This is a genomic window from Mesorhizobium sp. YIM 152430 (genome assembly GCF_029210365.1).
Lineage (GTDB): Bacteria > Pseudomonadota > Alphaproteobacteria > Rhizobiales > Rhizobiaceae > Aliihoeflea.
In genome coordinates this window covers 225074-281284 of the sequence record NZ_JARGES010000020.1, presented here as the reverse complement: position 1 = coordinate 281284, position 56211 = coordinate 225074, and the positions used below count along the sequence as shown (strand labels likewise).

Here is a 56211-nt window from a genome sequence, read left to right as displayed (position 1 = left end):
CCAGGGCATCGTCCACATCATCGGGCCGGAGCAGGGCTTCACCCTGCCGGGCATGACGATCGTGTGCGGCGACAGCCACACCTCGACCCATGGCGCGTTCGGCGCACTCGCTCACGGCATCGGAACGTCCGAGGTCGAGCACGTGCTCGCCACGCAGACGCTGATCCAGAACAAGGCGAAGAACATGCTGGTGCGCGTCGACGGGCAGTTGCCTCAAGGCGTCACCGCCAAGGACATCATCCTCGCCATCATCGGCGAGATCGGCACAGCCGGCGGCACCGGCTACGTCATCGAATATGCCGGCGAGGCGATCCGCGCGCTGTCGATGGAAGGGCGGATGACGATCTGCAACATGTCGATCGAAGGCGGCGCCCGCGCCGGCCTGATCGCGCCCGACGAGACGACTTTCGCCTATGTGAAGGACAAGCCGCGCGCGCCGAAGGGCAAAGCGTGGGACATGGCGCTCGACTACTGGAAGACGCTGCAATCCGACGAGGGCGCGCATTACGACAAGGTCGTGGTGCTCGACGCGGCCAATCTGCCGCCGATCGTCTCCTGGGGCTCCTCGCCCGAGGACGTCGTCTCGGTGACCGGCGAGGTGCCGGACCCGGCCGCGATCCTTGACGAGAACAAGCGCACCTCCAAGCAGCGCGCGCTCGACTATATGGGCCTGACGCCGGGCACGAAGATCACCGACATCACCATCGACCGCGTCTTCATCGGCTCCTGCACCAATGGCCGGATCGAGGATCTGCGCGCCGCCGCCGCCGTCATCGAGGGCCGCAAGGTCGCGGCCACCGTCGACGCGATGATCGTTCCCGGCTCGGGCCTCGTCAAGCAACAGGCCGAGGCGGAAGGGCTGGACAAGGTCTTCATCGAAGCCGGCTTCGACTGGCGCGAGCCGGGCTGCTCCATGTGCCTGGCGATGAACGACGACCGCCTCAAGCCGCAGGAGCGCTGCGCCTCGACCTCGAACCGCAATTTCGAGGGCCGTCAGGGCTTCAAGGGGCGCACCCACCTCGTCTCTCCCGCAATGGCCGCGGCCGCTGCGATCGCTGGACACTTCGTCGACATCCGGGAGTGGAAATAGTCCAGGCGACGGCTCGCTTCCGCGGGTTCGCATTTCCGCGAGTTCGCGCATCGCGCGTTACGGAATGTTGAGGTTTGCCCCTTAGCATCCGGGCCGAATCGGGGGCGGAAAGCGATGAGCGGCGCGGAATTTCTCATGGCGATCAACTTCGCCATCGCCAGCCTCCTGGCCGCGTCCTTCATCGCCATCGCGCTTTATGACCGCACGCGGATCGCGGCGAAACATTTCGCCGGCGCCTATGTTCTGGGCGCGGCGTATTTCGGCGTCGAATTTCTGATCCCGATGTTCACCGGCGGCAATCGGACCGTGCTCGTGGGCTATGCCCTCTTCCTCGGCGCGCTCGTCGTCTTCAATCGCGGGCTGGCGCGGCTCTACCGCGTGCGGATGCCGTGGAAGGTGATCGCGGCGATCTTCATCATCTCGATCGCGACGAAAGTCGCCAGCGACCAGTTGCCGCGCGAATCCTTCACGCGGATGGTGATCTACCAGATGCCCTATTTCGTCATGCAGGCGATCGGCGCAGGCATCATCTTCCTGTCGGCAAAGCGGCGCCCGACCGACCTGGTTCTCGCCGCGCTTTTGACCGTCACCTCCATCCACTACATCATGAAGCCGGCGGTGGCGTTGCAGACCGGAGGCGTGGGCGCTTCACCGTCGCACTATGCATCCACGCTCTATGCCTTCATCGGGCAGACGACGGGCGCCGTCCTGTCGGTTGCCGTCGCGCTGCTTCTGATGGTCATCCTGGTGCGCGACCTGCTTGCGGAAATCACGATGAAATCGGAAACGGACCCGCTGTCGGGACTGTTCAACCGACGCGGCTTCGAACTGCGTTTCGAGCGCCTGATGCAGGAGACCGAGGCGAAGGGCCTGCCGATTTCGCTGGTGCTTTGCGACCTCGACCACTTCAAAGCGGTCAACGACACCCATGGCCATGCCGGTGGCGACAGGGTGATCACGGCCTTTGCCGACGCGCTGCGGGAAGCAACGCTGCCCGGTCATGTGGTCGCGCGAATCGGCGGCGAGGAATTCGCAATCGTGCTGCCGGGCTGCAACCTGGCGGCGGCACGACTTTTTGCCGAAAGCGTGCGCCTGCGCATGGAAAAGATGAAAGTCGAGACGATGCCGGCGGAGGCGCGCTTCACGGCAAGCTTCGGCGTTGCGGAACGCTCCCGCGACGAAACTTCGGAACACGTTCACTACCGCGCCGACGCGGCGCTCTACCAGGCCAAGGACGCCGGTCGCGACCGTGTGCGCGCGTCACGGGCGGACGGCACGCGGACCGGCCTGATGATCGCCGATACTACTCCTGACGAAAGGCCAGCGGCCCGGTCGATGTGACCAGCTTGTAAGCGGTCATTTCCTCGGCCGACAGATAGTAGAGCGCACGCGGCGGCGTATCGAGCGCGTGCAGCCACATGGCGGGGTCGATCCCCATTTCCGACAGATAGCGCGAGATGCGCGCGGCGGTGACCTGCGCGTCCGACATCGCCTGTTCGGGCGCCGGCAGGTTCGACGTGCCGGCATAGAACTGGTGGAGGCCGATCGCCGCCTTGTCGCCGACCGTGCGCGTCGTGCCGCCGGCGAAGACCAGCGGGCAGGACGAGGCGCAGAGCGCGCCGTCGGGAACGAGGGTCGCCAGATCGCGCTCGCGGATCATCCGCGCCATCGCCATCGCATCTTCCAGCGAACCGCCGGGCGAGTTGAGCGAAACCGTCTGGACATATTCGCCGCGCGCGTCGAGTTCGGCGGCGAGCCGGGCGGACGCGCCGACATCGATCGAGCCGGTCGCGGCGAGGACGCCGCCGGGCTTCAGTTCGAAACGCACGGCATCCTTCAAGAGAGCCTCGTCTGTCTGGACGTTCTTACGCGGGTCCTGCGAAGCCGAGGACGAACCGTCGGTCTCGACGGCGGGCGGCAGGATCGGTTCGCTGACATGCACCGACGCCCGGTCGGACGGCCACAGACCGCCGGTCTGTTGGCGCAGTTCGTAAAGGTCGAAGGCGAGCACGCCGATGACGCCGGCGAGCATCGCGCCGAAGGTGAATCGCATCACGTTGCCGTCGTCGATCCGGTCGACGAGACGGGCGAAGCGGCCCTGCGGCGCGATGTCGGAATGGTGCGCGTGGTCGGTCATGGCTCGAACCGTTTGCGTTCGTTGACGGAAAGGGGGGTGACGTTCTCGCTCGACGGTGGTGCGGGCGGCGACGCCTGCGCGGCGGGCCTCGTTTCGGCCGGTGCAGGCTCCGGCTCGGGTGTCGAAGCGGGCTGGCGCGCGGCGCGGGCGGCGGCCAGCGTCTCGTGCAGTTCGATGGAGCGCAGCATGTCGGCAGCGGTGATGCGGTCGGCATCGGTGAGGCCATCCTCGTGCCGACGCAGCGCCGCCATCACCACTGCCATCACGGCGACGAAGACGCCGGGCAAAAGGTCGATCGAGATCGCGCCGGCCCAGCTTGGAAGAAAGCTCGTCGCATAGACCAACACGGCTTCGGCCGCCGACAGTGGCACGAAGCGGCGTTCCTCGACGCGGGGCTGGGCGAGGATTTCGTTGGCGGCCTCCGACAGCGCGGCCGATTGCGCGGCGACCGAGGCGCGCACCGTCTCCATCACGGTCGACTGGCGACCGGCAAGATCGGCATCGGCGCTGCTCGTCACAGGGGCGATGAAGCCCATCGACAGATCCTGCGCCGCACGCGCGACGGAAGGCGCGATCGAAGTCTGCTCCAGCGAAGCGATGACGCCCGACAGCGCCACGGTCTCCTGCGCGAATTCATTGGCGCGGGGCTCGATCTGGCCGGAAGCCGAAACAAGCTGGCGCATCGCGGTCAGGTGAAGCTGGCCCTCCTCGAAAAGCATCTGCACGCGCTCGCGCGAGCCTTCGATCGTGGCCTGCAACTCGTTCATCTGCGCCGACATCTGCGTCAGAAGCTGGACGACGCTGCCCGAGCCGGACGTGCCGGTGAGCGCGCCCGAGGCGCGTTCGTCCTCGGCGAGGCGGGCAAACCGCTCCTGCGCGCGCTGGATGTCGGGCAGGAGCGAAAGCGCGCCGAGCGCGTTCGAATGGGCCTGGTCGAGATCGGCGGTGTATTCCTGCTGGGTCGTCGCCAGATGCTGCTCGACCGCCGCGGAGCCGGCGAGCGCGGCCGCGTTGAGCCAGGACGACATGGCAATGATCATCACCGAGCCGACGAGCATGATCAGGAAGAGAGCGACACGCGAGGCACCGTCGCGCATCTCGGGAACGAAGCGGATCAGATAGGTCCAGAAGCCGTAGATGCCGACCGAAACCGCCACCGAATAGATGATCGCGGCAAGGAAGACGAGCGTGGCGGAACCATCGAGCAGCCCGCGCACGCCCAGATAGGTGTAGACGCCGCTTGCCAGCGCCAGCGTCGCCAGCACGAAGCGCGTCATCGTCCGCAAGGAAGCAATGTGGTTGCGCAGGCGGCTCGCGGATGCGGATGTCGAATGGTTACTCATTTCTTAACCTCTCCCTGCGCACTGGCAAAACAAAGGTGTCGAAATGAGGACGCGCGGATTCGCGTCTCCTTCACGAGCTTGTGTCCGCTCAGCGGCACAGCGCATCCGCCGGAGTGGGGACGACATGATCGGGCAGGCCGTACATGTAGCTGCGGCCGTGCAGGAGCACGGCGCCGAACTCGCAGTCGCGATAGGGGCGCAGTTGCAGGCGCTGCCCGCCATGATACGCGATGCGCGGCGCGGCGCTCTCGTAATAGGAGCCGGTTGCCCGGTAGCCCGAGGCCGCTTCGCCCGCGCCGACGACGATGCGCTTGTAGCCGGCCGGCGAATGGATCACGAGATTGCCGAAACTGTCGGCGTGGACCTGATCCTGGTAGAGACTGCCGGCCGTGGCTGGCGAACCGGCCAGAAGGGCGGCGGCCAAAGCAATTGCAATCGACTTCATGTCGGTGTCCTCCGGATCGGCGCGGCGCGCCCTCGGGCGCGAGCCTGCATGGTAAGACAAGTTAACGCTTTCTTAACCCTTGTCATCCGAAACGGGGCGCTTGCCGGCGCGTCTTTCTGCGGACATGGTTAACGCCGGACCGTCGCAGACGCGCCTTGAACAAGGACACGCATGAAACGCATCCACATTCCGCTGGCCTTGGCGGGCGTCCTCTTCGCCTCAGGCTGCGTCGCCGATCTCGACGATGTCGCGACCGGCTCGGTGCCGGCCCAGCCGCCGCTCGCGACCTATGCCTGCGAGGACGGGAGCGAGCTCAAGGTCGCGGCGGCGGGGTCGTCGGTCGTGGTCGACGCGCAGGGCGAGGAAGAACCGGTCGCGCTGCCGGCAAGCCCGCCCAATCAACTCTACCGATTCGCCGAAGGGCTCTATTCCCTTGTGGTCGAGAACGGCGAGGCGTTGTGGATGAAGAATGGCGAAGGTGCGCTCGCCTGTCGCACCTGACCGAACATTTCAGCGGTTAATCGATTGAACCGGGGAGCCTGTGCTTTTCCTTCGGAAAGGCCCCGCTAAATGTGCGCATGTCCAGCGTTTTCCGGCTTTGACGCATTGCAAAAACCGCATTAGAAAGCGCCAACACTTCACGTCGCAGTCCGGCGACGGCATGACGCATCCAGTCGAATGCCGCCGTCGAACGGGGGAGCCATGAGCAAGACCACAGCCACCCGTGCGAGACCCCTGTCTCCGCATCTCCAGATCTACAAGCCGATTCCCACGATGATGATGTCGATCATCCATCGCATCACCGGCGTCGCGCTCTATTTCGGCACGCTGCTGGTCGCGATCTGGCTGATGGCGGCCGCCGGCACGGCCGAGGGCTTCGCCCGCGTGCAGGGCATCTACGGCTCGTGGCTCGGGCTGTTCGTGTTGTTCGGCTATAGCTGGGTGCTGTTCCACCACATGCTGGGCGGCATTCGCCATCTGGTGATGGATACGGGCAGCGAAGCCGCGCTCGGCAAGGACGAGTCGAGAAGGGCGGCGGTCGCGATGCCGGTCGTCTCGTTCGCGCTGGCGATTCTCGTCTGGGTCGTCGCAATCATGGCGCGGGGAGCCTGAACATGACCGACATGCGCACTCCGCTCGGCCGCGTCCGCGGCCTTGGCTCGGCCCGCGAGGGCACGATGCATTTCTGGCGCCAGCGCCTCACCGCCATCGCCAACGTGCCGCTCGTCCTGTTCATGGTCGGGCTGATGGTGGCGCTGGTCGGCGCGCCCTACGAGGACGTCCGGGCGACGCTCGCCAATCCGTTCGTGACGCTGGTAGTGATCCTCTTCTTCGTCTCCGTGCTCTATCACATGAAGCTCGGTATGCAGATCGTGATCGAGGACTACGTGCATGGCGAAGGCGCGAAGGTGGCGCTGATCGCGCTCAACACCTTCTTCCCGCTCGTCATCGGCGTCGCCTCCATCTTCGCCCTTCTCAATATCGCATTCGGAGGCTGATCCGTGGCCGACGCTGAAACCAGAATGAACGCCTCGCGGCCCGCCAGCGACAGCTATACCTATGTCGACCACAAATACGACGTCGTGGTCGTCGGCGCCGGCGGCGCAGGATTGCGCGCCACGCTCGGCATGGCCGAACAGGGGCTGAAGACGGCCTGCATCACCAAGGTCTTCCCGACCCGCTCGCACACGGTCGCCGCGCAGGGCGGCATCGCCGCCTCGTTGCAGAACATGGGCGCGGATTCGTGGCAGTGGCACATGTACGACACCGTCAAGGGGTCGGACTGGCTGGGCGACGTCGATGCGATGGAATATCTGGCGCGCGAAGCGCCCGCCGCGGTCTACGAGCTCGAGCATTACGGCGTGCCGTTCAGCCGCACCGAAGAGGGCAAGATCTACCAGCGCCCCTTCGGCGGCCACATGCAGAATTTCGGCGACGGTCCGCCCGTCCAGCGCACCTGCGCGGCCGCCGACCGGACCGGTCATGCCATCCTGCACACGCTCTACGGCCAGTCGGTCAAGAACAACGCGCAGTTCTTCATCGAGTATTTCGCGCTCGACCTGATCATGACGGACGGCGTGTGCACGGGCGTCGTCGCCTGGAACCTCGACGACGGCACGATCCACCGCTTCTCGGCCAAGATGGTGGTGCTGGCGACGGGCGGCTACGGCCGCGCCTATTTCTCGGCGACCAGCGCCCACACCTGCACCGGCGACGGCAACGGCATGGTCGCCCGCGCGGGCCTGCCCTTGCAGGACATGGAATTCGTCCAGTTCCATCCGACCGGCATCTATGGCGCGGGCTGCCTCATCACCGAGGGCGTGCGCGGCGAGGGCGGCTATCTCGTCAATTCGGAAGGTGAGCGCTTCATGGAGCGCTATGCGCCTTCGGCCAAGGACCTCGCCAGCCGCGACGTCGTCTCGCGCTGCATGACGATGGAAATCCGCGAGGGCCGCGGCGTCGGCAAGGCGAAGGACCACATCTTCCTTCACCTCGACCATCTCGACCCCGCCGTCATCCATGAGCGCCTGCCGGGCATTGCCGAGAGCGCGCGCATCTTCGCCGGCGTCGACGTGACGCGCGAGCCGATCCCGGTCCTGCCAACCGTCCACTACAATATGGGCGGCATTCCGACCAATTACTGGGGCGAGGTGCTGAACCCGACCGCGGCCGATCCGGACGCCATCGCGCCCGGCCTGATGGCCGTGGGCGAAGCGGCCTGCGCCTCGGTTCACGGCGCCAACCGCCTCGGCTCCAACTCGCTGATCGACCTCGTCGTCTTCGGACGCGCCGCCGCGATCCGCGCCGGCCAGGTGATCGACCGCGATGCGGCGATCCCGGCGATCAACAATGCTGCCTGCGACAGGATCATGGAGCGCTTCGACCGCATCCGCCATTCCAATGGCGGCACGCCGACCGCCAAGCTGCGCGACCGGATGCAAAAGGCGATGCAGGACGACGCGGCCGTGTTCCGCACCCAGGAATCGCTCGAGAACGGCTGCCGGAACGTCTCGGAGATCTGGAAGGATCTCGCCGACATCAAGGTCACCGACCGCTCGATGATCTGGAATTCCGATCTCGTCGAGACGCTGGAACTCGACAACCTGATGGCAAACGCGATCACCACGGTCTATTCGGCCGAGGCGCGCAAGGAAAGCCGCGGCGCGCACGCCCGCGAGGATTTCTCCGAGCGCGACGACGCCAACTGGCGCAAGCATACGCTGTCCTGGGTCGACGAGGCCGGCAAGGTCCGCCTCGACTACCGCCCGGTCCACACCGAGCCGATGCTGGCATTGGCCGATGGCGGCATCGACCCGGCGAAGATCGCCCCGAAGAAGCGCGTTTACTGAGGAACGGAAGAATGGTCGAAATCACCCTTCCCAAGAACTCGCGGATCAATGAGGGCAGGACCTGGCCGAAGCCGGCCGGCGCCACCAATCTGCGCGAATACAAGATCTATCGCTGGTCGCCGGACGACGACGAGAACCCGCGCACCGACACCTATTTTGTCGACATGGACGATTGCGGGCCGATGGTCCTCGACGCGCTCCTGTGGATCAAGAACAATGTCGATCCGACGCTGACGCTGCGCCGCTCGTGCCGCGAGGGCATCTGCGGTTCGTGCGCGATGAACATCGACGGCACCAACACGCTCGCCTGTACCAAGGGCGCGGACGAGGTGTCGGGCGTGGTCAAGGTCTACCCGCTGCCACACATGCCGGTGGTAAAGGATCTCGTGCCGGACCTCACCGTTCCCTATGCGCAGCTTTCCTCGATTCAACCCTGGCTACAGACGGTTTCGCCCGAGCCCGCCAAGGAATGGACGCAAAGCCATGAGGACCGCCAGAAGCTCGACGGCCTCTACGAATGCATCCTGTGCTTCTGCTGCCAGACCTCCTGCCCGTCCTACTGGTGGAACGGCGAGCGCTATCTCGGCCCCGCCGTGCTGCTGCAAGCCTATCGCTGGCTGATCGACAGTCGCGACGAGAAGACCGGCGAGCGGCTCGACAATCTGGAAGACCCGTTCCGGCTCTATCGCTGCCACACGATCATGAATTGCACGCAGGCCTGCCCGAAGGGGCTGAACCCGGCGAAGGCGATTGCCGAGATCAAGAAGATGATGATCGAGCGGCGGGTTTAGACAGCGCCAGCGCGCGTCATCCCGGAAGGGGATCGGTGCGTAGCGTTGTGACCCTATCCGGGACCCATTCCGTGACCGGGAAGCTCACGGAATGGGTCCCGACTCTCGCCTCGCTTCGCTCGGACTTCGGCCGGGATGAAGCGGGCTTGCAAGATCACGCGCCCATCCCGCAGCCTTGATTTGAAACTGCCGCACCCGGCGTTACGTTCCTTCGCAACATCCCCGGAGGACGACCATGTTGAGAACTGCCGCGCTTGCGCTTTCCCTTGCCTTCACAACCCTGCCCGCCGCCGCGCAGAACACCGAACGGGCGATCTTCGCCGGTGGGTGCTTCTGGTGCGTCGAATCCGATTTCGACAAGGTCGGCGGAGTGATCTCGACGACTTCAGGCTATATCGGCGGGACGACCGAGAATCCGACTTATGAAAACCATACCGCAGCGCGCCATCGCGAGGCGGTCGAGATCGTCTACGATCCGTCGCGGGTGAGCTATGACGCGCTGCTGGCGGCGTTCTTCCGCTCGGTCGATCCGACCGATGCGGGCGGCCAGTTCTGCGATCGGGGCTATTCCTACACGACCGCCGTCTATGCGGTCGGCGACGCCCAACTCGCCGCAGCGAGGGAAGCCAAGGCGAAGGCTTCGCAGGCGCTCGGCGGCGTGCAGCTTGCGACCGAGATCGTGCCGGCGCCGCAATTCTGGCCGGCGGAGGAATACCACCAGGACTACTACACCAAGAATCCGCTGCGCTACCGCTACTATCGCGGCGCGTGCGGGCGCGACGCGCGGGTGAAGGAAGTCTGGGGGTCCGAAGCCATGGCCGGCATCAAAGGAAGCTGATCGTCATGCGCCGGTATCCGGCCTGAGCGGCCTGCAAATTGCAGCTTTAAGGCATTCCGGCCGGTGTCGGTTTTCCGATCTCCCGGCCGGTTCCCCTCGGGTTCGGTGATCAGTGGCGGGCGGCGATGCGCTCTTCGGCGATGTCCTCGGCAATGGCGTTGGTCGGGCGCTTTTCGGCATCCGCACGGGCAAAGATGTCGGCGAGCGTCGCGGGGATCGTCTTGACGAGCTTCATCGCGCGGGCGCGGACATAGCCGCCAGGCAGGAGTTCGCTGGCGACATTGATCAGACCGCCGGCATTGATGACATAGTCGGGCGCATAGAGGATGCCGCGTTCGGCGAGAAGCGCCGCGTCGGCCTCGTTGGCGAGCTGGTTGTTGGCCGCGCCCGCGATCACCTTCGCCCTGATCATATCGATCATGCCGGCATGGATGACACCGCCGAGCGCGCAGGGGGCGAAGACGTCGAGATCGGCGGTCGCCATGGCGTCGGAAGCGAGCGTGGTCGCGCCGAAGTCCCGGACGGCCTGGTCCACGCGCGCGCTGTCGATATCGGCGACGACGAGCGTCGCGCCGGCTTCGTGCAGTTCCTCAGCTAGCCGGCGGCCGACCGAGCCCAGCCCCTGCACGCCGACGCGCAGGCCCGAAAGATCGTCGCGGCCGAAGCGGTGCTTCACGGCGGCCTTCAGCCCGAGAAAGACGCCCTGGGCGGTGACGGGCGAGGGGTTTTCGCTGCCGCCGAGCGTCGTGCCAGTGACGTTGGGCGTGCGGGCGCGCAGGAAGTCAGCGTCGGCAAGCGTCAGGCCGACATCCTCGCCGGTGTAATAGTCGCCGTCGAGGGCTGCCAGCATCTCGGCATAGGCTTCGAGGAGGTCGGGCGTCTTGTCCGTCTTCGCATTGGCGAGAATGACCGCCTTGCCGCCACCGAAGGGCATCCCGGCGATGGCTGACTTGTAGGTCATGCCGCGCGACAGGCGGAGCGCGTCGGTAATCGCGGCTTCCAGGCTCTCGTGCTTCCACACGCGCGTACCGCCCAGTGCGGGCCCGAGCCTGGTGTCATGGATCGCGACGATGGCGATCAGGCCGCGCGTCTCGTCGCGACCGAGAACGATGCGCTCATGGCCGTCGAAGCCGGGCAGGAGCTTCGCGTCGTCGGTGATGTCGGTGAGTTCGAGCGTGGAGCGCATCGCGGTGCGCTGGATGGGCTTGTGAGCCTGCAACATGGCGTTTCCTCCCGTCTGTTACATGTGCAACAGTCTAGGCGAAACGCACGGTTCTTTGGTTGCGAAGACGCAAGGGAAACGGAATTTCCCTTGCGTAAAAATCGCTGCGGTGCTCAGGAAATTACGCGAGCTTCGCGTCGAGCGTGACCTTGATCGCGCCAAGCGCCTTGGAGACCGGGCATCCGGTCTTGGCCTTCTCGGCCAGTTCCCTGAACTTCGCCTCGTCGACGCCCGGCACTTTTGCGTTCAGCTTCAGCGCACTTTCGGTGATCTCGAAGCCGCCGCCCGCCGCCGGGCCATAGGTGACGGTCGCGGTCGTCTCCAGTTTTTCGGCCGGCGTGCCGCTTTCGGCGAGAAGGTGCGAGAGCTGCATGGAAAAGCAGCCGGCATGGGCGGCGGCGATCAGTTCTTCCGGGTTGGTGCCGGACTTGCCGCTCTCGTCCTCGAAGCGGCCCTTGAAGGAATAGGGCTGCTTGGAGAAGGCGCCGCTCTGCATGTCGAGCGTGCCCGATCCATCCTTGAGCGCGCCTTGCCAGATTGCCGTTGCGTGCCTGTTCATGTTGCTCTCCTTCACGAGGGTTGGTGTCGTCCCTCAACCTAGGAGCCGGGGCGGCGGTTTCCAGTCCAACGAAGGTCCTATTGGCAGACGTCGATCCATTCCGCCCCTGTCAGCGCGACGAGGCGGTCGGTCGGCAGGCGGATGGCGGCGTTGGTGGCGCCGGCGGCCGGGACGACTTCGTCGAACTTCTGGAGCGACACGTCGCAATAGATGGGCAGCGCAGAGGGGAGTCCGAAAGGACAGACGCCCCCGACCGGGTGCGACGTCACTTCCACCACCTCGTCGGCCGGCAGCATCCGCGCCTTGCCCCCGAAGCGGTCCTTGAACTTGCGGTTGTCGAGCCGGGCAAGCCCGGAGGCGACGATCAGCATCGCCTCGTCGCCGACGCGCAGGCAGATCGTCTTGGCGATCTGGTCGGGCTCGACGCCGTGCGCCTCGGCCGCAAGCGAAACGGTGGCCGAGCTCTGCTCGGTCTCGATGACGGAAATGTCGGGAGCGTTCTCGGCGAGAAACGCGCGCACGGTTTCAAGGCTCATGTCGTGTCCTGAAGTTTCAGATGGCTTCGCCGCGCAGAAGGCGCGGAGCGGCGGGCGAAAGGCCCGAGGCCTGGCGGATGAAGAACTCCTTCAGGCGCGGCATCCGCTCGACCAGGCCAAGCCCGATGTCGCGGATCGCGCGGACGGGCGCGATGTCGTTGGAGAAGAGCCGGTTCAGGACGTCCGTGGTCACGCCCATCTGCACCGTGTCGAAGCGGCGCCAGCGCTCGTAGCGCTGGAGGACGTCGAGCGCGCCGATGTCCTGGCCGAGCCGGTCGGCATCGACCACCGTTTCGGCCAATGCGGCGGCGTCCTTGAAGCCTAGATTGAGCCCCTGGCCGGCAATCGGGTGGATTCCGTGCGCGGCGTCGCCGACGAGGGCGAAGCGCGGCTTGACGAAATCGCGCGCGAGCGTCAGGCCAAGCGGCCAGGCGCGCGGCTTGCCCTCGACATGGATTTCGCCGAGTTCGAGGCCGAAACGCTGCTCGAGTTCGTGCTCGAAGACGATCAGGTCGTCGGCGACGAGGCGCTCGGCGTCCGCTGTGCGCTCGGTCCAGACGATCGACGAACGGTTGTTGCCGTTCTCGTCGGGCGCGAGCGGCAGGGTGGCGAAGGGGCCGGCCGGCAGGAAGTGCTCTTCGGCGCGGCCATTGTGCGGGCGCTCGTGACGGACGGTGCAGACGATGCCGGACTGGCCGTAGTCCCAGTGGACCGTCCGAATGCCGGCCATGTCGCGCAGCCGCGATTTCACGCCGTCGGCGGCGACGAGCAGCCGCGCCTCGACATTCGTGCCATCCGCGAAATCGACGCGGGTTGTGGCCGGCAGTGTGGCAAAGCCGGTGACGCCCAGTCCCTCGCGGATCTCGACGCCGAGTTCGGCCGCGCGGCGACGCAAGGCGCCATTCAGATCCTTGTTGGCGACCATGTGGGCGAAAGCCTCGCCGGAGCCGACTTCGCCGTCGAAGGTCAGGAAAACGGGGCGCACGGGATCGGAGGTGCGCGAGTCCGTGACGATCATCTCCGTCATCGCCTGCGCATTCGGCGCGATCTCGGCCCAGCAGCCGAGCTGGTCGAGCATCCGGGTCGCGGCTGCCGCGATGGCCGAGGCGCGGGTGTCGCGCTGCCATACGCCTTGCGGCGCCGCATCGACGATCAGCACGACCAGGTTCGGCCGCGCGGCCTTGATCGAGACTGCGGTCGCCAGACCGACATAGCCCGCGCCGGCGATGACGATGTCGGCCGCGCTCTGTTTCGTGTCCTCAACCATGGGTCGGTCCTTCATATGCCTGTCTTCTTGACTTCGCGGTGCGTAGCTGTTGCAAACCGCGCATATTCAGCAATGTCGGCCTTCGCCGGGGGATTTCAACATGACGACCGCCATGCAGGAACTTCTGTCCATACTCGATCTGGAGCGGCTGGAACACAATTTGTATCGTGGTCGCAGCCCGCAGGCCGGCTGGCAGCGGGTCTTCGGCGGGCAGGTGATCGGCCAGGCGCTGGTCGCCGCGCAGCGGACGGTGGAAGCCGAACGCCACGTTCATTCGCTGCATTGCTACTTCATGCGGCCCGGCGATCCGTCGGTGCCGATCATCTACGAGGTTGATCGCATCCGCGACGGCGGCTCGTTCACGACCAGGCGCGTCGTCGCCATCCAGCACGGCCATGCGATCTTCTCGCTGGAAGCCTCGTTCCAGGCCGAGGAAGAGGGGCTGGAGCACCAGATCGATGGCCCGACCGACGTTCCGGAGCCCGAAACGCTGAAATCGCAGACGGAACTCATCGAGATGATGGGCAACAACGTGCCCGAGGCGATCCGCAAATTCTGGGCGCGCGAGCGGCCGCTGGAGATCAAGCCGGTCATCCTCGAACACTACACGACGCGCAAAAAACTGGCGCCGCAGCAGCGCGTATGGGTGCGCACCTCCGGCGACGTGCCGGATGACCGGGCGTTGCAGGCGGCGATCCTCGCCTATCTCTCGGACATGACGCTGCTCGACACCTCCACCTTCGCGCATGGCCGCACCGGCTTCGACCCCGACCTGATGATGGCGAGCCTCGACCATGCGATGTGGTTCCACCGCCCGCACAAGCTCGACGACTGGCTGCTCTACAGTCAGGACAGCCCGAACGCGATCGGCGCGCGCGGCTTCACCCGCGGGTTCCTGTATGGTCGCGACGGCCGCCTGATCGCCTCGGTTGCCCAGGAAGGGCTTGTGCGCGTGAAGACGACGCCCAAAAAATAGGCAAAATCAGCCGAGCCTCCAAATATTGAGCAATAATTAGGCGGTCCTCGTTTCCCGGCGGCCGCCAACGCCCCATTTCAGCCTGTTTCCCGCTCGCGCGCCAATTGGCACGCGGCTTGATTCCCTTTTGCCTGATCGCCCGCTCGCACGGCCGGCCGGCGATGACACGCAACGGCGGGGGACCGCAGGGAAAAGGGCGAAAGCTTATGAAAATCGTGATGGCCATCATCAAGCCGTTCAAGCTCGACGAGGTGCGCGAGGCGCTGACCGCCGTCGGCATCCAGGGCCTGACCGTGACCGAAGTGAAGGGCTACGGTCGCCAGAAGGGGCACACCGAAATCTATCGCGGCGCCGAATATGCCGTGTCGTTCCTGCCGAAGATCAAGATCGAGGTCGCCGTCGGCGCCGAACTCGTCGACAAGGCCGTCGAGGCGATCGCGGTCGCCGCCAAGACCGGCCAGATCGGCGACGGCAAGATCTTCGTCTACGGCATCGAACAGGCGCTGCGCATCCGCACCGGCGAAACCGATACCGACGCGCTTTGAACCTCTCGGCCGCATCGCAGGACGGGCGGGCGAACAGCCCTGCCGCGCGATGCTCACGGCAACATTCGACATGGAGACCTCAATGACATTTCCAACCATCGCGCGGGTGCGGACTTTCGCCGCGACCCTCTCGCTCACAGCCTTCACCGCCCTTCCGGCTTTTGCGCAGGAGGCTGCCGAAGAGGCCGTGGAAGCGGCTCCCGAATTCGCGTCGGCCACCGAAATGGCCTTCATCTTCAACACGCTGCTCTTCCTCATGGGCGGCTTCCTGGTGATGTGGATGGCTGCGGGCTTTGCCATGCTTGAAGCCGGGATGGTGCGCACCAAGAACGTATCGATCCAGCTCACCAAGAACGTCGCGCTCTACGCCATCGCCGGCCTCATGTATTGGGCCATCGGCTATTCGATCATGTATGTCGATGTCGGTTCGCTGATCGGCTCGTTCGGCGCCTATGGCTGGCCCGACGCCGGCACCGCCAACGAGGGCGACTATTCCGTCGCGTCGGACTGGTTCTTCCAGATGGTGTTCGTGGCCACTGCCGCCTCGATCGTCTCGGGAACGCTTGCCGAGCGCATCCGCTTGTGGCCGTTCCTGCTCTTCGTCGTCATCCTGACGGGCATCCTCTATCCGATCACCGGCGCCTGGACCTGGGGCGGCGGCTGGCTTTCCGAAATGGGCTTTTCCGATTTCGCCGGCTCGACCATCGTCCATGGCATCGGCGGCTGGGCAGCCCTCGCCGGCGCCATCCTGCTGGGTGCGCGCGAGGGCAAATACGGCCCCAATGGCCAGGTCCTGCCGCTGCCGGGCTCCAACATGGCGCTCGCCACGCTGGGCACCTTCATCCTCTGGCTCGGCTGGTTCGGCTTCAACGGCGCCTCGCAGCTTGCCATGGGCACCAATGGCGACGTTTCCGACATCAGCCGCATCTTCGCCAACACCAATCTGGCGGCGGCCGGCGGCGTGGTCGCGGCCCTGGTCCTGACCCAGCTTCTCTACAAGAAGGTCGACATCACCATGGTGCTGAACGGGGCGCTCGCGGGTCTCGTCTCGATCACCGCCGAGCCGCTTCAACCCGGCCCGTTCCTGGCCATCCTGATCGGCGCGGTCGGCGGCGTGATCGTGGTCTTCGCGGTGCCGATGCTCGACAAGCTCAAGATCGACGATGTCGTCGGCGCGATCCCGGTCCACCTTTTCGCCGGCATATGGGGCACGCTGATCGTGCCGCTGTCCAACAGCGAGGCGAGCTTCGTCACGCAGATCATCGGCATCGTAGCCATGGGCGGCTTCACCTTCATCGCCTCCTTCGTGGTCTGGATGGCGATCAAGGCGACGATCGGCATCCGCGCCTCGAAGGAAGACGAGATGCGGGGGCTCGACGTGGCCGAGATCGGCGTCGAAGCCTATCCCGAATTCACCTCGTCCAGCACGCGCTGATCTATCCATCCCGTCGCAATGTCGGACCTCCGGCATTGCAACCTTGGGGCCCGGTTCGCCGGGCCCCTTTTTCGTTTGCCGCCCATGGTTAATGCGCCCTTAACCCCCTGCCGTTAGCGTCGGGCGAATCTGGCGCCGATCAAGCGGCGCGACGGGCATACGGGGTCAGCCATGCGGTCGCAGTCACACGCACTCACCTTGAACGAGGGCGATAGCGGGTTCACCGGCTTCCTGCGCCGGCAGGTGCGCAAGCTGGCGGGCACTGCGATTCTCGTGACGGTCGCCGCCGTCGTCGCGAGCCTTGCCACCTGGAACGTCGCCGATCCGAGCTTCAGCCATGCGACCGACAACCCCGTCACCAACGCCGCCGGCTATCCCGGCGCCGTCGTGTCCGACCTTCTGATGCAGTTCTTCGGCCTCGGCTCGGTGGTCGCGCTGGTCCCGGCCATCGTCTGGGCGATCGGGCTGGTGCTTGGGCGCGGCATCCTGCAACCGGGCAAGCGCGTCTTCGCCTGGTTCGGCGCGGCCGCGCTCGGCTCGGGGATCATCGGCTGCATGGAAGCGCCGCCGACCTGGCCGCTGCCGTCCGGCCTTGGCGGCGTCTTCGGCGACATCGTGCTGGCGCTGCCGGGCCGGTTCATCGGTGCCTATCCTAGCGGGCTGGCGGGCTTCATCACGGCGTCGCTTCTCTTCATTCCCGCCGGCGCGCTGCTCTACGTCGCCTGCAACGCGCTGACGGCCAGACCCGTCGAACGCAAGAAGCTTGCCCGCAAACCGGCCGAGGAAGAGGTCGACGAGGACGATTACGACGACGAGGATTTTGACGACGAAGGCACCGAGGGCCGGTTCCTGGCGCTTGGCGCGATCGCCCATATGTGGCTTTCGGCGCAGGCGTTCCTCCGCCGTCACGGCGGCGGAGCGCTGGCTGCCCGCACGCGCCACCACGACGACACGCTCGAGGCGCTGGACGAGATCGAAAACCGGCCCGCATCCCCTGCCGGCCGTGTCGAGCCCGGCTTCGAGCCGGCTCCGCGCGCCGCCGCGCCGTCGATCGAGCCGCCCTTCGACGTCGACGACATCGGTCTCGACGAGGACGACCTCGACCCGGACACGCCCGTGCCGACGCCGCAGGAAATCGCCGCCCGGCGGGCCCAGGCGGCGGCCCGGCCGGCGGCGCCGCAGGCACGCGTGGAGCAGGCCCCGCCGCGCCCGATGCCCAGCGTTGCGAGCGCCCGCGCGCCGGTCTCGAACGGCTTCGAAATGCCCGACCTCGCCTTCCTGTCCGAACCGAAGGCGATGGCGCGCGACGCCTCGGTCTCCAAGGAAGCGCTGGAGCAGAACGCCCGAATTCTCGAAGGCGTGCTGGAGGATTTCGGCGTCAAGGGCGAGATCATCCAGGTCCGTCCCGGTCCGGTGGTCACGCTCTACGAACTCGAACCTGCGCCCGGCATCAAGTCGTCGCGCGTCATCGGCCTTGCCGACGACATCGCGCGCTCGATGAGCGCGATCGCCGCCCGCGTCGCCGTCGTGCCCGGCCGCAACGCGATCGGCATCGAACTGCCCAACGCCAAGCGCGAAACCGTCTATCTGCGCGAAATCCTCGCCAGCCAGGATTTCGACCAGACCAAGGCCAAGCTCGCGCTGGCGCTCGGCAAGTCGATCAATGGCGAGGCGGTGATCGTCGACATCGCCAAGATGCCGCACGTCCTCGTCGCCGGCACCACCGGTTCGGGCAAGTCGGTCGCCATCAACACGATGATCCTGTCGCTGCTCTACCGCATGACGCCGGACGAGTGCCGCCTGATCATGATCGACCCGAAGATGCTGGAACTCTCCGTCTATGACGGCATCCCGCACCTTCTGACCCCCGTCGTCACCGACCCCAAGAAGGCCGTCGTCGCGCTCAAATGGACCGTGCGCGAGATGGAGGACCGCTACCGCAAGATGTCGAAGGTCGGCGTGCGCAACATCGACGGTTTCAACCAGCGCGTGGCACAGGCGGAGAAAAAGGGCGAGCAGATCAGCCGCACGGTGCAGACCGGCTTCGACCGCGAGACCGGCGAGGCGATCTACGAGACCGAAACGCTCGAAATGGAGCGGATGCCCTATATCGTCGTCATCATCGACGAAATGGCCGACCTGATGATGGTCGCCGGCAAGGACATCGAGGGCGCGGTGCAGCGCCTCGCGCAGATGGCGCGCGCGGCCGGCATCCACGTCATCATGGCGACGCAGCGCCCGTCGGTCGACGTCATCACCGGCACGATCAAGGCGAACTTCCCGACCCGCATGTCCTTCCAGGTCACGTCCAAGATCGACAGCCGCACCATCCTCGGCGAGCAGGGCGCCGAACAGCTCCTCGGCATGGGCGACATGCTCTATATGGCCGGCGGCGGGCGCATCCAGCGCGTTCATGGGCCCTTCGTCGCCGATGACGAGGTCGAGAAGGTCGTCGCGCACCTCAAGCTTCAGGGTGTGCCCGAATATCTCGATTCGATCACCGAGGACGACGAGGAGGACGAGGGCGGCGGCTCTTCGGGCAAGTCCGGCGGCAGCGGCAACAGCAATCTCGACGATTCCGACGATCCCTACGACCAGGCGGTCGCGGTCGTCCTGCGCGACGGCAAGGCGTCGACCTCCTACATCCAGCGACGCCTGGGCATCGGATACAACCGCGCGGCTTCGATCATCGAGAAGATGGAGCAGGAGGGCATCGTCGGCCCGGCCAACCATGCCGGCAAGCGTGAGATTCTCGTGCCGACCGAGGATGAGACTTACTGATGCAGGAAGGGGGCGCGACAAAATTGCCGCGCATCCGGCCAAACTAAAGCCCCACTGGCGCGTTATCCGCGTCAGTTGAGGGCAACACAGATGATTTCGCGAGTTTCAAGAATGGCAAAATCCAGTTCGAAGACCCGCCGCAGCGTTCTTGCGCTTGGCATGGGCGCTGCGCTTGTCGCCGCCTCCGGCATCCTGCCGCATGGCGGCACGGCCCGTGCGCAGCCCGCCGAGGCGCAAGCGATCGCCGATCACTTTTCCTCCGTGAAGACGATGATGGGCGATTTCGTCCAGTTCGGCCCGAGCGGCGAGCAGACCGGCGGCAAGTTCTTCATCGAGCGGCCGGGCAAGGTGCGCTTCAACTACGAAAATCCGTCGACCTTCAAGGTCACGGCGGACGGCACGTCGGTCGTGCTGGAAAACGCGCGCATGAACACGGCGGATCTCTATTCGCTGTCGTCCACCCCGCTGAAGCTGCTTCTCGACGAGCGGATCGACCTGTCCGGCAACAAGGTGCAGGACGTGCGCCAGGAAGCCGACGCGACGACGATCACGCTCGCCGACCGCTCGGTTTTCGGAAATTCGACCATTACCATGATGTTCGATCCGCAGAATTACGAGCTGAAGCAGTGGACGATCCGCGACGCGCAGGGCAAGGACACGACGGTGATGATCTACAACGTCCAGTCGGGCGTCACCTTCGACCGCTCGGTCTTCGCGATCAATTACGACCGCATCAACGAGATGGTCTCGCCCAACCGCTGAGTTGTGGACGAGCGGCCTTTCCGGCCGGTTCTCGTGCCTGAAGCTTGAGTTCGACGGATGCGGCTGGCAGGGTCCGGCCGCATTCTTCATTTCGGGCGCAGCTTCTCCATGCCGTTTTCCATCGCCACCTGGAACATCAATTCCGTTCGCCTGCGTATGCCGCTGATCGAGCAATTCGTGAGCCGCTACCGGCCGGACGTGCTGTGCCTTCAGGAGACGAAATGCCCCGATGACCTCTTCCCGCTGAAGGCGCTGCGCAAGCTCGGCTACGCCCATATCGAGATCAGCGGCCAGAAGGGCTATCACGGCGTCGCCACCATCTCGCTGCGCCCGCTGGAAATCGTCGAGAAGCGCGATTTCTGCACGATGGGCGACTGCCGGCACCTTGCCGCCAATGTCGAGGCGGGCGGCCACAAGATTCTCGTCCACAATTTCTACGTGCCGGCCGGCGGCGACGAGCCGGACCCCGCGATCAACCCGAAATTCCGCCACAAGCTCGATTTCGTTGCCGAGATGCATGGCGTTCCGGCAATGAGCGGCGAGGCGGCGGCGTCCATCCTCGTCGGCGACCTGAACATCGCGCCGCTCGAAGCCGACGTCTGGTCGCACCGCCAGCTTCTCAACGTCGTCAGCCACACGCCGATCGAGACGGAAAGCTTCGAGGCGATGCGCCGGGCGGGCAACTGGGTCGACCTGATGCGCCAGGCGATCCCGGAGCCGGAACGGATCTATACCTGGTGGAGCTACCGCGCGAAGGACTGGGAGGCGTCCAATCGCGGCCGCCGCCTCGACCATGTCTGGTCGTCCGCGAACATCGCGCCGAAGCTGTCGTCGATCGAGGTGCTGAAGGAAGCGCGCGGCTGGGAGCGCCCGTCGGACCATGTGCCGGTGATTGCGCGGTTTGATCTCGACTGATCGAGCGTCAGTCCGAAAACCGCGGCGCCAAGCTTTGGATGTCCGCCAACAGCACACCCAGATTGTCCGTGATGCGCTGGTGGAGCAGGGCGGCCGTTTCGGGATATTCGGTGAGAATGCGCCGGAAGAGGGTGCGGTTGAGCCGGATCAGTTCGACATCGCTCGTTGCCAGCGCGCCGGTCAGGCGGGTGGTGGGGGCGATGATGGCGAGTTCGCCGAGCATGGCGCCGGGGCCGACTTCGGCGAGGTTGACGCGCTTGCCATCGCGCTCGCGAAAGAGCGACACCGTTCCGGTCGTCACCACATAGCCGCTCTCGGCCGACTGGCCCTCGCGGTAGAGGACGCGACCGGCGGCCAGGCGCAGGCTTTCAGCGCCGAAGGCGAGCAGCCGCAACTGCTCCGACGTGAAGCCGGAAAGCAGTTCCACGCCCGAGAGAATGCGAATGTCGTCGTCCAAGGCCATCGGCGTCCCCGTCTGCGCGCGCCGACCCCCATCGGCTGCGGCAGCACGTCCATGCCTGCAATCAGGGCACGAGCTTGTATCCGCCGCTTTCTGTCACAAGAATTTCGGCATTGGAAGGATCGCGCTCGATCTTCTGGCGCAGGCGGTAGACATGGGTTTCGAGCGTATGCGTGGTGACGCCGGAATTGTAGCCCCAGACCTCTTCCAAAAGCACGTCACGGGTGACGACCTTCTTGTCGGCCCGGTAGAGATATTTGATGATCGAGGCTTCCTTTTCCGTCAGGCGGATCTTGCCGCCCTTGGCGTCGGTGAGAAGCTTCTGGCTCGGCTTGAAGACATAGGGGCCGACATTGAAGGTCGCGTCCTCACTCTGCTCGTGCTGACGGAGCTGGGCGCGGATACGGGCAAGAAGAACGGCAAAGCGAAAGGGCTTGGTGACATAGTCGTTGGCGCCCGCTTCGAGGCCGAGGATCGTGTCGGAATCCGTATCCTGCCCGGTCAGCATGATGATCGGCGCCTTGTAGCCGCCCTTGCGCAGGATCTTCACGGCCTCGCGGCCATCCATGTCCGGCAGGCCGACATCCATGATGAGCAGGTCGACGATGCCGCCGCGCGCGGTCTGCACGCCCTTGGCGGCGGTCGGCTCCTGGAGGACGTCGAATTCCTCGTAGAGCGACAACTGGTCGGCGAGGGTCTCGCGCAGATCATTGTCGTCGTCGACGATGAGAATGGTGCGTGACGTCATCGTTCAGTCCATCTGGTTGAGACATCTGTCTTGTTGAGAAGTTCGGGAGTTCCGCCTATCGCTGTAGGCTGCGCGGGAATGTCGGAAAAGTCTCTCACGGTGATTTGCTTGAGCAATCGATCATACTCCAAAATCCGTGAGTGCAAGGGCGATGCGGCGAAAAAAGGACGCTTTGTCAAACATATGGTAGTGCGGCCGCGGCCCGGCGACCAGAGGCGGGGATTGCTGGCGGTCGGAAACAGGGTTCTGCGCTGTGCGCTCGGCAAGGGCGGCATCCGCTCGGTCAAGCGCGAAGGCGACGGCGCGACGCCGCTCGGACCGATGCGGCTCCTGACCGCCTTCGTGCGCCGCGACCGCCCGCGCCGCCTCGTCTCCGGCCTTGCGCTCGACCCGATCCGCCTCTCGGACGGCTGGTGCGATGCGGCCGGCGATCGCAACTACAACCGCCCCGTGCGTCTACCCTACGCCGCCAGTCACGAGCGGATGCGGCGCGAGGATCATCTCTATGACGTGGTGATCGTGCTCGACGCGAATATCCGTCCGCGCCGGCGCGGGATGGGCAGCGCGATCTTCTTTCATCTCGCCCGGCCGGGCTATGCGCCCACCGAGGGCTGCATCGCGGTCCATCCGCGCGACATGGACTGGCTTTTGCCGCGGCTCTCGCCGCGCACCGTCGTCACCGTTTCGCGATAGTCACACGCCCAGCCAGCCGATGATCGCGCCCATGATCAGCGCCACGCCGAGCCAGTGGCCGCCATCGATCAGCGTCAGATCCCAGCCATAGGCCTGATAACGGTGGTTGACGGCCATGACGGTCACCATGAAGCCGAGCCAGACGAAGAAGCCGGAGACGATGCCGTTTTCCAGCGTGACCTGTCCCGTTCCCAGATGCCCGATGACGCCGGCAAGAACCCAGGCCATGACGAGTTCGGCGCCGAAGGTGACGCCGAGAATGGCAGCGCCGGGCCGTGCATGAACGGCATCGATCCGGCCAGCCCTCATCCAGGCTTTCGAAAGAACGCCGTAATATCCGGCGCCGAAGATGAAGGCGGCGATCGCCGCCAGAAGGACCGAAAGATAGTTGATGCCCGCGAAGTCCATCGTCCCCTCCCAACGACGAAAATGCGATGCTGACAGGTTCCGGATACAGGTCAAGCTGGTCTAGACGAATTGCCAGACCCTGGTCCGCTTCACGTCTGCGTCTTCGAGAATGCGCGTCACCGGCACTTCGTAACGGGCAAGCCCCGTCAGGCGTTCGCGCGGCAGGTAAGCGCGGCCCGGATCGCCGACGAGGACGGTGATGCCCGCCGCCGCCAGATCGCGCAGCCAGGGCACCAGCCGTTCGGCAAAGGCGCGGTCGTAGAAGACGTCGCCGGCCAGAAGCACGTCGCAGATGGGCGTTTCGCCGACGAGGTCGCGATCGGTGGTCGCGACCGTCACGTCGTTCGCGGCCGCGTTGAGCGCAACGGCGGCGGCGCAGAACGGATCGATGTCGCTGGCAAGGACGCTCGCCGCGCCCGCCTTCATCGCCGCGATGGCGACAAGGCCGGAACCCGTGGCAAAATCGACCACGCGCTTGCCTGCGACGGTTTCGGGATGGTCGAGCACGTAACGCGCGAGACCCTGCCCGCCGGCCCAGGCGAAGGCCCAGAAGGGCGGCTCGAGGCCGATGGCTTCGAGCTCGGCCTCGGTGCGGTGCCAGAGCTCATGCGCCTCGTCGGCCAGATGCAGCCGGATTTCGGGCACGTGCGGCGGCGCGATCAACGCCGTGTTGGCAAGGATGAAATCGTGCCTGTCTTTCAAGGAATTTTCTTGAATCCGGCCATCCGGCACACTTCCGCCCACTCGTCCTCGGTCACGGGCTGGACCGAGAGTCGCATGGAGGTGACGAGCGACATGTCGGCGAGCTTGGGATTGGACTTGACCTCGGCAAGCGTGACAGGTGTCGGCACCTTTTCGACGGCGCGCACATCGACGCACTCCCAGCGCGGATCGTCGGTCGTGGAATCGGGATGGATTTCGCCGCACACCTCGACGATGCCGACCACTTCGAGCCCGATATTGGAATGGTAGAAGAAGCCGCGGTCGCCGATCTTCATCGCCCGCATGTTGTTGCGCGCCTGATAGTTGCGCACGCCGTCCCATTCCTGGCCCTTTTTCCCCTTCGCCTTCAGATCGTCGAAGGAAAAGACGTCGGGCTCCGACTTGAACAGCCAGTATTGCATCAGGCGGCATCCGGCTTCTTGAAGATCCAGTTCCACGGGCGGATGTCGACGCTCTCGAACAGACCGGCCTTCGCATAGGGGTCGCCATCGGCGATCGCGCGGGCGGCGTTCTCGTCCTCGACCTCGACGGCGACCATGGAGCCGGTCGGCTTGCCTTCGGTATCGAGGAACGGGCCGGCAAAGCGCAGCGCGCCCTTGGCGTCGAGGCCATTGAGGTAGTCGACATGGGCCGGGCGATTGTCGAGCCGGGTCTGCATGTGCCCCGGCTTGTCCTTGCACAGAAGAATGTAGATCACACGCGCGCCCTTTCTCGTTCAATCGGTTCGGGTTTGGAGATAGTCCGGCGGCGGCCCCAAAAGCAAGACGGCCATGCGTCCGGTGAGACACATGGCCATCCTCGAGCGGGACTGTCGCTTCGGGCCTACGCCGCGCCGGCGATCTTGGCCGACTTTTCAAAACGCTTGCGCTCGTGCGGGTCGAGATAGAGCTTGCGCAGGCGAATCGTCTTCGGAGTGACCTCGACGAGTTCGTCGTCCTGAATCCAGGCCAGCGCGCGTTCCAGCGTCATGCGGATCGGCGGGGTGAGGCGCACGGCCTCGTCCTTGCCGGCGGCGCGGATATTGGTGAGCTTCTTGCCCTTGAGCACGTTCACTTCGAGATCGTTGTCCCTCGAATGGATGCCGATGATCATGCCGGCATAGACCTTGACGCCCGCGTCGATGACCATCGGGCCGCGATCTTCGAGGTTCCACATGGCGAAGGCGACCGACTCGCCCTGGTCGTTGGAGATCAGCACGCCGTTGGTGCGGCCGGCGAGCTCGCCCTTGTAGGGCTGGTAGGAGTGGAACAGGCGGTTCATCACGGCGGTGCCGCGCGTGTCGGTCAAGAGTTCCGACTGGTAGCCGATCAGGCCGCGCGTCGGCGCGTGGAAGACGAGGCGCTGGCGATCGCCGCCCGACGGGCGCAGCTCGACCATGTCGGCCTTGCGCTCGGACATCTTCTGCACGACGACACCCGAATGCTCCTCGTCGACGTCGATCACAACTTCTTCGATCGGCTCCAGCAGGTCGCCGTTTTCGTCCTTCTGCATGACGACGCGCGGACGCGAAACGGCAAGCTCGAAGCCCTCGCGGCGCATGGTCTCGATCAGGACGGCAAGCTGCAATTCGCCGCGGCCGGAAACATAGAACGAATCCTTGTCGGCCGATTCCTCGATCTTGAGCGCGACGTTGCCCTCGGCCTCCTTCATCAGGCGGTCGCGGATGACGCGGCTCGTGACCTTGTCGCCCTCGGTGCCGGCGAGCGGCGAATCGTTGACGATGAAGGACATGGTGACCGTCGGCGGATCGATCGGCTGCGCCTGCATCGGCTCGGTCACGGACGGGTCGCAGAACGTGTCGGCGACAGTGCCCTTGGACAGGCCCGCGATCGCGACGATGTCGCCCGCCTGGGCCTCGTCGATCGGCTGGCGCTCGAGGCCGCGGAAGGCGAGGATTTTGGACACGCGGCCGTTTTCGAGCAGCGAGCCGTCATGGTGCAGCACCTTGACCGACTGGTTCGGCTTCAACGTGCCCGACGCGATGCGGCCGGTGATGATGCGGCCGAGGAACGGGTTGGCCTCGAGGATCGTGCCGATCATGCGGAACGGGCCGGGCGCGACGGTCGGCTCGGGAACATGCTTCAAAACGAGGTCGAAGAGCGGCGCGAGCTTTTCATCCTTCGGGCCTTCCGGGTTCTCGGAGACCCAGCCGTCGCGGCCGGAGCCATAGAGGATCGGGAAGTCGAGCTGTTCGTCGGTCGCGTCGAGCGCGGCGAAGAGGTCGAACACCTCGTTGACGACCTCGACATGGCGGGCGTCGGGGCGGTCGATCTTGTTGATGACGACGATCGGGCGAAGACCGACCTTCAGCGCCTTGCCGACGACGAACTTGGTCTGCGGCATCGGGCCCTCGGCGGCGTCGACGAGGACGATCGCGCCATCCACCATCGACAGGATGCGCTCGACTTCGCCGCCGAAATCGGCGTGACCCGGCGTGTCGACGATGTTGATGCGGGTGTCCTTCCAGTCGACCGAGGTCGCCTTGGCGAGGATGGTGATGCCGCGCTCCTTTTCCAGATCGTTCGAATCCATCGCGCGTTCGGCGACGCGCTGGTTCTCGCGGAACGAGCCGGACTGCTTCAGGAGTTCGTCGACGAGCGTGGTCTTGCCATGGTCGACGTGCGCGATGATCGCGATGTTGCGGAGCTTCATTATGGGTACCCTGGGGGTTTTTGCGGCCAGCGACCAACATGGCGCGGCGATTGCGTTGGCGCGCTCTTACAGGTTTTTTCGCAAATGCGAAAGGGGGCGCGGGGCGCGCCTCGGACGGGAATGACCGGGCGCGATATCGACAGCGGCCCGTGCGCACATCCTAGATCAGCGCGGGCGCGACCGTGGTCAGGATGAATTGGCGCAGGAAGAAGATCAGCAGAAGGAGGATGATCGGCGAAATGTCGATGCCGCCGAGATCCGGCAGCAGGCGCCGGATCGGCCGCAACGCCGGTTCGGTGACCTTTTGCAGGAAATGGCCGATCGTGCCGACGAACTGGTTGCGCGGATTGACGACGTTGAAGGCGTAGAGCCAGGAGAAGATCGCCGACAGGATGATCAGCCACCAGTAGATGTCGAGCGCCAGGATGATGGTCTGAATGAGGGCGATCATGCCGGTCTCCATGGGTCGCGATCGGCCGCGACCGATGCTCTTTCGTTGGTGGCCGACATGTAAACGCTGGCTGTTTGCGCGACAAGCCCCGAGCGCCTTCGCAAGACCGCTGCGGCACAAACATGTGCTTGACAGGAAACGAGGCCAATCCCTAAATGCCGACCACTGGTCACGGGGCTGTAGCTCAGTTGGGAGAGCGCGTCGTTCGCAATGACGAGGTCAGCGGTTCGATCCCGCTCAGCTCCACCAGTGTTTTTCAGCACGAAAGCTATTCGCTCCGGTATCCGGCACGATCCTGAAGGATGGGGCCGTTTCGTTCGTCCGGCCGCACCCCGGCAAAGGCGAAGCCATGCTGGTCATCAATCCTATAAATGATATCTGGTATAAGATATAAGAATTCAGGAATGGCGTTTTCGATCGCCGATCCTCGTGGTCCGCCTCCTGCCGGGACGAGCGAGCGCCAAGGAGCGGCCGAGGCGGCGGTCCGATATGGTTGGGATCGGCGGGTGCTCTGTCGCCGGGTTGCGTGCCAAACCACCGTGGATGCACTCGATTCTATCGAGGGCGCATCAAAACTGAACTGACGGAAAACGACAGATCGTTGCGGTTGTCGGAAGTGAAATCGTCAAGCCGGCTCCGCTTCGTTGGAGCCGGTTCGACGGTCACGCGCTGCGATAGAGTTTCGTCATCGAAAATTCGCGGTGTCCGAGCGCCTCGGCCGCCGTGTTGCGGCCGTTCGCCGTGCGCACGATCATGTCGATCAGCGCGTCGCCCGCTTCGTCGATCGTCATCTCGCGCCGCAGGATGCCCGACACGTCGACATCGACATGCTCTCCCATCGTGCGCACCGTGCGCGGATTGGCGGTGATCTTGATGACCGGCACGATCGGATTGCCGATCACGTTGCCCTGTCCGGTCGGGAAGGTGTGGATCACATAGCCGCCCGCCGCCATCAGCGTCACGCATTCGGCCGCGGCGGAGGAGGAATCCATGAAATAGAGCCCGTTGCCCGATTTCGGCATCTCCGCCGGCTCGAGAATGTCGATATATTTCGACGTGCGGCCGATCTTTTCGAGATTGCCGAGCGCCTTTTCCTCGATCGTCGTCAGTCCGCCCTCGATGTTTCCCTTCGTCGGCTGGCTTTCGGACAGATCGTCGGTCTTGAACTGCTCGATGACGTCGTCCTGATACGCCTTCCACATCCTGTACCAGCGCTCGCCGACCTCGGGGTTGATCGCGCGCGCCTTGGCGATGTGCTCGGCGCCGGTGATCTCCGACGTCTCGCCGAAGCAGCCATAGATGCCTTCGGGCAGGAGCTTGTCATACATGTTGCCGACCGTCGGGCAGGAGCCGAGCCCGGTGGTCGTGTCGCTCTCGCCGCATTTGGTCGAGACCCACAGTTCCGAGATCGAGCATTCCTCGCGCTGCAATTCGGTGGCGTAGTGGACGAACTCCTTGGCCTTGCGGCTCGCGTCCATGATCGTCTTCAGATCGCCGTTCTGCTCGATCGAGAAACCGGCCACCGGCTTGCCGGTCTCGGCGATGCCGTCGACGATCTTCTTGGTCCAGCCAGGCTCGATGCCGATGACGACGACGGCGGCGACGTTGGGATTGGCGCCGGTGCCGATCATGGTGCGGAAATGCAGTTCCAGATCCTCGCCGAACTGCAACCGTCCATAGGCGTGCGGCAGCGCCATCGTGCCCTTGATGTTGTTGGCGACCGCCTCGCAGGCGGCATTGGAAATGTCGTCGACCGGCAGGATGATCACATGGTTGCGCACGCCGACGCGGCCATTGTCGCGTCGGTAGGCCTTTATCGTCCGGTTGGAATATTTCGATGCCATGGTCGGCTCCTACCAGCGCTTGGTCTTGAGATTGTGGACGTGGACGTGGCCGCCCTTCTCCACGTCGGCGACGAATTTGCCGATGTCCTCGCCATATTTGATCGCCGTGTCGCCGCTCCTGATGTCGGCAAGCGCGACCTTGTGGCCGATCGGCACGTCGGCCTTCGCCTCCAACTCGAAGCTGGAATTGTCGTGCGTGACGACGCCGAGCATCCTGGTGCCCGCCGTCAGCCCCTCGACGACGACGACGCCGACATTGTCCTTGTGTTCGTGAACGAGCAGATGGGGGATCGTTACCATGCGCGGCTCCTGCGAGAAACGGCTAGTCTTATATAAGACATGCGATATGTTTTTTGATAATGTCAATGCCTCGGCGGCCATGTGATCCTTGCGAGGCGGCAGGGGCGAGCGGAGACCAATTGGTCGGATCCACAGCGATGGGGCGAAGGGAGAAATCATCACCATGAACAACCCGTTTCACCTGACCGGCAAGGTCGCGGTCGTCACCGGCTCGACCCGCGGGATCGGACGGGCCATCGTCGAACTCTTCGCCGAACTCGGTGCCTCGGTCGTCGTGTCGAGCCGCAAGGCGGAGATTTGCGACAATGTCGCGGCCGGCATCACGGCCAAAGGGGGGCAGGCGATCGCGGTTCCTTGCAACATTACGCGGCGCAGCGAGGTCGAAGCGCTCGTCTCGACGACGCGCGACAGGCTCGGCCCGATCGACATCCTTGTTTGCAACGCCGCCGTCAATCCGGTCTACGGGCCGCTGTCGCAGATGACCGACGAAGCCTTCGACAAGATCATCGACGCCAACGTGAAGAGCAATCTCTGGCTGGCGAACCTCACGATTCCGTCAATGGCGGAACAGGGCGGCGGCGCGGTCGTCATCGTGTCGTCCATCGCCGGCATTCGGGGAACCGACAGGATCGGCGGCTACGGCATCTCGAAAGCGGCCGACTTCGCCCTTGCGCGCAACCTCGCCGTTGAGTGGGGGCCGAGAAATGTGCGCATCAACTGCATCGCGCCGGGACTGGTGAAGACCGATTTCGCGCGTGCTCTTTGGGAAGACGAGGAACTGCTTGCCGAACGCAACCGGACGACCCCGTTGCGCCGCATCGGACATCCCGCAGAGATCGCGTCGATCGCCGCCTTCCTCGCATCCGACGCATCGAGCTTCGTCACCGGCCAGACCATCGTGGCCGATGGCGGGGTGACAATTGCCTGAGAATAGTGCCGCAACGATGACAATATTGGTGGTTTCGATGAAGGGCAGAGCGGCAATCGAGGGAATGAATAGGGTTGCAAACAACGCCCTGCGAAAGTGCAGCGATATTGGTCGATTGTGCTGAAATACATACGAACTGCGCGCATTGTTCGACGGGGTTCGACCGATCACTGGCAGGTCGTTCAAAATGATCTGATTGCATTGAGCCGAGTTGGACAAAAGCCGGACGGGATGCAATGGTCCGAACGGGAGGAGTAAACCGCAGACTGGGCAATTCCGACGACGATGTCGAGCCACCACCGGCATCCTTCGGCCCGGCGATTGCCATCGACAATGAGAACTGCGTGCGACCGGGGAGGTTGGGTCCGGTCACGCAGAATCCGACGATTTGGAAGACTACAGAGGAGGAGCATTCATGATTGGCACTTCATTGCGTTGCCGTACCGCGGTTGCGGCCGGGATTCTTTGCGTCGTCGCCGGAGCGGGTCCGTCGCTTGCGCAGGATATCGAACTGCCCGGCCAACTTGCCTGGACGGCCTACGATGTCGGCTCTGGCGGCTACAATCAGGCGGTCGCCATCGGCGGCGCGCTGAAGAACGAGCTGGGCATCGATCTGCGCGTGCTGCCCGGCCGGAACGATGTTTCGCGTCAGGTTCCTCTACGCCAGGGGCGGGTTCAGTTCTCGGCGACGGGCGTCGGGGCATCCTACCTCGCCCAGGAAGGTGTCTTCGAGTTCGGCGGCGCCGATTGGGGACCGCAGGCGGTGCGCCTGCTCCTTGCAGCCAATGGCGACGGCAATCTCGGCATCGGCGTCGCGGCCGACGCAGGCATCGAGACGATCGCGGATCTGGCCGGCAAACGGGTCGCCTATGTCGTCGGCGCACCGTCGCTGAACGAGAACATCACGGCAATCCTGGCCTTTGCGAACCTGACATGGGACGACGTGCAGCGCGTGGAGTTCTCGGGTTTCGGCGCGGCCTGGGAAGCGATCATCAACGACCAGGCCGACGCTGCATTCGCGGCCTCGACGTCGGGCCAGGCCTATCAGCTCGAAGCCTCGCCGCGCGGCCTGTTCTGGCCGCCCCTGCCGCATGACGACACGGAAGGCTGGCAACGACTCCAGGAGCGGGCACCGTTCTTCATCCCCAATGACGGCACCGAAGGCGCGGCGATGGGTCCGGACAATGTCAACGAGGCGGCGACCTATCCCTACCCGGTGCTCACGACCTATGCCGAGCAGGACACAAATCTCGTCTACAACATGACGAAAGCGATGGTCGAACTCTATCCGGTCTATCAGGACAGCGCGCCGGGGATCAACGGCTGGGCTCTCGACAACCAGGTGTTTGCCTGGGCTGTGCCCTATCACGAAGGTGCTGTGGAGTATTTCCGCGAGGCGGGCGTGTGGACCGAAGAGCATGACGCGCACAACGAGGCCCTGATCGAGCGGCAGGGCGTTCTGGCCGCGGCATGGGAGGAAATGCAGGGCGAGGAGGTCGCGGAAGCGGATTTCGAGACACGCTGGATGGAACTGCGCGCCCGGAAGCTGGAAGAGGCCGGGCTGAGCGTGGTCTTCAACTAGTCGAGCGGCCAACGAGTGCGGCGGCCTGCGCGGGCCGCCGCCTGTCCGCTTCCAGCACGGGAACCCTGCGATGACCGGTCAGCATGTCACGGGAGGCGCCAAGAGTGCGTCTCCCACGGAAACGGCGGTCCTGCAGGACCATGCAAAAGACGAAATCGCCCAGGAACTGCGCCATCGTCTCCTGCCCGGATCGATGCGCTGGGTGCTGGCCGTTGCGACGCTTGCGGCGATCGCGCTGGCCGTCAACCAGCTTTTCAACCTTCGCCTGTTGCCCGTCACAATCCTCGATCCGCAATATCTGTACATTCTGTCCGGCATCTTCCTGGCCATGACGTTCATTGCGTTTCCGGCATTCGCAGGCGCGCCGAGCCACCGGATCCCCTGGTACGATTTCATCCTGGCCGGTGCCAGCGCGGGCGTGTCAGGATATTTCGCATACACCGCCCATACGAGCCTTCTACAAGGCTGGGAGTATGGTGCGCCGCCGCTTGCGACCTATCTGAGCTTCGTTCTGTGGGCGCTCATCCTCGAGGGCGCTCGCCGAACCGGCGGAATCATCATCTTCGTGCTGGTCCTTTTGTTCTCGCTCTATCCGGTCGTCGCCGACAAGATGCCGGGCCCGATCTCCGGATTTCCCTCGCCGCTCAACGAAACGATCGCATTCCATGTGATCTCGTCGGAAAGTTCGTTCGGCATCCCGATGCGGGCCTTCGGGCAACTCGTCATCGGCTTCATCGTGTTCGGGGCCGCCCTTCAGTTCACCGGCGGCGGCAGGTTCTTCAACAATCTTGCGCTCGCGCTCGTCGGCCGGTTTCGCGGCGGCGCGGCGAAGGTCGCGATCTTCGCTTCCGGCTTCATGGGCTCGATGTCGGGCAGCGTCATTTCCAATGTGCTCACGACAGGCGTGGTGACAATTCCCGCCATGAAGCGCGCCGGGTTTTCCGCCCGCTATGCGGCCGGAACCGAAGCCTGCGCCTCGACGGGGGGCACCTTGATGCCTCCGGTGATGGGAACGACCGCCTTCATCATGGCTTCTTTCCTGGGGCGGCCCTATGTCGAAATCGCCATTGCCGCCATCATCCCGTCGGTGCTCTTCTACTTCGCGCTGTTCGTCCAACTCGACGCCTATGCCGCCAAGCGCAACCTCAAGGGCATTCCCAGAAGCGAACTGCCGACGTTCAGGCAAACCTTCGCCGAGGGCTGGCAATATATCGCGGTCTTCGGGGTTCTGATCTTCGTGATGATCGGCCTGCGGCAGGAGACGCTGGCACCGTTCTATGCGACGGCACTGCTCTTGATCATCAACCAGATCTGGCCGTCGACCCGTCTGTCCGTCAGCGGCTTTGCCGACCTGCTCGTCTCGATCGGGCGCGCCCTTGCGGAGCTCGTGGCGCTGCTTTTGGCTGTCGGCATGATCGTCGGGGCGTTTTCCGCGACCGGCCTCGCCGGCACGCTGGTCAACGATCTCGTCTTTATCGCCGGCGACGGAACGCTGACTCTCCTGATCATGGGCGCCGCGACAGCGTTCATCTTCGGCATGGGCATGACGGTCACCGCCTGCTACATCTTCCTTGCAATCGTCCTGGCTCCGGCCCTGGTGCAGTCGGGTCTCGACCCGCTGGCCGTGCATCTTTTCATCCTCTATTGGGGCATGGTTTCCTTCATCACGCCGCCGGTCGCGCTCGGTGCCTTCGCGGCGGCGACCATCGCCGGGGTCAGCCCGATGAAGGCGGCGGCATCCGCCTGCGTTCTGGGCAGCGTGATCTACGTCGTTCCGTTCTTCTTCGTCCTCAATCCCGCGCTCATCGGGCAGGGTACGCCACTCGAAGTCGGCGCGGTCTTCGTCACTGCCCTCGTCGGCGTCCATTTCATCGGCTCCGCCGCCCAGGGATACATCGCCGGTCTGGGGACGATCCAAGAAGGAGCGCCGGGCTACGCGATGAGGATCATGCTCGCGCTGGCTGGGCTGGCGTTGGCCGCGCCGGGCGTTCAAAGTCTCGGGCTGTCCAATGTTGAAATAGCGGGGATCGCGCTCCTGATTGCCCTGCCGACCCTGGTGGTGACGTTCATCCAGAACAGGCGCGCTGCCGCTGCGTGATGAAAGGAGGACGTCCGGGGACGAGGGGGCGAATCGGGCAGTGACAGACGATATCGCGTATCAGCGGAGAATTTCGTCCACCTCCACGGCCCGCCGCTCCTTGACGGACCGCAGGGCCGCTTCCGCAATCGCGAGCGCCGCAAGCCCGTCCCGGCCCGAGGGTCGAGGCTGTGTGCCGTCGCGGATCGCGGCGATGAAGCTTGCGATCTCGGCGGCATAGGCTTGCGTGTAGCGCGTCATGAAGAAATCGTGCAGCGGCGGCCGCGTGAAGCCCCGTTCGTCCGCGATCTCGATCGAGACCGGACGCTGGTTTTCGGCCGCGATCATGCCCTTCGCGCCCAGCACTTCGATGCGCTGGTCGTAGCCATAGGTCGCGCGGCGCGAATTGGAGATGACGCATTGGCGACCGCTCGCCGTCGTCAGGATGACGCTGGCGCTGTCATAATCGCCAAGCTCCCCGATCGCGGGATCGACGAGGGAAGCGGCCGACGCACTGACCCAGGCCGGCTCCTCGCCCAGAAGGAACCGCGCCATGTCGAAATCGTGGATCGTCATGTCCTTGAAGATGCCGCCGGACGACAGAATGTAGCTCGCCGGCGGGGCGCCGGGATCGCGCGAGGTGATGGTCACCATTTCCACGGTGCCGATCGCGCCCGCATCGATCTGCGCCTTCACCGCCTGGAAATGCGGATCGAAGCGGCGATTGAAGCCCACCATCAGGACGGCGCCTTCGGCCTCGACCACGTCCAGGCAGGCGCGCACGCGATCCATCGCCAGATCGACCGGCTTTTCGCAGAAGATGGCCTTGCCGGCGCGCGCGAAGCGTTCGATCAGGTCGGCGTGGGTGTCGGTCGGCGTGCAGATGACGACGGCGTCGATATCGTCTGCGGCCAGGATTTCATCGACCGAACGAACCTGCGCGCCCCAAAGCGTGGCAAGCGCATCCGCGGCTTGCGGCATGGCGTCGGCGACGGCGACCAGATGCGCGTCGGGATCGCCGCTGACAGCCTTTGCATGGACCTTGCCGATGCGTCCCGCACCGAGCACGGCAAACCGGATGGACATGAAGATTCTCCTCAGGCGAGATGGATGCGGGCGTCGCTGCGCGCCGCGTCTGCAATGGCATGGATGACGCGCTCGAAGACGAGCGCCTCCTTGAAATCGGGGCCCGCACGCGGTCCGCCGGCAATTTCGGCGAGGAATGCGCCGGCTTCGATGATCTTCAGATCGTTCATGCCGATCTGATGGCCGGCAGCCGGCACGAAGGCGCCGAAAGGGGCGTGCTCCGGCCCCGTCAGGATCGTGGTGAACCCCTGGAGCGCCTTGTCGCCGGCATTGCGATAAAGCATCAGTTCGTTCATGCGCTCCTGATCGAAGACGATCAGGCCTTTTGTGCCGTGGATTTCGAAGCCGAGCCTGTTCTTGCGACCCCAGGCGCTGCGCGAAATCGCCAGCACGCCGGTCGCCCCGCCTGCAAACCGCACCAGCGCGCTCGCCAGATCCTCGTTCTCGACCGCCTGCCTGCCGGCGCCCTCGGCGAGCGGGCGCGTCTCGTGGACGGTCGCCATGTCCGCGATCAGGCTGTCGATCGGCCCGGCAAGACGGCAGACCATGCTGACCAGATGGCAGCCCAGGTCACCGAGCGCACCGAGACCGGCCTCGGCGACGGCCGCGCGCCAGGTCCAGGGAAGGTCGGGATCGGCCTGATAGTCCTCGTCGACCCAGCCGCGCACATGCACGATGCGGCCGATTTCGCCAGCCTCGACCAGGCGCTTCGCATGGGTGAAGGCGGGGTTGTGGATGTAATTGTAGCCGACCATCGTATGCACGCCGGCATCCTGCGCGACCTGCGCCATCTCCTCGGCCTGCGCGAGCGTCAGCGCCAGCGGCTTTTCGCAATGGACGTGCTTGCCGGCCGCCATCGCCGCCAGCGCCATCTCGTGATGCATCCTGTTCGGCGTGGTGATGCAGACGATATCGACCGCGTCGTCGCGCACCAGCGCGCGCCAGTCGTCCGTGGCGCGGGCGAAACCGAACTGTTCGGCCATGCGGGTCGCCTTTTCGTCGGGCACGTCGCACAGAAGTTCGAGGCGGACCGGCGGCAATCCGCCAAGCACCGCATTCGCGTTGCGATAGGCGAGCGCATGGCACTTGCCCATGAAACCGGTCCCGATCAGGCCCACTCCCAACGTGCGGGTCGGGTCCGCTTCGCCGCGCATCCGCGCCATCGGCAACACTCCTCGGGCTTGCCACAATTTCGACGGCGCACCTCTCCGCGACTTGTCGAAATGGAATATTTATTCCAAAACATACATGTCCGCCGAACCGGCGGCTGTCAAGCGCGTTGAGGATGACGGCATGGATGCCTTGCCACCGACCACGATCGAAACCTTCCATCTGCGTCTCGGCGATATCGCCGATACGCTGCCCAAGCGCCTGCGCCAGTGCGCCGATTTCGTGGCGTCCAATCCCGAGCGCATTGCAGTTTCCACGGTCGCCGAACTGTCCTCGGCCGCCGGCGTGCCGCCATCGGCTTTCGTGCGCTTTTGCCAGATCATGGGGTTCAAGGGTTTTTCGGGAATGCAGCGCCTGTTTCGCGATGCCCATGCGCCGCGCTGGCCCGATTATCCGACACGCATAAGGGCCCTGCATGAACAGGGGCAGGACAGCCCCTCCGCACTTCTGGCCGAGTTCGTCGAGGCGGGGCGGCACTCCCTGGAAAATCTCGCGACCTCCTTGGACAGCAAGGCTTTGGAGGCCGCCGTCGAAACATTGGCGGCGGCGCGCACGATCCATCTGGTCGGCTTCCGACGCGCATTTCCGGTCGCGTCCTACATGGCCTACGCGCTAGAAAAAATGGAGGTGCCGGCCATGCTGCACGGCGCGGTCGGGCATATCGACGCGCGCCACGCCCTCGTCACCGGCGACGCCATGGTCGCGATCACCTTCGCGCCCTACACGCCGGCGACCGTGGAACTGGCGACCTATGCCCGCGAGCGCGGCATTCCCGTCATCGCGATCACGGATACGCTGGCAAGCCCGCTTCGCCGCCTCGACGTCACCGCGCTTTGCGTCAGCGAGATCGACGTCGGCGCCTTTCGCGCGTTGTCGGCCACGCTCTCGCTCGCAACGACACTCGTCGTCGCCATCGGCGCCCGTCGCAGCTAATGGAAAAATTGACTTGCATTGGCTCTCAAATGGATGGAATATTCCATTTACCGGCTTGACCATGGAGGTGTCTCGCCCGGCAGCACGCATCTCAGGGAGAGAGACAATGTCCAGGACAGTGATTGCCGCCTTCGCGATGGCGGCGGGACTCGGAACGATATCGGCGCCGGCCATGGCTGCCGACGAGCAGTTCGTGCTCATCAGCCACGCGCCCGATTCCGATAGCTGGTGGAACACGATCAAGAACGCCATCGCCGTGGCCGGCGAGCAGATGGACGTGCGCGTCGACTATCGCAATCCGCCGACGGGCGATCTGGCCGACATGGCGCGCATCGTCCAGCAGGCGACGGCGGCCGGCCCCGACGGGATCATCGTCACCATCGCCGATTTCGACGTGCTGTCGGGTCCCATCCGCGACGCCGTCGATCAGGGCATTCCGGTCATCACCATCAATTCGGGCACGCAGGAACAGTCCGCCGAACTCGGCGCCATGATGCATGTCGGCCAGCCGGAATTCGATGCCGGCCACGCTGCCGGACTGCGCGCCAAGGAAGCGGGCGCGACTTCGTTCCTGTGCGTCAATCACTACATCACCAATCCCGCCTCGGTCGAGCGCTGCCAGGGGTTCGCCGATGCGCTGGGCGTCGAGCTTGGCAGCCAGATGATCGATTCCGGCCTCGACCCGTCCGAAGTCCAGAACAAGGTCGCCGCCTATCTGAGCACCAATCCCGATACGTCCGCGATCCTGACGCTCGGGCCGAACTCCGCGCATCCCACCATTCGCGCGGTGCAGGATGCGGGGCTCGAGGGCGAGATCTTCTTTGCCACCTTCGATCTGTCGGGCGAGATTTCGCAGGCGATCAAGGACGACATCATCGATTTCGCGATCGACCAGCAGCCTTTCCTGCAAGGCTACATGCCGGTCGTCCTGCTGACGAACTACGCGCGCTATGGCGTGATGCCGGGCAACAACATCAATTCCGGTCCCGGCTTCATCACGGCGGACAATATCGAGCAGGTCGAGGCGCTGGCCGGCGAGTTCCGCTAGCCGTCCCGTGCCTTAAGGGCGGCCCGCGCGCCGCCCTCCTTCCTTGCGCAAACCATCCGGGGGACCCGCCATGACGGCCACCACCGACGAACGCATCAAGTCCGTCTCGGGCTTGCGCCGAGCCATGATCCGCCCCGAACTCGGCGCGATCTGCGGGACGATCCTCGTCTTCGTCTTCTTTCTGCTCATCGCCAGCGATTCCGGCATGTTCGCGGCGCAGGGCGTGATGAACTGGACGCTGGTTTCTGCGCAGTTCGCCATCATCGCGGTCGGCGCGTGCCTCTTGATGATCGCAGGCGAGTTCGACCTTTCGGTCGGCTCGATGATCGGCTTTGCCGGAACGGTCATCGCCATCGTGTCGGTGCAGTGGGGCTGGCCGGTGTGGATCGCGATCCTGTGCGCGTTCACTGTTGCGCTTGCCATCGGCGCGCTCAATGGCTGGCTCGTCATCCGCACCGGACTGCCGAGCTTCATCGTCACGCTTGCCTTTCTCTACATCCTGCGCGGCCTGACGATCTGGCTTTCGATCCTGACCACGCGCCAGACGATCATCGGCGGCGTCGGCGAAGCGGCGCAGGGCGACTGGCTCGCCTGGCTGTTCGGCGGCAAGATTCTCGGCAGCCTGTTCGTCTGGCTGGCCGATGCGAATCTGATCGCGACCTACGATCGCGGCGCACGCAGCGGCCAGCCGATCATCGACGGCATCCCCATGCTGATCGTCTGGGCCATCGGATTGATGATCTTCGCGCATGTGCTGTTGACGCGGACCCGCTTCGGCAACTGGATCTATGCCGCCGGCGGCGATGCGCAGGCCGCGCGTTATGTCGGCGTGCCGGTCGACCGGGTGAAGATCCTGATGTTCATGTTCACCGCATTCTGCGCGACCGTGTTCGCGACATGCCAGGTCATGGAGTTCGGCTCGGCGGCGGCTGACCGCGGATTGCTGAAGGAATTCGAGGCGATCATCTGCGTCGTCATCGGCGGGGCGCTTCTGACCGGCGGCTACGGCTCCGTCGTGGGCGCGGCGCTCGGCGCCCTCATTTTCGGGGTCGTCCAGCAGGGCCTGTTCTTTGCCGGAGCCGAAAGCTCGCTCTTCCGCGTCTTCCTCGGCACGATCCTGATCCTCGCCGTCATCATGAACACCTTCATCCGCCGGATGATCACGGGAGAACGTTGATGTCGCTGATCGAGATGCGTGACATCGAAAAGCATTTCGGCGCGGTGATCGCGCTGGGCGGCGTGTCCTTCGACGTTGAGGCCGGCGAATGTCACTGCCTTCTGGGTGACAACGGCGCTGGCAAGTCGACCTTCATCAAGACCATGTCGGGCGTCCACAAGCCCTCGTCCGGCAAGATGCTCGTCGAGGGCAGGGAGGTCGTCTTCGAGAGCCCGCGCGACGCGATGGAAGCGGGCATCGCGACCGTCTACCAGGATCTGGCGATGATCCCGCTGATGTCGGTCACGCGCAATTTCTGGATGGGCCGCGAACCGGTCCGCAGGTTCGGACCGCTGAAACTGATCGATTTCGAGACCGCGAACCGGGTCACGATGGAGGAAATGCGCCGCATGGGCATCAATCTGCGCGAGCCCGAACAGGCCGTAGGCACCTTGTCGGGCGGCGAGCGCCAGACGGTCGCGATCGCGCGCGCGGTTCATTTCGGCGCCAAGGTCCTGATCCTCGACGAGCCGACCTCGGCGCTCGGCGTGCGCCAGACCTCGAACGTGCTTGCGACCATCGACCGGGTGCGCAAGCAGGGCATCGGGGTCGTCTTCATCACCCACAATGTCCGCCACGCCATGGCGGTCGGCAATCGCTTCACCGTGCTCAATCGCGGCAAGACGCTGGGCACCGCAGCACGTGGCGAGATCAGCGCGGAGGAATTGCAGGATTTGATGGCGGGCGGGCAGGAAATGGCTGAACTGGAAGGCTCGCTCGGGGGAACCGTATGAGCCTCGACGTCATCACCATCGGGCGGTCCTCGGTCGATCTTTACGGCACGCAGGTCGGCGGGCGGCTGGAAGACATGCGCTCGCTGCGCAAGTATATCGGCGGCTCGCCCACCAACATGGCCTGCGGCGCGGCGCGGCTCGGGTTGAAATCGGCCGTCATCACGCGTGTCGGCAACGAGCATATGGGCCGCTTCATCCGCGAGCAGCTCGCCGCCGAAGGCGTCGACACGCGCGGCGTCGTCACCGATCCCGAACGCCTTACCGCGCTCGTCATCCTCGGCATCCGCGACGAGGATACCTTCCCGCTGATCTTTTATCGCGAGAACTGCGCCGACATGGCGCTAGACGGAACCGACATCGATCCCGCCTTCATTGGCGAGGCGCGCGCGGTGGTGGCGACCGGCACGCACCTGTCCCATCCGCGCACCGAGGCGGCGGTGCTGAAGGCGCTGCGCCTTGCCCGCGAGAACGGCGCGCGCACCGCGCTCGACATCGACTACCGGCCCAATCTGTGGGGACTTGCCGGGCACGATGCGGGCGAAAGCCGCTTCATCGCCTCGCGGGCGGTGACGGCCAAGCTCCAGTCCCATCTGCCGCTGTTCGACCTGATCGTCGGAACGGAGGAAGAATTCCACATTGCCGGCGGCTCGACGGACACGATCGAAGCGCTGAGGGCCGTGCGCGCCATCACGAACGCGACGCTGATCGCCAAGCGTGGGCCGATGGGGGCGGCCGCCTTCACCGGCGCTCGACGAGGGCGAGGCCGGCCCTGCCTTCCAGATCGAAGTCTTCAACGTGCTTGGCGCCGGCGACGGCTTCATGTCCGGCCTTCTCAAGGGTTGGCTGGAAGACGCGGCATGGCCGGTCGCGCTCGAATATGCCAATGCCTGCGGCGCGCTCGCCGTCTCGCGCCATGGCTGCACGCCCGCCTATCCCTCGGCGCAGGAGCTCGCGTTCTTCCTGAAGCGCGGAATCGTGACCCCTGCGCTGCGTCACGACCGCGACCTCGAACAGATCCACTGGTCGACCAACCGGCGCGGCGACTGGCCCGACATGCGGGTCTTCGCCTTCGACCACCGCGCGCAACTGGAAGCGATGGACGGCGCGGACGCAAAGCGCATCGGCCGGTTCAAAGAGCTTTGCCTGCAAGCCGCGCTTCTGGTGGCCGATGGCCGTCACGGCTATGGCATCCTGTGCGACGACCGGCTGGGCCGCCGCGCGCTCCATGCAGCCGCCGGAAGCGGTCTGTGGATCGGAAGGCCGGTCGAAAAGCCCGGCTCGCGGCCGTTGCGGCTCGAAGCCGAGCTTGGCGCGGACTGGGGCGGGTCGCTCGGTGAATGGCCGCGCGACCATGTCGTCAAGGCGCTGTGCTTCTGCCATCCCGACGACGACGAGACGATGTGGAGCGACCAACTCGACACGATCGCCCGGCTGGCCGAATCCGCGCGCCGCAACGATCTGGAATTCCTGCTTGAAGTCATCCCGTCCAAGGTGGGACCGGTGGATGACATGACGACCGCGCGCATCGTCGAGAAGATCTACGAGCGCAGCATTTATCCCGACTGGTGGAAACTCGAACCGATGACGAGCGGGCGCGCGTGGACGAATGTGGTCACGGCCATCGAAGCCCACGATCCGCATACGCGCGGCATCGTCGTTCTCGGCCTCGATGCGCCGCAGCCGCAGCTCACCGAGGCGTTCCGGCGCGCCGCCCGGTTCGATCTCGTGAAGGGTTTTGCCGTCGGCCGCTCCATATTCGGCGATGCCGCGCGCGGATGGTTCTCCGGCGCCTTGACGGAGGACGAAGCCGTCGCCGACATGAGCGCGCGCTATCGCGCACTCGCCCAATCCTGGGACGAGGCCCGCAACGCCAGGGACGATGCCGCATGACCACGATCCGACTCACCGCCGCGCAGGCCATGGTGCGCTATTGCGCCAACCAGCTCAACGAGGACGGCGTTCCGTTCCTTTCAGGCGTCTGGGCGATTTTCGGCCATGGCAATGTAGCCGGGCTGGGCGAGGCGCTGCACGGCGCGCAGGAGCGTTTGCCGACCTGGCGCGGCCACAACGAGCAGAGCATGGCACACGCGGCCATCGCCCATGCCAAGACGCTGAACCGCCGGCGGGCGATGATGGTGACGAGTTCCATCGGCCCCGGTGCGTTGAACATGGTGACGGCGGCAGCGCTCGCCCATGTGAACAGGCTGCCGGTGCTGTTCGTGCCGGGCGACGTCTTCGCCAACCGGGCGCCCGATCCCGTTCTCCAGCAGATCGAGGATTTCGGCGACGGCACCGTCTCGGCCAATGACGCGTTCCGACCGGTCAGCCGCTATTTCGACCGCATCTGGCGGCCCGAACATCTGCTCACGGCCCTTCCACGCGCCTTTCGCGTGATGACCGACCCGGCGGACTGCGGTCCGGTCACGCTGGCCTTCTGCCAGGACACGCAGGCCGAAGCGTTCGACTACCCCGAAAGCTTCTTTACGCCGCGCGTCTGGACCGTCCGCAGGCCGCCACCCGATCCTCGGGAACTCGATTCTGCCGCGGCCGCGATCCGCTCGGCGAAGAAGCCGCTGATCGTCGCGGGCGGAGGCGTTCATTTTTCGCTGGCGAGCGACGCCTTGTGCGATTTTGCCGAGACCCATCGCATTCCCGTTGCCGAAACGCAGGCCGGGAAATCCGCACTGCCCTGGGATCACGCGCTCAATCTCGGCTCGCTCGGCGTCACCGGCAGTTCTGCTGCCAATGCGATCGCGGCGGACGCCGATCTCGTCATCGCGGTGGGCACCCGATTGCAGGATTTCACCACCGGCTCCTGGGCCCTGTTCCGCAACCCGGACTGCCGCCTCCTGACGATCAACGTCGCAGCATATGATGCCGCCAAGCACATGGCGCTGACGGTCGTCGGCGATGCGCGCGTCACGCTTGAAGCGCTTGGGGGCGCGCTCGGCGACCACCGCGCGCCGGCACATGATGCGCGTCTGACGACCGAGTGGAACGCGGCCGTCGATGCCGTGACGGCGGCCGGCGGCGAGACGCAAAATGCGCTTCCCTCCGATGCGCAGGTGATCGGCGCGGTTCAGCGCAGCGTCGATGACGATGCGATCGTCGTCTGCGCGGCGGGCGGGCTTCCGGGCGAGTTGCACAAGCTTTGGCGCGCTAGCCGCCCCGGTGGATACCATGTCGAATACGGCTTCTCGTGCATGGGCTACGAGATCGCCGGCGGGCTCGGCGTCAAGATGGCGCGGCCCGACCGCGAAGTCGTCGTCGTGGTCGGCGACGGCAGCTACATGATGATGAATTCCGAACTCGCCACGTCGGTCATGCTCGGTCAAAAGCTCATCGTCGTGCTGCTCGACAATCGCGGCTATGGCTGCATCAACCGGTTGCAGATCGCCTCGGGCGGCGAGAGCTTCAACAATCTGCTCGATACCGCCACGCATGTGGTCCCATCGGCCATCGATTTCGCGGCGCACGCGGCCTCGATGGGCGCGATTGCCGAGAAGGTTGCCGATCTGGCGGGGCTCGAACAGGCGATGGCGCGCGCCCGTGCCGCCACGGGCACCAGCGTCATCGTCATCGACACGGACCCGATGCGGACCACCGAGGCCGGCGGCGCATGGTGGGACGTGGCGGTGCCCGAGGTCTCGGAGCGCGAACAGGTCGTCGACGCCCGCAAAGCCTATGACGGCGCACGCAGAAATCAGCGAACGGACCGACACGCATGATCCTTTATGGAACCAACCCCATCGCCTGGTCGAATGACGACGATCGGTCCCTCGGCGCCGCGATCCCGCTCGAAACATGCCTCGAACAGGCCGCCGCGATCGGCTTCGACGGCATCGAGAAGGGGCACAAGATGCCCGACGCGGGCGACGCGCTGAAGGCGACGCTCGGCGCGCACGGCCTGCGTTTCGTCGGCGGCTGGTATTCCACGCATCTTCTGGTGCGCAGCGTGGAAGCCGAGATCGCGGCTGCCCGCGCGCATCTCGACATGGTCCAGCGCGCAGGTGCGACAATCTTCATCGCGGCCGAAACGTCGAACGCCATTCACGGAGCCGCCGCCACGCCTCTCGCCGACAGTCCGGCCCTGAGCGACGATGAGATGAAGCGCTTCGGCGAAAAGATGGAGCTGTTCGCAGCCTTCACCGCCGGCGAGGGCCTGCCGCTCGTCTATCATCACCATATGGGAACGGTGGTCGAGACCGGGCCGCAGATCGACGCCTTCATGGCCTCGACCGGACCGGCGACCCGGCTCCTGCTCGATACCGGACACGCCTTTTTCGGCGGCGCCGATCCGGCGGACCTGGCGGCCCGCTACATGGACCGCGTCGGTCATATCCACTGCAAGAATGTGCGGCCCGACATCATGAGCCGTGTGCGCACCGAACGCCTTTCCTTCCTCGAAGGCGTGCGGGCAGGCGTCTTCACCGTTCCGGGCGACAGAGAAGGCGGCGTCGATTTCGCGCCGGTTCTGGAAATAGCCGCGCGCCACGAATATTCGGGCTGGCTGGTCATCGAGGCCGAACAGGACCCCGACCAGCGCGATCCCGTCCATTATCAATCGATGGGTCTGAAGGCGCTGCGGAAAATGGCGCGCGAAGCCGGGCTCGACCGACAGGGAGAGGCGTGATGGCCGACCTTTTGCGCAAGCAGACCGGAAAGCATGGCCGCGTCCATGGGCTGACGCCGCAGGATGCCGGATGGTCCTATGTCGGCTTCGACCTTTACCGGCTCGAAGCGGGCGAGGACGCGCAGGGCCTGATGGAAGGGCGCGAGGCGATCCTCGTCCTCGTCGAGGGCAAGGCAAGGATCGAGGCCGGCGGGGAATTTTTCGGCGAGATGGGCGAGCGGCTGAGCGTGTTCGACCAGACGCCGCCCCATTGCCTCTACGTGCCGCCCGGAACGCCGTGGAAAGCAATCGCGACGACGACGCTCACCCTTGCCGTCTGCTCCGCGCCATCCAAAGGCGGCAGACGCGCGCAGATCATCGGTCCGGCCGGCATCGGGAAGGTCACGCGTGGCAAGGGCGCCAATACGCGCTTCATCCATCCGATCGCGATGGAAGAGCGCGATGTGGCGGATTCGCTGCTCGTCACGGAAGTCTTCACGCCGGCCGGCAACTGGTCGTCCTATCCGCCGCACCGGCATGACGAGGACGATTTCCCCCGCATGACCTATCTGGAAGAAACCTATTACCACCGCCTCGACCCGCCCCAAGGGTTCGGTTTCCAGCGCGTCTTCACCGACGACGGCGCACTCGACGAAACCATGACGGTCAAGGACGGCGATCTGGTGCTGGTGCCCAAAGGCCACCATCCATGCGGCGCGCCCTACGGCTACGACATGTATTATCTCAACGTCATGGCCGGGCCGCTGCGCAAATGGCGCTTCGAAAACCATCCCGAACATGACTGGATCGCGCAGCGCGACGCAGGCGCTGCGACTTCGCGATGACGGACGTCCTGTGAACGTTCTCAGCGGATGCGATGCAGGACCGGGACGGCCATCATGATGATCGCGGCTGCGGCCAGAACGCCGACATGGCCCTTGCCGGCGGTTTCGCCTTTCGCTTGTTCTGCCGGATCGAACGTTTCGGCCGTCTTGCCGAGCGTGTCCGCCATGGTCGCGCCGCGCGCGCCCATCGGCAGGTCGGCGCCGGTCGTCGTATCGCGCGCGGTCTGGTGTTCCATTTCGGCATTGATCTCGGCGCCGACGATGACGATCATCGCGGAAATCCACGTCCACATCATGAAGCCGACCACCGCGCCCAGCGAACCGTAGGTGGCGTTGTAGTCGGCGAAGTTCTGCAGATAGAACGAGAAGCCGAGCGAGGTGACGATCCAGACCACCGAGGCGAAGCAGGCGCCCCAGGACAGCCAGCGCCATTTGGCCTGTTCGCGGCTCGGGCCAAACCGGTAGAGCAGCGAGATGCCGGTCACGATGATGAGGAGCATGACGGGCCAGCGCAGCGCGGCGATCAGCACCGGACCGAAATCGTCGAGGTGCAGCAAGGCGAGGATCGCTGGAACCACGCCGACCGTGAAGATGAAGGCGATGGCGAGAAACATCGCGCCGAGCGTGAAGCAGAACGAGATCAGGTTCAGCCGGACGAAGGAGCGCTTCTCATCTTCCTGGTTCGCGACGTTCATCGCCTCGAACATAGACTTGATGCCGTTATTGGCGCTCCATAGCGCGATCAGAAAGCCGAGAACGAAACCGAAGCTCAACGCTTCGGGCCGCTGTTCGGCAAGCGCCTCAAGCTGGGCGTGGATGAGGTCGAGCGACGCCGACGGCAGTAATCCGCCTAGAAACGAGATGTGGTCCCCGACGGTCACCGGATCGGCGACGAAACCGTAGAGCGAGACGAAGGCGGCCAGCGCCGGGAACAGCGCCAGAAGCAGGTAGAAGGTGACGCCGGCGGCGATCAGCATGACCCGATGGGCATTGACGTTCGTCCATACCCGCCATCCTATGTCCTTCCAGCCCTGCGCCGGAATGGCCGATGGCCATTGTGCATCCCGCCCACGCGCCATCGCCACGCCCGTCTCGTCCATCGATACTCGTCCCTTCTGGTTGCATGAGCAAAACCTTGTGGATGCCGATAGGTTGCATGGCACCATGACGCGCAAATCCTGGGCCGTCGCGCGCCAGTGCATCTGGCACCAGCGATGCCGAGGCAAGCTGGATGCGATGCTTCCGGCGGTGATGCCGTGCGATCGGGGTCGCGGGGCTTTGGGGTCTGGCTACTTCCCGAACCGCGCAAGGCCCGGTGTCTCGGCGGGCGCGCTTGAACGTTCGAACGCCTCGCGGTCGAAGATCAGTTTCAGGAAGCAGTCGAGCCACGCCTTGAGCTTCACATCCCACAACATGCGGCCATGCAGATGGTCGCGGCCCTGCTGCGCGCCGGGCAGGACGAAGCGGTGCGCGCCCTTCACCACCCATTTGTGCATCATCACGCGCGTCAGTTCGGCATGGAACTGGATGCCCCAGGCATTCCGCGCATAGCGGAAGGCCTGGTTGGGATAGGATTCGGCGGTGGCCAGAAGCGTCGCGCCCGAGGGCAGCGAAAACCCCTCGCGGTGGAACTGGTAGACCATGGAGGGCCAGTCGAGCGGCATGGCGCGCGCCTCGTCCGTCGCCTCGATCGGATACCAGCCGATCTCGACATGACCGTCGTCGCGGCCGCCGACCTTGCCGCCGAGATGATTGACCAGCATCTGCGCGCCGAGGCAGATGCCCAGGAACGGCTTGTCCTCGCGCAGCGGCACCGAGATCCAGTCGGTCTCGTGCTTGACGAATTCGTCGGGGTCGTTGGCGCTCATCGGCCCGCCGAAGATGACCGCGCCGGCATGGTCGGCGAGCGTTTCGGGCAGGGCGTCGCCCATGGGCGGGCGGCGAATGTCGAGATGGTAGCCGTCGGCTGCGAGCAATTGTCCGACGCGGCCGGGGCTCGAATGCTCCTGATGCAGGACGATCAGGATCTGCTTTCCATGATGGGTCGCGGCTTTCGAGATCGGTTCGTGCAGCATCCGTCTATCCGTCGTTTTCGTCCCTGGCTTGCAAGCGTTCGGCAATGCGCTGGCGCAATGCGACACGGTCCGGTCCGTCGATGCCGACGAGTTCGGAAACGCGCCAGACGATATTGTCCTCCAACTCGTGGCGCTCGCCATCGGCATAGACCATCTCCCACAGGAGCGAGATCAGTTCCTGTCGCGCGGGCTGGTCGAGATGGCGGTTGATGACGCTGGTGAAGGCATAAAGGTCGACCGCGTCGCGCTCGGCGGTCTCGCCAGCGACAAGGACGCGGTCGAGCTCGTTGCCGGAAAGCTTGTAGGCATCAGCGATGGTCCGCCGCAGTGCCTCCGCCTCGCCCGCTTCACGCACGCCGTCCGCATCGATGATGTGGTACATCAGCGCGGCGACGGCCACGCGGGGATCGTCGGACCGGTCGGCATCGCGGCCGGCGGGGATGTCACGAAAAAGCGAAAGCAGGCGATCGAGCATGAGGCGGCGTCAGGTTCCTTGCGGCACAACCAGCGAATCGTGCCCGATTGCCTTCATTTAACGCAAGGCTGGGGCAAAGGCCAATATGCGGGCAACGACTTGGGTGTCAGGACCGGGTGGGACCCTTCGAGAAACAACCACCAACAATCCCACGCAGACCTCAGAACAGTTTGAACCGGCTTTCCGCGACCGGCTTTTCGCCTTCCTCCACGCCCGGATCATCGGGGATCGGCATCTTTGCCGGCCGATCGGTGTCGTCCTCGGTCAGTTCGGCGTCCAGCGGAGCGGACGCTGCGGGCTCGGCCGCGGCTGGAGCCGGTTTCGGGGCAAGCGGCACGACGGCAGCCGGGGCCTTGGCGTCGTTTGCGGCGACGGGGCGGGACGGTTCGGGTCTGGGTGCCGGCTTTTCGGTGGCCTTTTCGGACAGCTTCGGTTCGAGGGCCGGGTCGGGCTCGACCCTGGCGGCAGGTTCGGGAACCGTCATCGGGGCCTCGGCCTGCGCCGGTTTCCTTTCGGATTCCCGTGTCGGCTCGGGCGCGGTTTTCATCGGCTCTTCGACGATGATGTCCTCGACCTCATCCGGCTCGGCGGCAACGACCGCCCGATCGGAAGCCCGGTGCTCTTCGTGCTCGATCGGGGCGGGCAGGGTCGGGGTGATCGCGAGCGCTTCGTCCCCCGCCTCGATGACCTGGCCGAGCCGTTCGACCGGTGCGCGCCATTCGAAGGCGTCGAGCCGTCCGGTGACCGGCGACATCGGCGCCCAGCGCTCGGAGACATAGCCGTCCGCGATCCAGACCGGATCGCGCGGCGCGCGCACGGCCTTGCCCAGCCACTGGCGCACGCGGCCCTGATCGCCGGTCTCCGCTTCCTCGATGTCGGCGAGAAGCAGGTAGGCGCCTTCGCGCGGCTCCTGCCGGATCGCGGCCTCCGCCTGCGTACGGGCGAGCTTGTAGTCACCCGAAGCAAGCGCGGCGCGGGCGACTGTCAGCGCGGATTCCGGGTTGTTCTGCTTCAGCGCCTGCAATTTCTTCGCCCGCGTCAGGCGGTCGAGCGTCGAATCGCCGAGGCGCGCATTGACATAGGCTTCGGCGATTTCGGGATGTGCGTTGCGCTTCCAGCCGGATTCGAGGATCTTGGCGCCCTTGCGCAGATCGTCGAGACGGAAGAGCGCCTTGGCGGCGGTGACGGCGGCCGGTACGAGATCGGGCGCGAGGCGATGCGCTTCCAGCGCGGCGTTCTTGGCCTGCACCGGTTCGGCGTCGAGCAGTTCCATCGCCTTGGCCGTTAGCAGCACCGCTTTGCGGCGCTCTGCCGTCTCGCGGTCGATCTGCTGCGTCGATTTCTGCGTGTCGACGAGGCGCAGCGCGGCATCCCAGTCGCCGGCCTCGGACTTTTCCTCCAGCGCCGCGCCGGACGCCCAGGCAAGCTGCGGCGCGGTCTCCACGGCGCGCTCGGCATAATGGCGCGCGGCCTGACGGTCGCCGACGCGCTCGGCCTCCAGATAAAGGCCGCGCAGGCCGAGAAGCTTCATCTCGGGCTTGTCGAGCATCGCCTCGAATTTCTGCCGCGCGGTGGGATGGTCGCCTTCGAGCAGCGAAGCCTGCGCGTCGAGGAGATGAACGAGCGGCTCTTGGTCGGAAGAAAGGAGCTTCAGCGCCTCCTTTTTCTTGCGTCGCGCCAGCGCCGGATCGCCGGCGCCCGCCGCGATCATGCCCATGGACAGCGCCTGATAGCCCTGATCGCGGCGGCGGTTTCGGAAATGGCGGGAGATCGTGTGCGGGCTGGTGACGATCGCCTTGATCAGCCACCAGAGGATCATCACGGCGGCGACGACGGCGGTGATCAGGATCGCCGCCACCAGCAGGCTCACCTGCATCTGATAGCCGCCGAAGGTCAGCGTCAGATCGCCCGGCCGGTCGGCGAGCCAGGCGAAGGCGAAGCCGAGGATGAAGACGGGAACGAGAAAGAACAGAATGCGGATCATGATATGTCGTCCCCTCAGCTGCGCTGGAGCGCGGTGGTCAGAGCGCGGTCGATCAACTGGTCGGCGGCATGGCGGGCGCGCACCTTGGCCATGAAGTCCGCGCCGGCGGCCTGAACGTTCTCGGGCAGGCCGTCATATTCGGCGATCGCACGCTCATAATCGTCCGCCCGCACCAAGGCTTCGAGCCGTGCGACCTTCGCGCCGACATCCTCGCCCTCGGCCATGCCCACCGGACGGACCTGGACCAGCGAGCGGGCGCTGGCCGACAGGCGGTCCATGAGGCCGGCATTCTCGTCAACGCCGGCAGAGGCAGAAGCCGTAACCATCGCCTGCGCGGCCTGACCGGCCTCTTCGGCGATCTCGGCGCGCGTCGCGACACCGTCGGCGGCGAAGTCGCGCAAGTCGCCGACCTCCGCCGCCTCGGCATCGAGGCCGGCATAGGTCTCGAGTTCGGTCATGAAGGGCGCGCCGCGGTCGATCGCGGATTTCAGCGCGGAAGCCGCGATGACGCGCTCCGCGCCGCTGTTCTCGAGTTCGACCAGACGGGTTTCGACATCGCCAAGCGCCTGTTCCATGGCATCGAGTCGCGAAGCGTTCTGCGTCGACGCCTCCCCGGCGCTCGCAAGCTGTTGCTCGACCTCCGCCAAGGCCGCTTCGGCATCCGGCGCGTCGCTGACGGCGGCGATCGCCTGTTCGAGCGCTGCGAGCCGGTCCTCGGTTGCCGAAGTGTCGGCGGAGGCCGTGCGCAGTTCCTCGATCTCGGACCGAAGAGCGGCGACGTCTTCGGCGGCGCCGGCGGTGGCGATCTCGCCGCGCAGGGTTTGGATCTCGGCCTGCGAGGCAGCAACCTGCCCGTCATCGCCGCTCTGCGCACCGGGCCAGATGCCGGCGGCTTGCAGCCCGGCGCCGAGCGCCAGCACGATCAGGCCGCCGACGATGCCGCCCATCAAGGCGCTGCCGCCGCGCTTCGCCTCGACCTGCGCCGCGGCCGGGCGCGTGGAGGATGCCTGCGTCGTTGCGAAGGCCGACGGCGTCGCCGGCTTAGCATCGGCCCTGGGAGGAGATTTCGCGGTGTCGTCGGCCTTGCTCGCCGATGCCTTTTCGATTTTGGCAGGCTCGACCCTGGCGGCCTTCGGACTTACGTCCTTCGCCGGTTCCGGCTTGGCTTCAACGGTTGCCGCCACCTTGCCGGCCCCGATCGCCGCGGGGTCGGTGATGTCGCTGACATTTTCCTCCGACGTGCCGGGCTTGGCCGCCTTGTCGTCGAGACGCGTCACGTCCTTCGGGTCGATGTCGATGGTCGATCCGGCCTTCTTCGGCTCCGAATAGCGTGATCTCGGCGTCTTCGACATGCCACTCCCCTTCAATTGCCCAGATGCGGCCACTTACCCAGATGTGGCCGCGCGCTGATCCCGTTCGACGAGCCTTGCCAGCATGGCCGGTTCGTCAGGCGTTGCGGCGAGGGCCGTTTTCCGGCCTCGCAGCCCCGTTGCCGCCGCGGCGGAAATACAGACGAAAATCGTGGACTCAAAGCTGGAATGCGCCTCGGCAACGACCCCGCTCAGGATTTCGCCCCCGCGCTGCGAATAGACCAATGCAGCCCATAACGGCTCAGGCCCCATTTTGGTTCCGATTTCACCTAGCGGCAGTTCAACCGGGCGGGTGTCGTAGAGCTCGATTTCGGTGACGAAATGTCCGGCCTTCTCGAATATCCGCTTCAGGTCCGGCCGGCGCACGCGGCCGGTCAGGTGCAGCACATGCGACCGCGCGCCAAGGCGGTCGGAAAGCCCATGCGCCAGTGTCTTCGCATCGGGCGCGACGAAACCGACCGCACGCCCCGCCGCCGCGGCGGTCTTGACGCCGACCACATGGAGCGGCAGGTCACGCAGCCTGTCCATCAGGACTTTCGGCGCGTGGCGAAACGCATTGGCGCTCGTCGCAACGACGATATCGATCCCTTCGGGCACGGTCGCCGGTTCCACGGGCACGATCTCGGTCAGGGGCAGGACGACCGGCACGAAGCCGAGCTGGAGGAGCCGCGCGGCGGTGGCCGAGGCGCCGGGCTCGGGCCGGGTCACCAGCACGCGCCGGCGCATCTCAGGCCCAGCTTTCGAAGAAGGCGGGGCCGGCGCGGTCGCGGATCTCCGCCCCGGCGTTCGCACCGATCGCCGCAGCATCGCCTGCGCGGCCTTCCACGCGGATTTCGTGAACCTGCCGGCCGTCCGGCGACAGGATCATGCCGAAGAAGGAAAGGGCGTCGCCGTCGATCAGGGCATGGCCGGCGAGCGGCGTGCGGCAGGAGCCGTCGAGCGCCGCCAGAAAGGCGCGCTCGCAGGTCAGCGCCTCGGTGGTCGCGCGATGCCCGATCGGGCCGAGCAGGTCGCCGATCCGCGCGTCACCGATGCGGCTTTCGATGCAGATCGCGCCCTGTCCCGGTGCGGGCGGGAAGGTCTCGACCGGCAGAAGTTCGGTGACGACATGGGCGAGCCCGAGCCGCTTCAGCCCGGCATTGGCCAGAAGCGTCGCGTCCACGATGCCTTCCTCCAGCTTGCGAAGCCGCGTCTGCACGTTGCCGCGATAGAGCACAACGTCGATGTCGGGCCGCTGGCGGCGGATCAGCGCCTGCCGGCGCAGCGAAGAAGAGCCGATGACGGCGTTTTCGGGCAGGTCCAGAAGTCGCTCCGCCACACGGCCGATATAGGCGTCGCGCACGTCCTCGCGTTCGAGGAACGAAGAGAGTTCCAGCCCGTCCGGCAGGATGGTCGGCATGTCCTTTGACGAATGGACGGCGATGTCGATGGCGCCCGACAGAAGCGCTTCCTCGATCTCCCTGGTGAAGAGCCCCTTGCCGCCGGCTTCGGACAGCGGACGGTCCTGGATGCGGTCGCCGGAGGTCGAGATGACGACGATCTCGAACGCCTCCAGCGGCAGGCCGTGCGCGGCCATCAGGCGCGCGCGGGTCTCTTCCGCCTGGGCCAGCGCCAGCGCGCTGCCGCGCGTTCCGATCCTCAACAGGTCTGTTTGCATCAATGGCCGTCCGTGATAGGTCGCCACTTCCTAAAGCAGGATGGCCATGTGCCGCAACCGAATGGCCGATTTCAGGGATCGTAGCGACGATATGCGCGTGCTGGGCATCGAAACGAGCTGCGACGAGACGGCGGCGGCGGTGGTCGCGCGCGCGCCGGACGGGGCGCCGCGCATCCTGTCCAACATCGTTCTCAGCCAGATCGAAGACCACGCGGCCTTTGGCGGCGTCGTGCCGGAGATTGCCGCGCGCGCCCATGTCGAGGCCGTCGACGGCGTCATCGAGGCGGCGCTCGGCGAGGCGGGCGCCAAGCTTTCTGATCTCGACGCCATCGCCGTCACTGCCGGGCCGGGGCTGATCGGCGGGTTGATCGTCGGGCTGATGACGGCGAAGGCGCTGTCGGCCGCGTCCGGCGTGCCGCTCGTCGCGGTCAACCATCTCGAAGGCCATGCGCTCACCGCGCGCCTCGTCGAGGACGTCGCCTTTCCCTACCTCCTGCTGCTGGTCTCCGGTGGCCACACGCAGATCGTCGAGGTGCGTGGCGTAGGCGACTATCGCCGGCTCGGCTCGACCATCGACGACGCGCTTGGCGAGGCGTTCGACAAGACGGCGAAGCTGCTCGGCCTGCCCTATCCGGGCGGCCCGAGCGTCGAGGAATGGGCGGCGCGCGGCAATGCAAGGCGCTTTGCCTTCCCACGCCCGCTGCGCGGCGAGGCGCGCCCGGATTTTTCGTTTTCCGGCCTCAAGACGGCCGTTCGGCAGGCGGCCAATTCCATCGCGCCGCTTTCCGACCAGGACGTCGCCGACATCTGCGCCTCGTTCCAGCAGGCCATCGTCGAGACGCTTCAGGAGCGGCTCGGCAAGGCTCTCACCGCTTTTCCCGCGGTCGAGGAACGCGTGCTGGTCGTCGCCGGCGGCGTGGCGGCAAACAAGGCGATCCGCGCCGCGCTGGAGGACTCCTGCGCTGCCGCCGGCTTCCGGCTGATCGCGCCGCCGCTGGCGCTTTGCACCGACAATGCGGCGATGATCGCCTGGGCGGGGCTGGAACGTCTCGCCGCAGGCATCGAGGGCGAGGATGCGATGACGCTCGCCCCCCGCTCGCGCTGGCCGCTCGACGGCGGCGCCGCGCCGGTCATCGGTTCGGGCAAGAGGGGAGCCAAGGCATGAGCGCGAAAATCGCGATTCTCGGCGGCGGGGCGTGGGGCACGGCGCTGGCCGTCACCATGATCCGCGCCGGCCACGCGGCGCGTCTTTGGGCGCGCGACGCGGAAACGGTCGCGGCGATCAACGAGCGGCGCGAAAATCCACGCTATCTGCCGGGCGTCATGCTCGACGAGGGGCTGGTCGCCTCGACCGATCTCGGCGCGACGCTTCGCGGCGTTGACGCGATCCTGAGCGTCATCCCGACGCAGGCGACGCGGGAGGTGCTGTCTGAAGCTGCTCCCGGTATCGCGCCGGGCGTGCCGCTGGTGCTGGCCGCCAAGGGCATCGAGCGCGCGACCGGGAGTCTGGTTTCCGAGATCGCCACCGACCTTCTGCCCGTCTCGCCGATTGCCGCGCTGTCCGGCCCGAGCTTTGCGACCGACGTGGTGCGCGGCCTGCCGACGGCGGTCACCATCGCCTGCGAAGACGAAGACCAAGCCTTCGCGCTCGCCGAACTGTTTTCCGCGCCGGCCTTCCGCTGCTATTCCACCGCCGATCTCGTCGGCGTCGAGATCGGCGGGGCGTTGAAGAACGTTCTCGCCATCGCCGCCGGCGCGGTGTCGGGCGCGGGGCTCGGCGCGAGCGCGCAGGCGGCCACGATCACGCGCGGCTTCGTCGAATTGCGCCGCATCGGCGCGGCGTTCGGGGCGCGACCCGAAACACTGATGGGGCTGTCCGGGCTCGGCGATCTCCTCCTCACCTGCGGTTCTGCGCAATCGCGCAACTTCGCCTATGGCATGGCGCTCGGTGCAGGCAAGCCGCGCGAGGGGCTGGCGCTGGCGGAAGGCGCGGCGACTGCCGGCATCGCGCTTGAGATCGCCCGGACGCGCGGCATCGACGCGCCGATCATCGAGGCGACCGCCGAACTGATCGACGGACACATCACCATGCAGGACGCGGCGGCAGGGCTTCTGGCCCGGCCGCTGAAGAGCGAGGCGGAGTAGGCGCCTACCGCGCCATCGCGTGGTATTCGTCGTTCGGGCGCATGTCGATCGCCGCGGCGACCCGGTTCGACATGTTGTAGAACCCCACCGTCGAGGCGATGTCGAAGATGTCGCGATCCGAAAAGCCCGCATCGCGCAGGCCCTTGCGGTCGGCTTCCTCGATCTTGTCAGGACTCTCGGTCAGCTTGACGGCGAAATCCAGCATCGCCTTCTGTTTCGCCGACAGGTCCGCCGCGCGGTAGTTCATCGCCATCATCTCGCCGAGCTTGGGATCGCCGGAAAGCTGGCGCACCGCAGCGCCATGCGCGGTCAGGCAATAGTAGCAGTGGTTCACCGACGAGACGGCGACCGCGATCATCTCGCGGTCGAGCTTGGAAAGACCCGAATCGCCGAGCATCAGATCGTTGTACATGTCGGTGAAGGCGCGCAGCTTCTTCTCGTCGAAGGCATAGGACTTGAGGACGTTCGGGACCAGCCCCAGCTTCTCCTCGCATTTGGCGAAATAGGCTTTCGTGCCGTCCGACAATTCGGGATGTTCGATGTTCAGTGCCGTGACCCGCTCGCTCATGCCGTCATCTCCCTTTCAAACTTGTCTGTAACTGACGCAGCGTCGCTCATTTTCGTGAAACCGGTGCCACTTTCCCGGCGGATGTTCTAGTGTCGAAAGAAAAACGGGATGAAATCGGGGAGATCGCCGCCCATGGCCGTGCGCAAGACCGCAACCGCATCGAAAGTGAAAACCGAGGCGGGCGCCGAAAAGCTTGCCGGATTTTTCAGGGCGCGGGCGCCGGAGGAAGATCGCGCATCCTATACGACCGAAGCCTTCGCGACCGCAGGTGCGCTTGCCTATCGGGCGTTGAAGAACCACAAGCGCGGCGACAGCCTGATCGTCTTCGACAATGAAGGCGAGATCGAGCGGCAGGGCCGGGCCGTCACCGCGATCACCGTCATCAACGACAACATGCCGTTCCTGTTCGATTCGGTTCTGGCCGAAATCACCGAA

The 56211-nt window shown here is 65.4% G+C and carries 55 protein-coding genes, 1 tRNA gene and 1 pseudogene (2 of these 57 only partly in view); 30 read left to right on the top strand and 27 right to left on the bottom strand.

All coding sequences use genetic code 11. From position 1 onward, the window contains the following. On the top strand, positions 1–1090 hold the 3' portion of the coding sequence (gene leuC, locus PZ895_RS06610; protein ID WP_275838225.1) for a 3-isopropylmalate dehydratase large subunit. It extends 320 nt beyond the left edge of the window; only the last 1090 of its 1410 coding nucleotides appear in the window; its start codon lies off the left edge, out of view; it ends in the stop codon at positions 1088–1090. A gap of 135 nt (positions 1091–1225) precedes the next feature. Further along, positions 1226–2431, top strand: a complete 1206-nt coding sequence (locus PZ895_RS06605) for a GGDEF domain-containing protein (RefSeq protein ID WP_275838224.1) — start codon at positions 1226–1228, stop codon at positions 2429–2431. Here PZ895_RS06605 and PZ895_RS06600 read toward each other — a convergent pair. From PZ895_RS06600 to PZ895_RS06590, 3 genes are all read right to left on the bottom strand, one after another. Continuing rightward, complete coding sequence (locus PZ895_RS06600) at positions 2394–3227, bottom strand: hypothetical protein (protein WP_275838223.1); 834 nt, start codon at positions 3225–3227, stop codon at positions 2394–2396. The genes PZ895_RS06605 and PZ895_RS06600 overlap by 38 nt on opposite strands. Further along, positions 3224–4570 carry a hypothetical protein gene (locus PZ895_RS06595; protein ID WP_275838222.1) on the bottom strand — a complete coding sequence of 449 codons (1347 nt, stop codon included), beginning with the start codon at positions 4568–4570 and terminating at the stop codon, positions 3224–3226. The genes PZ895_RS06600 and PZ895_RS06595 overlap by 4 nt, the downstream gene beginning before the upstream one ends. A gap of 88 nt (positions 4571–4658) precedes the next feature. After that, the gene (locus tag PZ895_RS06590; RefSeq protein ID WP_275838221.1) at positions 4659–5015 is read right to left on the bottom strand and encodes a hypothetical protein; all 357 of its coding nucleotides are present in this window, start codon (positions 5013–5015) and stop codon (positions 4659–4661) included. A 171-nt stretch (positions 5016–5186) separates the two neighbouring features. Between PZ895_RS06590 and PZ895_RS06585 the strand changes: the two genes are divergently transcribed. The 6 genes from PZ895_RS06585 to msrA all read left to right on the top strand — a co-directional run bounded on the left by PZ895_RS06585 (position 5187) and on the right by msrA (position 9994). Continuing rightward, entirely contained in the window at positions 5187–5516 is a 330-nt protein-coding gene (locus tag PZ895_RS06585; RefSeq protein ID WP_275838220.1) for a hypothetical protein, read from the top strand. 201 nt (positions 5517–5717) lie between these two features. Beyond that, positions 5718–6128, top strand: a complete 411-nt coding sequence (sdhC, locus tag PZ895_RS06580; RefSeq protein WP_275838219.1) for a succinate dehydrogenase, cytochrome b556 subunit — start codon at positions 5718–5720, stop codon at positions 6126–6128. A gap of 2 nt (positions 6129–6130) precedes the next feature. Further along, positions 6131–6514, top strand: a complete 384-nt coding sequence (gene sdhD, locus PZ895_RS06575; RefSeq protein ID WP_275838218.1) for a succinate dehydrogenase, hydrophobic membrane anchor protein — start codon at positions 6131–6133, stop codon at positions 6512–6514. A 24-nt stretch (positions 6515–6538) separates the two neighbouring features. Continuing rightward, positions 6539–8365, top strand: coding sequence for a succinate dehydrogenase flavoprotein subunit (gene sdhA / locus PZ895_RS06570; protein ID WP_275838306.1), 1827 nt, complete (start codon positions 6539–6541; stop codon positions 8363–8365). A gap of 11 nt (positions 8366–8376) precedes the next feature. Beyond that, positions 8377–9156, top strand: a complete 780-nt coding sequence (locus tag PZ895_RS06565; protein ID WP_275838217.1) for a succinate dehydrogenase iron-sulfur subunit — start codon at positions 8377–8379, stop codon at positions 9154–9156. Positions 9157–9391: 235 nt separating this feature from the next. Further along, the gene (gene msrA, locus PZ895_RS06560; RefSeq protein WP_275838216.1) at positions 9392–9994 is read left to right on the top strand and encodes a peptide-methionine (S)-S-oxide reductase MsrA; all 603 of its coding nucleotides are present in this window, start codon (positions 9392–9394) and stop codon (positions 9992–9994) included. A gap of 109 nt (positions 9995–10103) precedes the next feature. Here msrA and PZ895_RS06555 read toward each other — a convergent pair whose 3' ends face one another. The 4 genes from PZ895_RS06555 to PZ895_RS06540 all read right to left on the bottom strand — a co-directional run bounded on the left by PZ895_RS06555 (position 10104) and on the right by PZ895_RS06540 (position 13578). Beyond that, complete coding sequence (locus PZ895_RS06555; RefSeq protein ID WP_275838215.1) at positions 10104–11216, bottom strand: Glu/Leu/Phe/Val dehydrogenase family protein; 1113 nt, start codon at positions 11214–11216, stop codon at positions 10104–10106. A gap of 121 nt (positions 11217–11337) precedes the next feature. Continuing rightward, positions 11338–11775 (bottom strand): OsmC family protein, encoded by a 438-nt coding sequence (locus tag PZ895_RS06550; RefSeq protein WP_024586972.1) that lies wholly within the window; start codon positions 11773–11775, stop codon positions 11338–11340. Between the two features lie 77 nt (positions 11776–11852). Beyond that, positions 11853–12311, bottom strand: coding sequence for a YbaK/EbsC family protein (locus PZ895_RS06545; RefSeq protein ID WP_275838214.1), 459 nt, complete (start codon positions 12309–12311; stop codon positions 11853–11855). A 16-nt stretch (positions 12312–12327) separates the two neighbouring features. Further along, positions 12328–13578, bottom strand: a complete 1251-nt coding sequence (locus tag PZ895_RS06540; protein WP_275838213.1) for a ubiquinone biosynthesis hydroxylase — start codon at positions 13576–13578, stop codon at positions 12328–12330. A 100-nt stretch (positions 13579–13678) separates the two neighbouring features. On the opposite strand from PZ895_RS06540, the gene tesB reads away from it, so the two are divergent. The 6 genes from tesB to PZ895_RS06510 all read left to right on the top strand — a co-directional run bounded on the left by tesB (position 13679) and on the right by PZ895_RS06510 (position 20992). After that, entirely contained in the window at positions 13679–14554 is an 876-nt protein-coding gene (gene tesB, locus PZ895_RS06535; RefSeq protein ID WP_275838212.1) for an acyl-CoA thioesterase II, read from the top strand. A 206-nt stretch (positions 14555–14760) separates the two neighbouring features. Next, positions 14761–15099, top strand: a complete 339-nt coding sequence (locus PZ895_RS06530; protein WP_275838211.1) for a P-II family nitrogen regulator — start codon at positions 14761–14763, stop codon at positions 15097–15099. 82 nt (positions 15100–15181) lie between these two features. Next, entirely contained in the window at positions 15182–16534 is a 1353-nt protein-coding gene (locus PZ895_RS06525) for an ammonium transporter (RefSeq protein ID WP_275838210.1), read from the top strand. A 171-nt stretch (positions 16535–16705) separates the two neighbouring features. After that, complete coding sequence (locus PZ895_RS06520; protein WP_275838209.1) at positions 16706–19315, top strand: DNA translocase FtsK; 2610 nt, start codon at positions 16706–16708, stop codon at positions 19313–19315. A 111-nt stretch (positions 19316–19426) separates the two neighbouring features. Further along, positions 19427–20077, top strand: a complete 651-nt coding sequence (locus PZ895_RS06515; RefSeq protein WP_275838208.1) for an outer membrane lipoprotein carrier protein LolA — start codon at positions 19427–19429, stop codon at positions 20075–20077. 108 nt (positions 20078–20185) lie between these two features. Then, positions 20186–20992, top strand: coding sequence for an exodeoxyribonuclease III (locus PZ895_RS06510; protein ID WP_275838207.1), 807 nt, complete (start codon positions 20186–20188; stop codon positions 20990–20992). 7 nt (positions 20993–20999) lie between these two features. Here the strand turns inward: PZ895_RS06510 and PZ895_RS06505 are convergent, their stop codons facing one another. Then, on the bottom strand, positions 21000–21455 hold the full coding sequence (locus tag PZ895_RS06505; RefSeq protein ID WP_275838206.1) for a cyclic nucleotide-binding domain-containing protein: 456 nt from the start codon (positions 21453–21455) through the stop codon (positions 21000–21002). A gap of 61 nt (positions 21456–21516) precedes the next feature. After that, a complete protein-coding gene (locus PZ895_RS06500) occupies positions 21517–22200 on the bottom strand; it encodes a response regulator transcription factor (RefSeq protein ID WP_024586901.1) in 684 nt (227 codons plus the stop codon). Between the two features lie 183 nt (positions 22201–22383). Here PZ895_RS06500 and PZ895_RS06495 point away from each other — a divergent pair, with 183 nt between their 5' ends. Continuing rightward, complete coding sequence (locus tag PZ895_RS06495; RefSeq protein ID WP_275838205.1) at positions 22384–22893, top strand: L,D-transpeptidase family protein; 510 nt, start codon at positions 22384–22386, stop codon at positions 22891–22893. On the opposite strand, the gene PZ895_RS06490 is transcribed toward PZ895_RS06495, so the two are convergent. The 6 genes from PZ895_RS06490 to PZ895_RS06465 form a co-directional block, all read right to left on the bottom strand. Next, a complete protein-coding gene (locus PZ895_RS06490; RefSeq protein ID WP_275838204.1) occupies positions 22894–23301 on the bottom strand; it encodes a DUF1761 domain-containing protein in 408 nt (135 codons plus the stop codon). A 60-nt stretch (positions 23302–23361) separates the two neighbouring features. Further along, positions 23362–24003 (bottom strand): methyltransferase, encoded by a 642-nt coding sequence (locus tag PZ895_RS06485; RefSeq protein WP_275838203.1) that lies wholly within the window; start codon positions 24001–24003, stop codon positions 23362–23364. After that, positions 24000–24425: an EVE domain-containing protein gene (locus PZ895_RS06480; protein ID WP_275838202.1), complete on the bottom strand. Its 426-nt coding sequence runs from the start codon at positions 24423–24425 to the stop codon at positions 24000–24002. The genes PZ895_RS06485 and PZ895_RS06480 overlap by 4 nt, the downstream gene beginning before the upstream one ends. Next, positions 24425–24721 carry a YciI-like protein gene (locus tag PZ895_RS06475; RefSeq protein WP_275838201.1) on the bottom strand — a complete coding sequence of 99 codons (297 nt, stop codon included), beginning with the start codon at positions 24719–24721 and terminating at the stop codon, positions 24425–24427. The genes PZ895_RS06480 and PZ895_RS06475 overlap by 1 nt, the downstream gene beginning before the upstream one ends. 125 nt (positions 24722–24846) lie before the next feature. Further along, positions 24847–26676 carry a translational GTPase TypA gene (gene typA, locus PZ895_RS06470; RefSeq protein WP_275838200.1) on the bottom strand — a complete coding sequence of 610 codons (1830 nt, stop codon included), beginning with the start codon at positions 26674–26676 and terminating at the stop codon, positions 24847–24849. Between the two features lie 160 nt (positions 26677–26836). After that, positions 26837–27127, bottom strand: coding sequence for a YggT family protein (locus tag PZ895_RS06465; RefSeq protein WP_275838199.1), 291 nt, complete (start codon positions 27125–27127; stop codon positions 26837–26839). A gap of 173 nt (positions 27128–27300) precedes the next feature. Between PZ895_RS06465 and PZ895_RS06460 the strand changes: the two genes are divergently transcribed. Further along, positions 27301–27376: transfer RNA gene (locus PZ895_RS06460), tRNA-Ala, on the top strand. A 413-nt stretch (positions 27377–27789) separates the two neighbouring features. Here the strand turns inward: PZ895_RS06460 and PZ895_RS06455 are convergent. After that, entirely contained in the window at positions 27790–28971 is a 1182-nt protein-coding gene (locus PZ895_RS06455) for a UxaA family hydrolase (protein WP_252927668.1), read from the bottom strand. Between the two features lie 9 nt (positions 28972–28980). Beyond that, positions 28981–29271 (bottom strand): UxaA family hydrolase, encoded by a 291-nt coding sequence (locus tag PZ895_RS06450; protein ID WP_275838198.1) that lies wholly within the window; start codon positions 29269–29271, stop codon positions 28981–28983. Positions 29272–29434: 163 nt separating this feature from the next. On the opposite strand from PZ895_RS06450, the gene PZ895_RS06445 reads away from it, so the two are divergent. From PZ895_RS06445 to PZ895_RS06435, 3 genes are all read left to right on the top strand, one after another. Continuing rightward, positions 29435–30199, top strand: a complete 765-nt coding sequence (locus PZ895_RS06445) for an SDR family oxidoreductase (protein ID WP_275838197.1) — start codon at positions 29435–29437, stop codon at positions 30197–30199. 415 nt (positions 30200–30614) lie between these two features. Beyond that, positions 30615–31781 carry a TAXI family TRAP transporter solute-binding subunit gene (locus PZ895_RS06440; protein WP_275838196.1) on the top strand — a complete coding sequence of 389 codons (1167 nt, stop codon included), beginning with the start codon at positions 30615–30617 and terminating at the stop codon, positions 31779–31781. A 70-nt stretch (positions 31782–31851) separates the two neighbouring features. Beyond that, positions 31852–33879 carry a TRAP transporter fused permease subunit gene (locus PZ895_RS06435; protein ID WP_275838195.1) on the top strand — a complete coding sequence of 676 codons (2028 nt, stop codon included), beginning with the start codon at positions 31852–31854 and terminating at the stop codon, positions 33877–33879. A gap of 60 nt (positions 33880–33939) precedes the next feature. Here the strand turns inward: PZ895_RS06435 and iolG are convergent, their stop codons facing one another. Together iolG and PZ895_RS06425 are read right to left on the bottom strand one after the other, a co-directional pair. Continuing rightward, positions 33940–34944: an inositol 2-dehydrogenase gene (iolG, locus tag PZ895_RS06430; protein WP_275838194.1), complete on the bottom strand. Its 1005-nt coding sequence runs from the start codon at positions 34942–34944 to the stop codon at positions 33940–33942. Between the two features lie 11 nt (positions 34945–34955). Further along, positions 34956–36107, bottom strand: a complete 1152-nt coding sequence (locus PZ895_RS06425; RefSeq protein ID WP_275838193.1) for a Gfo/Idh/MocA family oxidoreductase — start codon at positions 36105–36107, stop codon at positions 34956–34958. A 130-nt stretch (positions 36108–36237) separates the two neighbouring features. Between PZ895_RS06425 and PZ895_RS06420 the strand changes: the two genes are divergently transcribed. From PZ895_RS06420 to iolB, 8 genes and pseudogenes are all read left to right on the top strand, one after another. Further along, positions 36238–37047, top strand: coding sequence for a MurR/RpiR family transcriptional regulator (locus tag PZ895_RS06420; protein WP_275838192.1), 810 nt, complete (start codon positions 36238–36240; stop codon positions 37045–37047). Positions 37048–37153: 106 nt separating this feature from the next. Beyond that, positions 37154–38095 (top strand): sugar ABC transporter substrate-binding protein, encoded by a 942-nt coding sequence (locus PZ895_RS06415; RefSeq protein WP_275838191.1) that lies wholly within the window; start codon positions 37154–37156, stop codon positions 38093–38095. A gap of 70 nt (positions 38096–38165) precedes the next feature. Beyond that, positions 38166–39272 (top strand): ABC transporter permease, encoded by a 1107-nt coding sequence (locus PZ895_RS06410; RefSeq protein ID WP_275838190.1) that lies wholly within the window; start codon positions 38166–38168, stop codon positions 39270–39272. Next, positions 39272–40045 carry an ATP-binding cassette domain-containing protein gene (locus PZ895_RS06405; protein WP_275838189.1) on the top strand — a complete coding sequence of 258 codons (774 nt, stop codon included), beginning with the start codon at positions 39272–39274 and terminating at the stop codon, positions 40043–40045. The genes PZ895_RS06410 and PZ895_RS06405 overlap by 1 nt, the downstream gene beginning before the upstream one ends. After that, positions 40042–41935, top strand: a pseudogene (gene iolC, locus PZ895_RS06400) (5-dehydro-2-deoxygluconokinase). Before PZ895_RS06405 ends, iolC begins: the two are co-directional and overlap by 4 nt. After that, positions 41932–43773: a 3D-(3,5/4)-trihydroxycyclohexane-1,2-dione acylhydrolase (decyclizing) gene (gene iolD, locus PZ895_RS06395; protein WP_275838188.1), complete on the top strand. Its 1842-nt coding sequence runs from the start codon at positions 41932–41934 to the stop codon at positions 43771–43773. The pseudogene iolC and the gene iolD overlap by 4 nt, the downstream one beginning before the upstream one ends. Further along, positions 43770–44678: a myo-inosose-2 dehydratase gene (gene iolE, locus PZ895_RS06390; RefSeq protein ID WP_275838187.1), complete on the top strand. Its 909-nt coding sequence runs from the start codon at positions 43770–43772 to the stop codon at positions 44676–44678. Before iolD ends, iolE begins: the two co-directional genes overlap by 4 nt. Next, complete coding sequence (iolB, locus tag PZ895_RS06385; protein WP_275838186.1) at positions 44678–45502, top strand: 5-deoxy-glucuronate isomerase; 825 nt, start codon at positions 44678–44680, stop codon at positions 45500–45502. The genes iolE and iolB overlap by 1 nt, the downstream gene beginning before the upstream one ends. A 20-nt stretch (positions 45503–45522) precedes the next feature. Here the strand turns inward: iolB and PZ895_RS06380 are convergent, their stop codons facing one another. From PZ895_RS06380 to hemC, 7 genes are all read right to left on the bottom strand, one after another. Further along, positions 45523–46602 carry a YihY/virulence factor BrkB family protein gene (locus tag PZ895_RS06380; protein ID WP_275838185.1) on the bottom strand — a complete coding sequence of 360 codons (1080 nt, stop codon included), beginning with the start codon at positions 46600–46602 and terminating at the stop codon, positions 45523–45525. Positions 46603–46791: 189 nt separating this feature from the next. Continuing rightward, the gene (locus PZ895_RS06375) at positions 46792–47577 is read right to left on the bottom strand and encodes a glutamine amidotransferase (RefSeq protein WP_275838184.1); all 786 of its coding nucleotides are present in this window, start codon (positions 47575–47577) and stop codon (positions 46792–46794) included. A gap of 4 nt (positions 47578–47581) precedes the next feature. Beyond that, entirely contained in the window at positions 47582–48052 is a 471-nt protein-coding gene (locus PZ895_RS06370; RefSeq protein ID WP_275838183.1) for a TerB family tellurite resistance protein, read from the bottom strand. Positions 48053–48212: 160 nt separating this feature from the next. Beyond that, entirely contained in the window at positions 48213–50036 is a 1824-nt protein-coding gene (locus tag PZ895_RS06365; RefSeq protein WP_275838182.1) for a heme biosynthesis protein HemY, read from the bottom strand. A gap of 14 nt (positions 50037–50050) precedes the next feature. Continuing rightward, positions 50051–51388 carry a hypothetical protein gene (locus PZ895_RS06360; protein WP_275838181.1) on the bottom strand — a complete coding sequence of 446 codons (1338 nt, stop codon included), beginning with the start codon at positions 51386–51388 and terminating at the stop codon, positions 50051–50053. A gap of 33 nt (positions 51389–51421) precedes the next feature. Then, the gene (locus PZ895_RS06355; RefSeq protein WP_275838180.1) at positions 51422–52132 is read right to left on the bottom strand and encodes a uroporphyrinogen-III synthase; all 711 of its coding nucleotides are present in this window, start codon (positions 52130–52132) and stop codon (positions 51422–51424) included. A gap of 1 nt (position 52133) precedes the next feature. After that, positions 52134–53063: a hydroxymethylbilane synthase gene (gene hemC / locus PZ895_RS06350; RefSeq protein WP_275838179.1), complete on the bottom strand. Its 930-nt coding sequence runs from the start codon at positions 53061–53063 to the stop codon at positions 52134–52136. Positions 53064–53154: 91 nt separating this feature from the next. On the opposite strand from hemC, the gene tsaD reads away from it, so the two are divergent. Both tsaD and PZ895_RS06340 read left to right on the top strand, forming a co-directional pair. Further along, entirely contained in the window at positions 53155–54228 is a 1074-nt protein-coding gene (tsaD, locus tag PZ895_RS06345; RefSeq protein WP_275838305.1) for a tRNA (adenosine(37)-N6)-threonylcarbamoyltransferase complex transferase subunit TsaD, read from the top strand. After that, the gene (locus tag PZ895_RS06340) at positions 54225–55208 is read left to right on the top strand and encodes an NAD(P)H-dependent glycerol-3-phosphate dehydrogenase (protein ID WP_275838178.1); all 984 of its coding nucleotides are present in this window, start codon (positions 54225–54227) and stop codon (positions 55206–55208) included. The genes tsaD and PZ895_RS06340 overlap by 4 nt, the downstream gene beginning before the upstream one ends. Before the next feature lie 4 nt (positions 55209–55212). On the opposite strand, the gene PZ895_RS06335 is transcribed toward PZ895_RS06340, so the two are convergent. Next, complete coding sequence (locus PZ895_RS06335) at positions 55213–55776, bottom strand: peroxidase-related enzyme (protein WP_275838177.1); 564 nt, start codon at positions 55774–55776, stop codon at positions 55213–55215. A 132-nt stretch (positions 55777–55908) separates the two neighbouring features. On the opposite strand from PZ895_RS06335, the gene PZ895_RS06330 reads away from it, so the two are divergent. Next, a protein-coding gene (locus tag PZ895_RS06330; RefSeq protein ID WP_275838176.1) for an NAD-glutamate dehydrogenase crosses the window boundary here: on the top strand, positions 55909–56211 show its 5' portion. It continues 4470 nt past the right edge of the window; 303 of the gene's 4773 nt are visible here — the first part of the coding sequence; it begins with the start codon at positions 55909–55911; its stop codon lies beyond the right edge, outside the window.

Bases quoted from the DNA above. Each gene is read 5' to 3' on its own strand.
- PZ895_RS06505 (WP_275838206.1), bottom strand. From the start codon at position 21,455: ATGGCCTTGGACGACGACATTCGCATTCTCTCGGGCGTGGAACTGCTT.
- PZ895_RS06415 (WP_275838191.1), top strand. From the start codon at position 37,154: ATGTCCAGGACAGTGATTGCCGCCTTCGCGATGGCGGCGGGACTCGGA.
- PZ895_RS06510 (WP_275838207.1), top strand. From the start codon at position 20,186: ATGCCGTTTTCCATCGCCACCTGGAACATCAATTCCGTTCGCCTGCGT.
- PZ895_RS06600 (WP_275838223.1), bottom strand. From the start codon at position 3,227: ATGACCGACCACGCGCACCATTCCGACATCGCGCCGCAGGGCCGCTTC.
- PZ895_RS06490 (WP_275838204.1), bottom strand. From the start codon at position 23,301: ATGGACTTCGCGGGCATCAACTATCTTTCGGTCCTTCTGGCGGCGATC.
- PZ895_RS06585 (WP_275838220.1), top strand. From the start codon at position 5,187: ATGAAACGCATCCACATTCCGCTGGCCTTGGCGGGCGTCCTCTTCGCC.
- PZ895_RS06450 (WP_275838198.1), bottom strand. From the start codon at position 29,271: ATGGTAACGATCCCCCATCTGCTCGTTCACGAACACAAGGACAATGTC.
- sdhD (WP_275838218.1), top strand. From the start codon at position 6,131: ATGACCGACATGCGCACTCCGCTCGGCCGCGTCCGCGGCCTTGGCTCG.
- PZ895_RS06545 (WP_275838214.1), bottom strand. From the start codon at position 12,311: ATGAGCCTTGAAACCGTGCGCGCGTTTCTCGCCGAGAACGCTCCCGAC.
- iolG (WP_275838194.1), bottom strand. From the start codon at position 34,944: ATGTCCATCCGGTTTGCCGTGCTCGGTGCGGGACGCATCGGCAAGGTC.
- PZ895_RS06455 (WP_252927668.1), bottom strand. From the start codon at position 28,971: ATGGCATCGAAATATTCCAACCGGACGATAAAGGCCTACCGACGCGAC.
- typA (WP_275838200.1), bottom strand. From the start codon at position 26,676: ATGAAGCTCCGCAACATCGCGATCATCGCGCACGTCGACCATGGCAAG.
- PZ895_RS06515 (WP_275838208.1), top strand. From the start codon at position 19,427: ATGGCAAAATCCAGTTCGAAGACCCGCCGCAGCGTTCTTGCGCTTGGC.
- PZ895_RS06605 (WP_275838224.1), top strand. From the start codon at position 1,226: ATGGCGATCAACTTCGCCATCGCCAGCCTCCTGGCCGCGTCCTTCATC.
- PZ895_RS06425 (WP_275838193.1), bottom strand. From the start codon at position 36,107: ATGGCGCGGATGCGCGGCGAAGCGGACCCGACCCGCACGTTGGGAGTG.
- PZ895_RS06365 (WP_275838182.1), bottom strand. From the start codon at position 50,036: ATGATCCGCATTCTGTTCTTTCTCGTTCCCGTCTTCATCCTCGGCTTC.
- PZ895_RS06540 (WP_275838213.1), bottom strand. From the start codon at position 13,578: ATGGTTGAGGACACGAAACAGAGCGCGGCCGACATCGTCATCGCCGGC.
- tesB (WP_275838212.1), top strand. From the start codon at position 13,679: ATGACGACCGCCATGCAGGAACTTCTGTCCATACTCGATCTGGAGCGG.
- PZ895_RS06420 (WP_275838192.1), top strand. From the start codon at position 36,238: ATGGATGCCTTGCCACCGACCACGATCGAAACCTTCCATCTGCGTCTC.
- PZ895_RS06380 (WP_275838185.1), bottom strand. From the start codon at position 46,602: ATGGACGAGACGGGCGTGGCGATGGCGCGTGGGCGGGATGCACAATGG.
- PZ895_RS06565 (WP_275838217.1), top strand. From the start codon at position 8,377: ATGGTCGAAATCACCCTTCCCAAGAACTCGCGGATCAATGAGGGCAGG.
- PZ895_RS06595 (WP_275838222.1), bottom strand. From the start codon at position 4,570: ATGAGTAACCATTCGACATCCGCATCCGCGAGCCGCCTGCGCAACCAC.
- PZ895_RS06550 (WP_024586972.1), bottom strand. From the start codon at position 11,775: ATGAACAGGCACGCAACGGCAATCTGGCAAGGCGCGCTCAAGGATGGA.
- PZ895_RS06335 (WP_275838177.1), bottom strand. From the start codon at position 55,776: ATGAGCGAGCGGGTCACGGCACTGAACATCGAACATCCCGAATTGTCG.
- PZ895_RS06375 (WP_275838184.1), bottom strand. From the start codon at position 47,577: ATGCTGCACGAACCGATCTCGAAAGCCGCGACCCATCATGGAAAGCAG.
- PZ895_RS06465 (WP_275838199.1), bottom strand. From the start codon at position 27,127: ATGATCGCCCTCATTCAGACCATCATCCTGGCGCTCGACATCTACTGG.
- tsaD (WP_275838305.1), top strand. From the start codon at position 53,155: ATGCGCGTGCTGGGCATCGAAACGAGCTGCGACGAGACGGCGGCGGCG.
- PZ895_RS06445 (WP_275838197.1), top strand. From the start codon at position 29,435: ATGAACAACCCGTTTCACCTGACCGGCAAGGTCGCGGTCGTCACCGGC.
- iolE (WP_275838187.1), top strand. From the start codon at position 43,770: ATGATCCTTTATGGAACCAACCCCATCGCCTGGTCGAATGACGACGAT.
- PZ895_RS06520 (WP_275838209.1), top strand. From the start codon at position 16,706: ATGCGGTCGCAGTCACACGCACTCACCTTGAACGAGGGCGATAGCGGG.
- hemC (WP_275838179.1), bottom strand. From the start codon at position 53,063: ATGCAAACAGACCTGTTGAGGATCGGAACGCGCGGCAGCGCGCTGGCG.
- PZ895_RS06405 (WP_275838189.1), top strand. From the start codon at position 39,272: ATGTCGCTGATCGAGATGCGTGACATCGAAAAGCATTTCGGCGCGGTG.
- PZ895_RS06355 (WP_275838180.1), bottom strand. From the start codon at position 52,132: ATGCGCCGGCGCGTGCTGGTGACCCGGCCCGAGCCCGGCGCCTCGGCC.
- PZ895_RS06530 (WP_275838211.1), top strand. From the start codon at position 14,761: ATGAAAATCGTGATGGCCATCATCAAGCCGTTCAAGCTCGACGAGGTG.
- PZ895_RS06590 (WP_275838221.1), bottom strand. From the start codon at position 5,015: ATGAAGTCGATTGCAATTGCTTTGGCCGCCGCCCTTCTGGCCGGTTCG.
- PZ895_RS06495 (WP_275838205.1), top strand. From the start codon at position 22,384: ATGGTAGTGCGGCCGCGGCCCGGCGACCAGAGGCGGGGATTGCTGGCG.
- iolD (WP_275838188.1), top strand. From the start codon at position 41,932: ATGACCACGATCCGACTCACCGCCGCGCAGGCCATGGTGCGCTATTGC.
- msrA (WP_275838216.1), top strand. From the start codon at position 9,392: ATGTTGAGAACTGCCGCGCTTGCGCTTTCCCTTGCCTTCACAACCCTG.
- PZ895_RS06360 (WP_275838181.1), bottom strand. From the start codon at position 51,388: ATGTCGAAGACGCCGAGATCACGCTATTCGGAGCCGAAGAAGGCCGGA.
- PZ895_RS06555 (WP_275838215.1), bottom strand. From the start codon at position 11,216: ATGTTGCAGGCTCACAAGCCCATCCAGCGCACCGCGATGCGCTCCACG.
- iolB (WP_275838186.1), top strand. From the start codon at position 44,678: ATGGCCGACCTTTTGCGCAAGCAGACCGGAAAGCATGGCCGCGTCCAT.
- sdhC (WP_275838219.1), top strand. From the start codon at position 5,718: ATGAGCAAGACCACAGCCACCCGTGCGAGACCCCTGTCTCCGCATCTC.
- PZ895_RS06480 (WP_275838202.1), bottom strand. From the start codon at position 24,425: ATGCAATACTGGCTGTTCAAGTCGGAGCCCGACGTCTTTTCCTTCGAC.
- PZ895_RS06340 (WP_275838178.1), top strand. From the start codon at position 54,225: ATGAGCGCGAAAATCGCGATTCTCGGCGGCGGGGCGTGGGGCACGGCG.
- PZ895_RS06435 (WP_275838195.1), top strand. From the start codon at position 31,852: ATGACCGGTCAGCATGTCACGGGAGGCGCCAAGAGTGCGTCTCCCACG.
- sdhA (WP_275838306.1), top strand. From the start codon at position 6,539: ATGAACGCCTCGCGGCCCGCCAGCGACAGCTATACCTATGTCGACCAC.
- PZ895_RS06440 (WP_275838196.1), top strand. From the start codon at position 30,615: ATGATTGGCACTTCATTGCGTTGCCGTACCGCGGTTGCGGCCGGGATT.
- PZ895_RS06500 (WP_024586901.1), bottom strand. From the start codon at position 22,200: ATGACGTCACGCACCATTCTCATCGTCGACGACGACAATGATCTGCGC.
- PZ895_RS06525 (WP_275838210.1), top strand. From the start codon at position 15,182: ATGACATTTCCAACCATCGCGCGGGTGCGGACTTTCGCCGCGACCCTC.
- PZ895_RS06410 (WP_275838190.1), top strand. From the start codon at position 38,166: ATGACGGCCACCACCGACGAACGCATCAAGTCCGTCTCGGGCTTGCGC.
- PZ895_RS06370 (WP_275838183.1), bottom strand. From the start codon at position 48,052: ATGCTCGATCGCCTGCTTTCGCTTTTTCGTGACATCCCCGCCGGCCGC.